Below are 56,714 nucleotides of genomic sequence, written 5' to 3' on the forward strand. Positions count from 1 at the left end.
ATTCTACGCTTCTCCCTGTCGGCGTCAAGTGATTTTTAAGAAGTTTTTCAACTTTTCACTCTTACCATCTGAAGGCTGTTATCATCGCTAAGCGACGCTGTTTGCCGTGTCAGTGGGAGCGCATTATAGGGAGCAGAAACTTTTACGCAAGGGCTTTTTTAAAGAAAAGTGCTACTTTTGCATTGTTTGCATGCTTTTTAGCCTGACCAGCTACTTTTTACCCATTATACTGGGCTATCCTCACTCTTTTAGCCGTTTTAAGGACCAAGCCGTGACAAAATCAATCCGTGCTTATAAGGGCGTCAGCCCGAAATTTGATGCCAGTGTATATATTGACGAGGCTTGCGTACTTGTCGGAGATATCACATTAGACACAGATGCCAGCATCTGGCCCTTGGTCGCCGCTCGCGGCGATGTAAATCATATAAAGATAGGCAAACGTTCAAATGTGCAAGATGGCACAGTGCTACATGTCACCCGTAAATCGGCAACTCGTCCCGAAGGGCATCCACTCTTAATCGGCGATGACGTTACCATAGGTCATAAGGCGATGTTACATGGCTGCCGCGTCGGGAATCGTATCCTTATCGGTATGGGTGCCATCATCTTAGATGGTGCCATTATCGAAGACGATGTGATCTTAGGCGCAGGCTCCTTAGTACCACCGGGTAAGACACTCGAGAGCGGACACCTTTATGTAGGTAGCCCCGCCAAGAAGGTAAGAGCATTGACCGAGGCCGAGATAAAATTTTTGCCGGAATCGGCAGACAATTATGTACGTCTCAAAAATGAGTATATTGAAGAGGCATTACAGGATTTGCCAACCTAAGCAAAGATTGGGAATTGCACTCGATCCTTTTGGCGCCGGATGCCCGGCGCCAAGATACCCAGATTAAGGCAATATTAGTCGACTCGTTCGACCTGGATATGGCCTTGAACATCAAACGATTCCTGCTCAATTAACTTCTCGGCCTGCTCCTCAATGTCGAAGCGGTACTGCTCAAACAGCATGATTGCCTGCTCACTGTTGTTAATCTTCTCTGCCGCAAGATGCTCCAATACCTTTTGCCCTATATAGCAGTCAATCACGACCCCTTGTTGCTGCGCCGTAAAATGGATCGCGTTTAGGCTTGGCTCCCAGCTTAGATGTTCGGTAAATATGATGCTTTGATTCATGGCTTTTCACTCCTATCGCCATTAAGGATCATGACATTGCCGTTAACTCGCTACGCAACTTATCAATGACAGGCTGCACCTCGGGTTCAACCCCACGCCAGATGGCGAAACTTTTCGCGGCCTGCCCCACTAGCATGCCTAGCCCATCAATCGTCATGGCAACCCCTAGATCACTCGCCCATCGATTAAAGGCGGTAACCTCACGGCCATACATCATATCGTAGCAGACCGAATGTGGATCAATGATAGCCTCTGGCAGTGCTGGCAACTCACCGCTCAAACTTGCAGAGGTAGAGTTGATCACCAGATCGAAGCTGTGGGTCAGCTCGGCTAAGGTTTTCGCCTCGACTGGTCCATAAGTATTAAAGGTGGCCGCTAGCTGCTCCGCCTTACTCTGAGTACGATTATGAATTGCCAAAGACTTTATGCCAGCATTCAGTAACGGCAATATGGCACCACGGGCTGCGCCACCAGCACCTATAAGCAGCACGCTTTTCCCACTTAATGATCCTAGGTGACGGGTTAAATCGGCAACCAATCCCAGGCCATCGGTGTTATCTCCCTTAATACGACCATCTGGTAACAGGCTCAGAGTATTGACTGCGCCGGCAAGCTTAGCCTCCTGTCCAAGACAGTCGCACAGGGCAAAGGCCTGCTCTTTGAATGGCAGGGTCACATTGGCTCCCTTACCACCTTTAACGAAAAAGGTCTGCAAAGACTCTGCAAAGCCATCCAGCGGCGCCAAAATCGCTTCATAGGAGACAGACTCTCCGGTAGAGGCGGCAAACATTTGATGAATAAAAGGGGATTTACTATGGCCTATGGGGTGACCAAACACCGCGTACCTATCCGGCGTGACCTCTTGCGTCATGGGAAACTCGTCTCTGTGACTCCTGATGCCCTCAGTCTACTGAGCTTTTCTCGCTAAGCAAAGGGCATAGCCATGCATTATCTTCACAGGCATCCAGATTGATTGCTGACGGAGAATAGGCTAGTGTGCCGCTCAACGACACCCTTTAGAGCATGAGATACGGCGAGAGAGTCAGATGAAGTGGTTAAAAAAGTTGATAACTAAACCTGCGACCGAACGGGATCCACAGCAATCCAACGCCTACGATAGGATTGGTGGTGAAAAGGTGATTCGAGCGCTCGCCAAACAGTTCTACCATCAGATGCAAACCAATCCTGAGACGCAGAGCTTACTTGCCATGCATAGCGCACCAATTGCCGAATCTGAGCAGAAGCTGTTTGAATTTCTGAGTGGCTGGCTAGGGGGCCCGCAGCTGTATCATCAACGTCATGGTCACCCGGCGCTACGTGCCAGACATATGCCCTTTAGCATAGATGAAGCGATGCGCGATCAATGGCTTCTGTGCATGGAGCGAGCCCTGGCGATAGAGATAAAAGAACCGCAACATAGAGAAGCGATCTACCAGGCGATATCCACACTGGCCGACCACATGCGCAACCAATGATGTTGTCGCTGTGATAGAAAAAGGGCTCAATCGAGCCCTTTATTATTCTAGAGGGCTTACGCCTCTAACCACTCTCTTGGCGTTAGAAAATCTGTATAGAGTTTGGCTTCAGGGCTGCCCGCCTCTGGCGTGTAGGCATATTGCCAGCGCACCAACGGCGGCATAGACATCAGGATAGACTCGGTGCGCCCGCCGGTTTGCAGGCCAAAGAGTGTGCCTCTGTCGTACACTAAGTTAAACTCCACGTAACGACCACGACGATAAAGCTGGAAGTCACGCTCGCGCTCACCATACGCGGTCTCTTTGCGCTTCTCAACGATAGGCGCATAAGCTTTTAAGAAACCCTCACCCACCGCCTGCATAAAGGCAAAGCTGTTTTCAAACCCAGGCTCGTTAAGATCGTCGAAGAAGAGTCCGCCGACACCACGGGTCTCGTTACGATGGGGCAGGAAGAAATACTCGTCGCACCACTTCTTATATTTCGGATAAACGTCCTCACCGAAAGGCTCACATAACGCCTTGGCGCTCTGATGCCAAGCCACGACATCCTCTTCAAATGGGTAATAGGGGGTTAGGTCGAAACCGCCACCAAACCACCAGACAGGATCGGCGCCCTCTTTTTCGGCAATAAAGAAACGTACATTGGCATGGGTTGTCGGAACATATGGGTTATTGGGGTGGATAACCAATGAGACGCCCATGGCTTCGAAACTGCGTCCGGCCAATTCGGGGCGATGGGCTGTCGCCGATGCAGGCATGGCCGCCCCCGTGACATGGGAAAAGTTAACTCCCGCCTGCTCAAATACCTTGCCCTGTGTCAGTACACGACTCGTGCCACCACCGCCCTCTTCGCGCGTCCAGGAATCAGCCACAAATTTGGCCTCACCGTCGAGTTGTTCCAAACCGTCACAAATCCTTTGCTGCAGTTCGAGTAAGAAGGCTTTGACTTGAGTGGCATCGGGCTTCATAAAAATTCCTTGTTATGGTTATCGTAAAATTTTACCGCTAATCACATCGATAATGGTGGATGGCTTTGGCTCTGCACCCAGACTTCCTGCCACCAGCCCATCTATCTTGCCATCAAACTGCCTGATCACCTCTTGCGCAGTCATGGCTGGATCTTCGCCGGTCAAGTTGGCGCTGGTCGAGACGATGGGCTTACTCAGGGCCTGGCATAACGCCTGCACGCCAGCATGGTTGGAGACTCGTACCGCCAGTGAATCGAACTGGCCACTCAACAGCTTGGATAACCCTGGCTGCTTGGGCATGATAAAGGTGAATGGACCCGGCCACTTGCTAAAGGCAAACTCTAGCTGCTGCTCAGTGAGCACAGACTGATCGATATAGGGTGTCAATTGAGAAAAGTCGCTGGCGACCAGAATCAATCCCTTTTGCCAGGGGCGCTGCTTCAAATCCAGCAGCTTCTGAATCGCCTCATCATTGTCGGGATCACAACCCAGCCCATAAACGGCTTCGGTCGGATAGGCAATAACGCCTCCCTGCATAACCGTTTCAACCAGGGCACAAGGATCTTGCTGTAACATGTCATCCTACCTTGCAGTGTTCAATCAGGGTCAACTTGACCATATTTGTCGAGATTATACAGACAAAGCTAATACGAACAATGCTGGAAAGCCGCTTAAGGCAGAGGACGTTTATACTTGCAAGCCTTTTGCGGGCATTCGAGACGCATCCCCGCAGCGCCCTTGCGTTCAACCAAAAGACCGAAACCGCAGTCGGGGCAGGTTTCCTTCACCGGAGGGTAATTCACCAAAAACTTGCACTTAGGATAGGCACTACAGGCGTAAAAGCTTTTACCGAAACGGCTGGTTCTATGTTCCATAACGCCCTTATGACAGCTAGGACAGGGAATCGCCTCGGCCTGATCTTCCTGATCATGCTTCTCGATATGTTTACAGTCTGGATATCGGGTACAACCGATGAAAATACCAAAGCGACCCGATTTCACCGCCAATTCGGCGCCACACTCCGGGCACTCAGAACCTTCGATCACCTGGGTCTCAATAGACTCATGGTGCACCAAGGGGCGGGTATAGTCACAACTTGGATAGTTGTTGCAGCCAATGAAACCACCATGCTTACTGTTTTTTACCGACAGCTCACAACCACACTTAGGACAGAGTTCATACTCTTTCTCAAGCGCATGCTCGTGTGAACTGAACAGCTGATCATCTATCTTGGACATGGTTTTCTCTGCAAACTTGGATGCTGGCCATTTTACCAAGCTCGGCATCACCTTGGGAATCTAATCTAGGGTTAATTATAACTAGTCTTCTTTGTCGCATTGAAATATATTGTATGCAAAATAACAAGGAGACTCTATGCTTCACCCATCACTTCGCGCGCTTTTACTTCTCGGGCCTAGCCTATTACTCGGCTGTAGCACAACCCCTCCGCAGCCAAGCCCTGCTTTCACTGACGAACTGCGCGCCTTGCCTCAACAACAACTCTTTAGTCATGATAATCCTTTGCTCGATAAGGCCAGCTTCGAGCGGTCTGTGCAAGCCATAAACCAGCGTCAGGATGAGGAGAGCCTCGACGCTCTGCTCTATTACCTTAGGGCTTTTAGCTATTTCGGTCCCACTGATACGCTGACCGACACTGACTACGCCGCACTCACGAGTGCGCTGAGTCAATTGGGCAGAAGCAAGCTGATCGCTCAATCACCCAGATTGCAGGAGCATTTTGCCGTCACCCTATATCGTTACTACGACAATGATGAACACGCCGAGCAGCTAGGTAGATTGTTGCCTTTGCTCAACCAGCAACTCGCACGCACCAGCAAGCAATCGCCGAGTCAGGCCTCAGATTATGCACTCTGGGAGACCTTGAGAGCCTATGGCATGCTACTGAACGTTGCGCGCAAACAACCTGATGGCGCACTCAATCAGCAATTGATTGCCGCCGAGCTGGATAAGCCCCTGCTCGACTATGCGGCCTCACCACTCAGTCTGCGCGATCAGCAAGATTGGCCCAGAGCCAATGCCTATTGGGCACTGGGGTTATACCGTCTGGCGCTACCCAGCAGCGAAGAGGGAAAAACGACCGCAGCCGAACAGGCACTAGACGATGCCATGGCCAGGCTCGCCGAAAGGGATGTTGCCCAGCGGGGAGATGCCGCCAAGACTACCTATACCTTGGGCTATCATGTTAATGCCTTCGCCGGGCAGGAAGCCTGTATAAACCGCAGCACGATTTGCCAGATCCCTGAGCTGTCGCAAATCTTGCCGATACGCCATCAATGCTCAGAGAGCCTGTATATCTTGGCGCAAGATCTGACGCCAGAAGAACTGTCGATTAGCTGTACTAAGCTCACCTCACAGGAGGCAAACTTTCATCAACTCCTTAAGACTCAACACCAAGCGACAGCCAATGATTACAATAATGCGCTGCAGGTGGTGGCCTTTAAAAACTGGAGTCAGTACAACGCCTATGGTCAGCTTCTGTTTGATATCAGCACAGATAACGGCGGCATGTATATCGAGGGCACACCGTCGAACCCTGACAATCAGGCCAGCTTCTTTGCCTATCGCCAGTATTGGATTGCGCCCGAGTTTGCCATCTGGAATCTCAACCATGAGTATATCCATTACCTTGACGGCAGATTCGTGAAATATGGCGGTTTCGGCCACTTCCCTAGCAAGTTGGTGTGGTGGTCGGAAGGGCTGGCCGAATACGTATCCAAGGGTAACGACAATCCATCGACCCTAAAGGTAATTAAAGCCAAACTCACTGAGGCGCCGGATCTTAAAACCATCTTCGCCACTGAATATAAGGATGGCCTCGACAGAACCTACAAGTGGAGTTACATGGCCATTCGATTCCTGGCCGAACATCACCCTGAAGCTTTAGTAAAACTTAGTCACTACCTAAAGACAGATTACTTCGAAGGGTATGAGAAACTGCTCAATGAGCTAAGTAAGGAACAAGCGGCCTTCTCAAACTGGTTGGCTGATCAGGTCGCCGATTTTAACGAGGGCGAAAGCGACAACACGCCCAAGATCAACAAACTCAATCGCTACGCCTATCGTAACTACCTGATGCCGGCCCATCTTAAATTAAATGAAGCGCATCAACACTTTTAGCCTGCCATTAAAAAAGGAGGCCCAGGCCTCCTTCTCTATATCCGAATCGAGTTTATTAAGAGTGTAACCGACCGTCAGGCTGTTCAAAGATCAGATCTTCCATCTGTTCATAGGCCGACTCATTGCCCGGTACATTAAACAACACCATCAGGATCACCCACTTAAGATCTTCTAAAATCAGTGCTGGCTCATCCAGCTCCATTACACGATCGATCACCATCTCGCGCAGCTCGACATTCAGCACCTTAATCTGCTCTAAGAAGAGTAAGAAGCCACGACACTCAACGTCTAACTTATCCATCTCGGCCTGAGTATAGATACGGAAAGAGTGTTGATCATGATTACATAGGTAGGGTTGATCACTTTCTTGTAGCGACGCCAAGTGTTCCAACCAGGCCAACGCCTTGATGATCGCAGATTGATGAAAACCAGCGCGTGTCAGCTCTTGGGTTAACTCGTCTTCATCGACCAGTAACTCGACCTCACTGTGCACATAGTTTTCAAATAGATACATGAGGATATCGAACATGGCTAGCTCCTCTTAAGTCTTATATAACCACCGGGTACAGCTGAAACCCAACCTTGTAGTTCAAGTTCAAGCAACTGCTCTAATACTAGCTCTATCGTTTTTCCACTATGCTCGACCACCACATCTAATGGTGTGGCCTCATAACCTACACTAGCTAACAGCGAGGCAAATGGCAAATCAGAAGCTAACTCCTCCCCTATATGGTGACGACGATGCAACTCTTCAAGGTGAAAGTTTGATAAAGCTGCAACCTCTTCAATAATATCGGCGACGCACTCCACTAATTTAGCGCCATCTCGTAACAAATCATGACAGCCTTGGTGATCCCCTGCCAAGATATTACCCGGCACAGCAAACACCTCTCGACCCTGTTCAAGCGCCAAACGCGCAGTGATAAGCGAACCACTCTTACGCGCCGCTTCGACGACAACCACACCAAGTGACAGCCCGCTAATGATGCGATTACGCTTGGGGAAATTGCCGGCATAGGGTTTCACTTGGGGCCAAAACTCACTGATCACACAACCCGACTGCTGAATCTTGTCATAAATGGGCCTGTGACGCTTAGGATAAACAACCTCTACTCCGGTCCCAAGCACGGCCAGGGTAACGCCATTTGCATCCAGCACGCCCTGGTGCGCAGCGCCATCTATCCCGGCCGCCATACCGCTGGTGACGCCAATGCCGCTCGCCGCCAACTCTTGCGCCAGTTGATAGCTTACCGCTAATCCTGATTGCGAAGCCGCACGGCTGCCAACCATGGCGATGCTAGGTAACATTAAGGCATTGAGATCGCCTTTAACAAAAAGCACTGGCGGAGGATCGCAAATCTGTAGGAGTAGACTGGGATAAAAAGGATCTTGAGGGCAAAGCAGATGATGATGGGGCGCGGCGTCTTGCCAATCTAACGCTTGTTCGACCAGCGAAAAGTCAGGCGATAGCGCCCCTTTTAATAGTCGCTCAGGCAAGGGCAATGCATCGGGTTCATGCTCCAGTCTTTGCCTGAGCTCCGCTACATCCATGTAGTTTAATAATTGTTTCACCCGGGCCGGTCCTAACCCGGGTACAGCACAAACAACTAGCCAATCGACCAGTTTTGTTTCAATGGCACTACTCGCTTGCTAACAGGGTATCCGGTTGCACCAACTTGTCATGCACGCGCACCGGCTTCTCATTGATCAGAATAAGCCCCATGCTGACTCGGTCAAATACCTTAAACACCATGAGTTTGCCACGATAGATATCAGGCATCTTCACTGCATTATCAGACGAGATACTGGCCAACATCTGTTCATAGGCACTGCGGTCGGTCGGCTGCACTGGCTTACCTTCACCGTCGATAACGACCTCGGCACCATCTCGGAAGATTGAGAACACATGGCCGGGCTCGACACCATCTTGGCTGCCACGGTCGATATAGACCACATCGAGTTTGCCCATTTCACGCGTATCTTTATCGGATGCGAGCACTGTGCCCGGCGTAGTCGCGGCCTTAGGCATAAAGTAGGCTGACATCAAAGAGTCATCCTCAATAGGCAGTACCCGATAACCCGCCTTGGTCTCACGCATATTGCTCAGGAGACGTACTTTAGAGACAGGTCCAGACTCGATCACTCGGCCGCTGGCGGTCAAAATCACCTCCAGTCCCAAATCATCGCCAGACTCTGCATCTTCAAACTGACGACCCTTGGCGTAAACACCAAATTTGTCACCCAGAGTCAACTCACCTTGGACATAGATAACATCGTCAGTCACATGGTGCCTAGACTCACTCTCGCCGCCCATAACCATAGGTTGTTCATCGAACCACTCGTCGTCAACCACACGGTTTTGCACCAGATAGGGCTGAATCAGGCTAAGGTCTACGGCAGGAATCGCGCCACCTTTGGGCAAGACACGTCCTTCGGGACTCTTGCGAACATGAGGCTTGACGACCAACCTAGGTTCACCGTCGATAAAGACTAATGTCAGCCTGTCTCCTGGATAGATAAGGTGCGGGTTGGCGATCTGTGGGTTGGCCCCCCAGAGCTTAGGCCAACGCCAAGGGTCCTTAAGAAAATGAGCTGATATATCCCAAAGGGTATCGCCTTTCTGCACCACATACGAATCGGGATGACCGGACTTCAATGTCAAGGTATCCGCGACAACTAACGAACTACTAAAAATCATTAAACCGAGTAAAATTAGTCGTTTCATGGGGGTATCCATGCTGTTTGCCCTTTATATAGAGCTTTTACTGTTATTGAATGCCACTAAGGATTAAAATTAACCCATTAGCCTAAGTCAGTATAACCAACTGTCTCGAATTTGACAGACTTGTTAAGAGTTTATGTATGAGTTTACTAAAAGTTTTACGCTTTCCCGATGAGCGCTTACGCACGATTGCCAAGCCAATTACAGAATTTAACGCTGAGCTTCAGACACAAATCGATAATATGTTCGAAACCATGTATGAAGAGAAGGGAATTGGTCTGGCAGCGACCCAGGTTGATTATCATCATCAATTAATCGTCATGGACCTGCAAGATGACGTAGAACGCCCTAAGGTTTTCATTAATTTGGAGATAATTGATAAAAGTGGCGATTTTTGCAACGAAGAAGGTTGTCTGTCGGTGCCCGGCATCTACGCCAAAGTCGACCGTGCCGAATTTGTCACCATCAAAGCGTTGGACAGAGATGGCAACGAGTTCACTTTAGAGGCTGATGGCCTATTCGCTATCTGCCTGCAACATGAGCTTGACCACCTCAATGGCAAACTGTTTGTTGACTACCTCTCGCCCCTCAAGCGTCAGCGTATCAAACAGAAACTCGAAAAAGCCGCTCGCCTCGAAGCCAAACAAGGATAAGCCTCATTTGAAACCACTCAAGATACTCTTTGCGGGCACGCCAGATTTTGCGGCACGCCATTTACAAGCGTTAATCGATTCAGAACATCAGGTTATCGGGGTTTACTCCCAACCAGACCGACCTGCGGGCCGAGGCAAGAAGCTACAGGCCAGCCCGGTAAAGGCCTTGGCACTCGAGCATGATATCCCCGTCTACCAGCCCGTGAGCCTGAGAAACGAGGAAGCCCAGGCAGAACTCGCTGCTCTCGGTGCCGACATCATGGTGGTTGTCGCCTATGGGCTTATCTTACCCCAGGTAGTACTCGACACTCCAAGACTGGGTTGTATCAATGTTCATGGTTCAATTTTGCCCCGCTGGCGCGGCGCAGCGCCGATACAAAGAGCGCTTTGGGCGGGCGATGAAGCAACGGGGGTGACCATAATGCAGATGGATATCGGCCTGGATACTGGCGATATGCTGCTTAAGACCCACCTGCCTATCGAAGACAGTGACACCTCTGCCAGCCTGTATGAGAAACTGGCCGAGCAGGGGCCAAGCGCCCTGATTCAGGCGCTAGAAGGTCTGGCCGAAGGCAGTCTCACACCCGAGCCACAAGATGAAGCCTTAGCCAACTACGCCGAGAAACTCAGCAAAGAAGAGGCATTGATTGACTGGCGCAAGCCGGCGCAGCAGTTGTGGCGTGAAGTCCGCGCCTTTAATCCTTGGCCCGCCAGCCACTTTCCTCACCAAGATGCCGTGGTCAAGGTATGGCAGGCCAGCGTGTCTCACGACACAAGCCAGCAGGCCCCTGGCACTATCATCAGCGCGGATAAGCAGGGCATAGCGGTGGCCACTGGCGAAGGCGCGCTCATCCTTGAGGTGATGCAGCTGCCGGGTAAGAAAGCCATGCCGGTCGCCGACATACTCAATTCCCGTGGTGACTGGTTTACACCTGGCACGCAACTGCAAGGTGTCGAGACGTCAGACGAGGCGAAGGCATGAAGAATCTACGTGCCCTAGCCGCTCATGTCGTCTTTCAAGTATTGGAAAAAGGGGTTTCTCTGTCGGTGGCCTTGCCGGAACAGCAACAGCGACTCTCGAGCGGCAAAGACAAGGCGCTACTGGCCGAACTCTGCTACGGCGTGATGCGCCACCTACCTCAGCTCGATAAGCTGGTGAGTGATTGCATGAGCAAGCCGCTCAAAGGCAAGCAGCGGATCGTGCACCAATTATTACTTGTCGGCTGTTATCAACTCTACTTTACCCGCATCCCGAGCCACGCGGCGATCTCTGAGACAGCCGAAGCCTGTCGTCAGCTCAAGTTTGAGGGACTGGTCAAGGTAGTCAACGGCGTACTGCGTAATCTGCAGCGTAACCAGAAACCACTGCCAGAAGATAATGAGACGCTAGCCTTTAACACTCCCGCCTGGTTGATCAAACGCCTCAAGGCCGCCTATCCAGACAGCTGGCAAGAAGTGATCGCCCAGAGCCATCAACGCCCGCCTATGTGGCTGCGTAACAATCAGTTATCCCAGAGCCGGGAACACTATCTGGCACAGCTGGCCGAACAGGAGATAGGGGCAACAGCAGGAATGAGTGACAACGCTATTCTGCTAGAGAGTCCAAAAGATGTTAGCCTGCTACCCGGCTTTGCTGACGGCGCAGCCTCGGTACAAGATGGTGCCGCTCAGTGGGCCGCCAGTCTGTTAGCTCCCCAAGCTAATGAGCTGATTCTCGATGCCTGCGCCGCCCCTGGCGGCAAGAGCTGTCATCTGCTGGAAAGTGAGCCAAGCATAGAGCTGGTTGCGGTCGATTTCGATGCCAAACGCCTGGAGCGGGTGCAGCAGAACCTTGACAGATTAAACCTTAAAGCCAAGTTAGTGCATGGCGACGCCGCCAAGATAGACACCTGGTGGCAGGGCGATAAATTTGATCGCATCCTGCTGGACGCACCTTGCTCCGCCACAGGCGTGATCCGTCGTCATCCCGACATCAAGTGGCTCAGAAAGCAGGCCGATATCGAAGAGCTGGCCACATTGCAGTCACAAATTTTGGATCATTGCTGGCAGTGGCTTAAACCCGGTGGCACACTCTTGTATGCTACATGCTCAATTTTACCGCAAGAAAACGCCGAGCAGATCGACGCATTCTTAGCGAGAACCCAAGACGCAACCCTGGTTCCTATCGCACAACAACAAAACCGCGATGACATTGGCTGGCAAATCATACCTGGCCAGGACAATATGGATGGGTTTTACTACGTTCGCTTGGTTAAGGGATAACGTTAGGCTATGAAAATTATCATATTAGGTGCAGGTCAGGTCGGCGGTACATTAGCGGAAAACCTGGTTGGTGAAAACAACGATATCACCATAGTCGACAATGACCGCGAACGGCTGCGCTCGCTGCAGGACAAGTATGACTTGCGCGTCGTGCTGGGCCATGGTGCCCACCCAGGCGTCCTCAAGGACGCCGGCGCCGAAGACGCCGATATGTTAATTGCCGTAACCAACAGCGATGAATGCAACATGGCGGCCTGCCAGATAGCTTATTCCCTTTACGGTACCCCCACTAAGATCGCCCGTATCCGCTCGGAGCAGTACCTGGCGCTAAGAGACAAACTCTTTATCGACAGCGAAACCAAGCAAAGCGAAAATCGCCCGCGCGGTGGCTTCATCATAGATGAATTGATCGCCCCCGAGCAGCTGGTGACCTCCTACATTCGCCGTCTGGTGGAATACCCTGGCGCCCTGCAGGTGCTGGAGTTTGCCGAAGGGCGCTTAAGCCTAGTGGCCGTGCGCGCTTACTACGGCGGCCCCTTGGTGGGCAACGCTCTGGCTGCCCTGCGCGAACATATGCCTAATATTGATACCCGTGTCGCCGCCATTTTCAGACAAGGGCGTCCGATCATGCCACGCGGCACCACCATCATTGAGGCGGACGATGAGGTCTTCTTCGTCGCCGACAGCCGCCACGTGCGCGCAGTGATGAGTGAGATGCAGAAGCTGGATAATACCTATCGCAACATCATGATTGCCGGTGGCGGTAACATAGGGCTGGGGCTGGCCAAACAGCTGCAACGCAATCACGCCGTCAAGTTGATCGAACACAAACAGGAGCGTGCCGAAGCACTGTCGGAAAAACTGGAAAATACCACAGTTTTTTGTGGTGACGCCTCAGATCAGGAGCTGCTGCTCGAAGAGCATATCGACCAAACCGACGTGTTTATTGCGGTCACCAACGATGACGAGGCCAATATCATGGCCGCCTTGCTAGCCAAACGCATGGGCGCCAAGAAGGTGATGGTATTGATCCAACGTGAGGCCTATGTGGATATCGTCCAAGAGGCCAATATCGATATTGCCATCTCGCCACAGCAGGCAACCATTTCGGCGCTGCTGACCCATATTCGTCAGGGGGATATCTGTAACGTCTACTCCTTGAGACGCGGCGCCGCCGAAGCGATCGAAGCCATCGCCCACGGCGACCCCAGCACCTCTAAAGTGGTGGGCAAGCAGGTCAGCGAGATCAAGCTGCCTCCCGGCACCACCATAGGCGCTATCGTCCGCGATGACGAAGTATTGATGGCCCACGACAAGACAGTTATCGAGCAAGGCGACCACGTGATCCTCTTCCTGGTGAACAAGAAGTTTATCGGCGAAGTTGAAAAACTATTCCAGCCTAGTGCATTCTTCTTCTAAGCCAAGAAGATGCAAAGACTCAACCCGAGATGCTAAATTACCGGCCGCTACTCTTCATCTTAGGCGTGTTTTTATCGACCCTGACCGCCTTTATGTTTATCCCACTGGTCTTCGCCTTAATCTATGGCGAAGAGACCGTGGGCGCCTTTATGATAGCCTCGCTGGTCACTGGCACCTGCGCCAGTGCCTGCATGCATCAGGGGCAAAGTGAAGATATTCGTCTGAATATCCGCGATATGTTTCTGCTCACCAGCCTGACCTGGTTTATCGTCAGCCTCTTTGCGGCCATGCCCTTCACCCTCTATCACGGCATCAATTACACAGACGCTTTCTTCGAGACCATGTCAGGGATCACCACCACAGGGTCTACCGTGCTCTCGGGCCTAGACAACATGGATCATAGTATTCTGATTTGGCGCTCCCTGTTGCAGTGGCTGGGGGGGATAGGCTTTATCGTGATGGCGGTGGCCATTCTGCCCTTTCTCAACGTCGGTGGTATGCGGCTGTTTCGTACCGAATCCTCCGACTGGAGCGATAAGGCCGTGCCTCGCACCCAAGATATGGCCAAGCACCTCTTCTATGTCTACATCATACTGACCGTCTGCTGCGGCTTGGCTTATCATCTAGCTGGCATGAACTGGTTTGAGGCGATCAACCATGCCATGACGACTCTCTCTACCGGCGGTTACTCCACCTCAGATAGTTCCATGGCAGCCTTCTCTAAGCCCGCGCACTGGGTCGGTACTATCTTCATGGCGGCCGGCGGCTTGCCCCTATTGATGTTCGTTCACAGCCTGTCCCAAAAGTCACTACGGATTTGGGACGATGCCCAGGTGAAGGGGTATCTCATTTTCCTGGCATTCGTCTCCTGTAGCCTGGCCTTCTGGCTCTATCATGGACACGATATGACAGCGGCCGATGCCCTGCGGCTGGCCAGCTTTAACGTGGTCTCAGTGGTCACCACCACAGGTTATGGCCTGACCGACTACACCGCCTGGGGCGCCTTAGCCAACGTGGCCTTCCTTTTCTTGATGTTTGTCGGTAGCTGCTCGGGATCAACTTCGGGCGGGATTAAAATCTTCCGTTTTCAAATAGCCATCGCCATCATGCGCGAACAGTTAAAACAGCAGTTCCATCCCAATGGTATCTTCAAGGAGCGCTACAACAGCCGCCCCATTACCGAGGATATCGTGCGTTCCCTCGTCACCTTTATTCTGCTGTTTATGCTAGTGATCGTGCTGTTATCAGTGATCTTGGTATCGACGGGACTCGACCCCACCACTAGCTTCACCGGCGCGGTGACGGCGGTGACCAATGTGGGACCCGGGCTTGGGCCAGTGATCGGCCCGGCGGGGAACTTCTCCAGCCTGCCAGATATTGCCAAGTGGTCATTGGCCATCGGCATGCTGCTGGGGCGCTTGGAGATCCTGACGGTGGCAGTACTCTTCCACCCCAACTTTTGGAAATACTAAACGCGATACTGACCCCAAAGGGCTTGCTGCTCAGGGGTTAAGAAGGTCCAGGCCAGCACGCGGGTCAACTTGTTACCTTGAGCCATCTCCAGCGTCTTCACCTGTTTAGCACCGACTCGCTCGAGCTGCCGATAACAGGGCTTAAGGTTTTCCTTCTTCGACACCAAGGAGGTAAACCAGAGGCACTGAGTCGCAAACGCCTGACTCTCGCTGATCATCTGGCTGAGAAAAGCCTGTTCTCCGCCTTCACGCCAAAGCTCGGCCTTCTGACCGCCAAAATTCAACTTAGGCTTATTTGCAGCCACCTCATGACCTTTAGCCCGTTTATTGGCTGCCAGATTCTTCAGCTTACGGTCGCTGCCTCGACTCGCCTCTTCCAGCGAGCCATGAAAAGGAGGATTACACAGGGTCAGGTCGAATCTGTCTTGCGCCGTGATGATACCGGTAAATATCTGCTTGGCGTCTCGCTGCTGACGCAGACTCAGCTTACCTTCGAGAGAAGGATTGTTATCTATTATCTGCGCAACGTTCGCCAAGGAGACTGGGTCTATGTCGCTGGCCACAAACCGCCAACCATAGACCTGACTCCCCAGCAGCGGATAGATGCCATTGGCACCCGTGCCAATATCAAGAACGACCACTCGCTCCCCTCTGGGCACCTTCGTCACATTAGCCACCTTGCCTTTGCCGCCCTTGTTCGAAGGAGCCGATTCGGCCAGGAGATCCGCCAGATAATGCAGATAATCCACTCGACCAGGAATAGGCGGGCAGAGAAAACCTTCGGGAACATCCCAATAGTTCAGCCCATAATGCAGCCTAAGCAGCGCCAGATTGAGCAGTTTCACCGCCTTAGGATCGGCAAAATCGATAGACAAGTTGCCATAAGGGTTGGGGCGAACATAGGGCTTAAGCGCCGGCGTGGCCTCTACCAGCGCATTAAAATCATAACCCTGAGCGTGTAGATTACGCTTATGCAGCCCCTTGGGCTGACGGGGAGCCTTGTCTGATGTGGCCTTAAGCTTGGGCTTTGGGAGCGGCTTTGACTTAGACGGCTTAGACGTCTTAGAGGTCAACTTTTGAGAGACAGATTTTTTTGCGCCAGGGCGCGCAGGTTTGCGAGAGAGGGTCATCAAGAAGATCCCGGCTGCACACGCTGGCATGCAGCCCAAAAAACATTAATCGTACAGATATTTAGTAAACAGCAGGTTGACGACAAGCGGCCGACCTATCTCCAGCTCCAACAGGCGGTTAAGCGTGTCATAACACTCGCGGCGGATCTCCTCTTTTCCCGTCAAAGATTTCACCTTGTCCTCAGTCTGCGCACCTAATATCTCTATGATGGCGGCGCGTAATAGCGGATCATGATGCTCTAAAACGATCAGATCTTCCGGCGCCTTGACCATTAACTCGACGCTGATCTTCACAAATCCCAACTTCTTACGGTTGGAAATATAGTTAGTCACAATATCTGGCTCGAAACCATAATAAGCATAGGTATCGATCACCTCTTCCTCTTCGGCAAAGGCACCCAGACTCACTACACTTGTCACCAACAGCAGCATAAGCAGCGCAAACTTTTTCATATCAGACGAATACTCCGTTCATTATTTGATTGCCAACACCCGCTTTTCAGCTTGGCCGATACCTTATTAACGGCATTAAGACGTAAGGCTTTAATTACCGACATCAAAGCCTCATCGTGATAAACTGCTGAGGTTTTTGAGTATTGTACCGAGAATTTAATGAGTGTGACTAGGTTAAGCTTTCCCTATGGCGAATCCATTCAATGGCATTCACCGGATCAAATTCCCCAACTTCCCCCAACACCCTTTAGGGAATGGCTGTTAGCTTCAGGTAGTTTAACTCAAAAACTCAAGTCTCACTGCACCCAATTTGAGGTTAAGGTACTGGGCGAGGATATGTTATCGCCCTTCCCAGGCGAACTTCCCGAGCAACAACCCGCCTGGATCCGCGAGGTGCTGCTCTGTCTCGACAATATTCCCTGGGTATTTGCCCGCACCTTAGTACCCGGCACCATGATGGACAAGGCCCAAGATAACTTCTTAAACTTGGGCACCCGTCCACTGGGCGAGCTGTTGTTTACCAGCGGCGACTTCACCCCAGGCAAGATAGAGGTCAGTCAGTTTACTGCCTGCAACTCCCTGGCTAACTTGATCGACTCACTGAGTCAAGATAGCCAGCAGCCCCTCTGGGGACGCAGACGCTACTTTAGCCACCAGGCGCAGCAGTTGATCGTCAGCGAAATATTTCTGCCCAAAGCGCGACAACTGATCGAAAGACTGCCATAAAAAAACGCCTCTTAATGAGGCGTTTTTCTTTAGCTTCGACGCCGCAGACCTAGCAGCATCAGCAGGGATAAGCTGAGCCAACCAAGGCTACCACCACCTGAGTCTTGCTTAACTTCTGGCTCAACCACGGGCGGCTGCACTACCGGAGCGGTCACGGTCAACGTCAGGCTCTTACTCGACTTATTATTGGCCTCATCGTTTACCGTCAGAATAACAGTGTAAGCCCCACCTGCACTATAGGTGTGTGTCGGCGAGGTCGCCGTGCTCGTCTGTCCATCACCAAACGACCAGTGATAACTTAGGTTTCCAACCCCTTGGCTAGACAGATTACTAAAGGTCACGGTCAGGTCGCTGGCCTGATAGCTAAATTCGGCCAACGGTTTGATCACCACTGTCACTTGCGTGTTAGCCGTTACCGACTCACCCGCACCATCGGTTACCGTCAGGGTGACCTGATAACTGCCCGATGACAGATATACATAGGTTGGCGCTGATGCTGTACTAGCGGCACCACTCACACCAAAGTTCCAGGCATACTGATAGTTGCCGTCACCACCGGTCACGTTAGCACTAAAGCTAACACTCGCCCCCTGCTGTGAGGTAGTGATCGCGGCGCTGAGCGACTCGGGGGCTGGCGGCGGAGCCTGAGTACCGGAATACTCGAAGCGCACCTTGGCACTGCTGGAATCCTCACTCTGTGTCACGACCTCCATAGTCAGTCCCAATTCAGGCAATATGATGCCCGACTGCGGTTTCAGCGGCGCACTATAATCCTGGCTATCATCGAACAGGCTATTGCCGGCTAGATGGGTATCACCAAAAAAGGTGGATTGATTGTATAGGCTAAAGGTGGCGTCACGGATCTGAGTCGCCGTGCCATTGGTGCCGATAAGCATCTGATCTGCATCGACCACACCTATCAGGCCGCTACCAGGATGGCTGCTGGAGTTGTTGTCTGACTCGTTAAAGTTCTCCAGCCACAACAAGACCCCTGGCTCATAGACATGGCTCTTCAAGCCCACATCGACGCCATTATAGCTGCGCAGCTGCACCAGATAACGACGTGGCTTACCTGGGCGGGTATTATCGATACGGGCAAAGCCGCCGGTTAACGCCTTAGCGCCCGCTTCTTCGGCGCCATCGCTATACACCACAGTATCACCGTCAAGCAGCTTCAGCTCATCGAATACAAAGCCATAGTCACCCACCGCCTCATCGGTAAAATAGACCACACTGATCTGGCGATCGCTGCTACCTGCATAGGCACTTAGGTCAAAGCTCAATTCTACCCAGGCATCGCTGCCTTCGGCGCCCGACACATCCGCAGATTTCCCCGTGATGATATTTTTCGCATTATTGATGCTGTTACTCGCCTTAGTGAGATTGCCCACTAACGGCACATCACCCACCTTCACCTGCACATAGTCGTAATCTGTCTCGATACTCCAGTGAGCCTTCATCTTTAGCGTCAGCTTGCTACTGGCCGGAAAATCCAGGCTAAACGAGGCCGCAGTGCTGAGCAGATGGCCCTGACCCGAATAATACTGATAGCTGCCGGCATAGGGCTGCTTAAAGGGAATATTGTCTACCGGTAGGGGAATAGATATCTGGTTAACCTGATTGGCATTTACCGCCTCGACCAGCTGCACCTCCTGGCCACCAGCAGGGATAGACGCTAGGTCCACCTGAGTCTCATTTATCCACTTACCCTTGTACTTGTTTTGCAGATAGGAGCGGGCATAAGGGCTAAAGCCTACGGGTTCACTGCCAGGAATACTGCCGGTCCAGCTACCACCAGACATGATAGACCAGGAGCCGACGGGCGAGCCGTCGCCACTGTTACTGGTATCATATTCATCCGGCAGGCCAAGATCATGGCCAAACTCGTGCACTACCACACCTGCGGCGGCATCTATAGGTTGCACCGTATAACCAAACACCTTCTTACCTGTTCCCGGAATTTCGTAACCCGGTGAACCACCCTCATAAACATAGAAACGGTGAGACCAGATGGCATCGTCTCCCAGCACGCCACCACCAGCCTCTTCACCAATGCTGGAATGAAACAGCATCACATGGTCGATATCGCCATCGGCTTCATTGAGGTTGCCGTCGCCGTCGAGATCGTAGGGATCTTCCACGTCGAACGACGCAATTTCAGTTGGCGTCATGTTTGCCAGCGCCTGGGTGACAGCCTCTTTCACCAGCTCAGGCACCGCCATGTCATCATCGCCGTTGTTAGAGTCGTTCTGACCATAGTAGGCGGCGTTTTGACTGGCGGTATACCAACCATAAACCTTACCTGTGAAGTAAAAGCTGCCGCCAGACTCCGCCTGATAATATTGATACCCGGTCAGCAAGTTTTGTCCTTGCGGCCCGGCAAAACCTGTGGTCGAGAACATCAAGTCCTGATAGTGCGACACGGGATAACTCGCGTAATACATGGGGCTGTCGGCGGCAGTAAGGCGATTGTTATCATGGGGCAGATCGGGAAAGTCGATCAACACGCCAAGCACCTTGACCGTCTTGGTGACATCCGCATCCGCCTGCGGCGAGGTAAAAGAGATCACACGTGTCTTTTGCTGCGCCTTCTCACGCAGACGCTGTTGTGATTCAAGCTTGGCCTGCACTACACCGCCTTTTTCCTGATAGCTCTTGGCTCTTTGGGTATAGGCCTGAACCGCGGCGCGCTTCTCAGCTTCACTGGCATCGGCTGCCAGCTCACCACGCTTTACCAACCAGTAGAGGATCTGCTGTTCGTTAATCACGCCTGCATCGGCAAGCCCTTTCATGGTGAGGGGCGCGGCATTGGCCTGTGCACCCACTAACAACAGCGCAAGGCTCAATGCGGATAACGCAACACGGTAACATTGTCTCTTCATGCTTAATATATTCCTTTATCCCAGACAGGGCTTAGCCCTGCTGGAGATCCTCAGGCTAACAGCCATCTCTAATCATTTTAGTGGGGACTTGGGAAGGGAGCGAACTCATCGCCATAGGCACTAACATAAACACGCGATGAGTTAAGTGGCCGCTGACTCGGCCTGCTGGGTGTTAACATTGGCTCTGCGGCAAACGTAACAACACCCAAGGTCCACCACAAGACATTAACAGTATTTTCCCCTATAGAGTAGAGCAAACATGCTATTTTCCTCTAAAGGGGTAGAGATCATGCCAGAGTACAGCAGAACCTGCGACGACTATTCAGCTTTATCATCACTCTCCGCCTCAATTAACCAGCTACGATAGATGAGCAGTAACACTGAGGCTGACCAGCTAAAGTTAGTGCAGTGCAGACCATCACCCGTGATGGGATCATAGTTCTCCCTAATGGGTGCCTGAGTCAGCACACCTTCGGCCTGATTCACCAATTGAATGGCGAGTCGCCGCGCCAACTCATCTTGACCATAACGGGAGACCCCTTGCAGACCAAACAACGCCTGATCCAACCAAACGGGGCCACGCCAGTAGCGTGTCGGGGCAAACGCCGGGTTATCAGCGCTCACCGTGGGAAATGGCACCTTAGTCGCAAAACTTGATTGGCTGAGCTGAGTGGCGATCATCTGCTGCGCCTGAGCCTCACTGGCGGCACCCGCCCACAGCGGCAGCCAGCCCTCGACCCCTTTACCCTCGGTTAGCATCAGACGAGAGTGCTCTCCATGGAAACGTCTATCGTAGAAAAAGCCGCTCTGAGCATCGAAAAACTCGCTGCGGATCAGCTCGCCCAATCGCTCAGCCTGCTGACGCCAGGTCGCCGCCTGGGTATCAAATCCCTGCAACTCAGCCATCTGCGCCAGATAGCCCTTCTCCGCATACAGGTAGCTGTTAAGATCCACCGACTCCTGAGAGATTGAGTAGCCAAGTAGTCGCCCCTTATCGTCATAATTTTCCAGCACTTTAAGCTCATCACTGATATCGAAGCGAGGGGCATTATCCATGCCAGACTCCCAGGCCGCCGCCTCGATCATCGCCTCTTTATCTGGCTTACCCGGCTCACCGTGGCGAGGATGGCGATTGGCACCATATTCCGCCAACCCATTGTGGTTATGATCCCGGTTGCGATACCACCACTCATGATAGGCGACTAGCTGGGGGTAAAGCTTGGCGACAAAAGCCCTATCTTGGCTCTGTAGATAGATCTGCCACACGGCCCAAGCTGCCAGCGGCGGCTTGCCGTTACGCTCATTCCAATTGCCCCCTTTGCCACCGCGGCTAGCCTCAGCGTTATAGAAGATAGCATCAGGTAGGTTACCCGCATCTTGCGGGCGCAGCGTGTCTTGCTCATCAAACTGATAATCGAACATCGCCAGCACGTTCGACTTGGCTAGCTCAGGATCAAACTGTGCCAGCGCCACCGCCTGTTTCCAGCTGTCCCAAGCCCAGACGCCGTTGAACCACTTATAAGTCACCGAGGGGGTGACGGCGTCATGCAACAGAGCGCCCGCAGGACTGCGCCAGTTGTGCAGTAGAGTGACCATACTCTTGGCAGCTAAGCGCCTGGCCGCCAAGTCACCACCCAACATCAAGCTATCGAGTCGCCTCTGCCAGCTTGCTTGATTAGCACTCAGACGCTCGCTCACCGTCATCCAGTTTAACGGACCGGCACGCTCAGCCTCGTTCGTTGTATGAAAGTACCTGTGAGCGGCGCGAAGCGTCACACTCGCCCCTGGCGTTAAGGTTACAGGCTCACTGTCGGCGCGATAGCCCTGTTGGCCGTCCGCAGTGATAGCCACCGCCTGCTCAAATAGCAGCTGATAGCTGGCATCATCGAGCTGTATCTGCCAGGTTTGATCTATAGGGGTAAACTGCCAGGTAACACCGCCATCAGACACTAGTCGCTTGTCGATAAGACGATACTGCTTCAGCTTGGGGTGACTCTCGAAAGGCTTACCTGACCAGCTCAGTTGCCATGAGTGAGGAGTATCACTCAAGTTACGCAAATGGGTGGTAACTATGGCGGTGCGATTGTCGCTATAGTCCAGACGGGTAGTTAACTCAAATAGCTCAAACACAAAGCGCTGAACCAGACCCCAGGGCTCGCTATAGATCTCAACCTTATTGGCCTGAGCCAGGTCGATGTGCTCCCCCGAATCGAGGGAAAACAGCTGCAAGCGTTGCAAGCTGTCGCTGAGATGCAGGCTATATTCTTGGGCAATAAACAGCGGCCCGGTAAAGCTACCGTAATAGGCGGGTGTATCTGGTAAGTGAAAACCGTGCCAGGCACCTTGATCCATATAAACGGCAGGAATAGTTAGATTGCCTTGCTGATCGCGCTGTTCCATGGAACTGGGCGTGCCACCATAGCTGAGCAGATCACGATAATCACTGCTAGATGCAGTAACCGATGAGCAAATAGTTATGCTAAGGGTGAAAGTGAGCAGCACGCCAAGCAGATAGATGGGACGCAACATGATGAGCCTTATTATTGGATACAATATCCAGATAATCCCAGAGTCCTACTTCAGATGCAAGGAGAATGAAAAAGCCAGAAATAGGAAGGCACGAGAACGAGCAATTAACTGCGCCTGGGCAAGCGTATGAGTCTCCATTTTGGCCACACGCGGTGACCAAAATGTAATTGCACAAGCTGTACCTTCGGGTCAATCAAACCAAGCTATAGGCAAGCGTAACGCAAGGTTTAGTTGGTATGCTCGATATAGTTAGCGACGCCATCGAGGAACATCTGCACCGAGATCATCACCAGCACCATGCCCATCAAGCGCTCGACTGCGGTCAGTCCCTTCTCACCCAGAAGCTTAGTAAACAGCTTATAGAAGAGCAGGATCACGGCGCTGGCCACCCAAGCGGCCAACAGGGCCAGAGTCCAGTCCAACATGCGAGAACTATCGGTATGAGCCAGTAGAATCAAGGCCGCCAACACTGACGGGCCCGCCATCAGCGGAATCGCCATAGGCACAATAAAGGGCTCTTCACCTGCTGCCAAGCCCACCACTCCACCAGGCTGAGGGAAGATCATACGAATCGCGATCAGAAACAGTATGATGCCGCCGGCAATACTGACCGATTCGGTACGTAGGTTTAGAAAGCTGAGAATCGCCTCACCGGCAAACAGGAACAGCATCATGATGATCAGCGCAAAGATCAGTTCCCTCACCAAGACTCTGCGCCGCTTCTTAGGCTCAATATGACGAAGAATCGAGGCAAAAATGGGTAAGTTACCCAAGGGATCCATGATCAAAAACAACATTACCGCAGCAGAAAAGATATCCATAACTCAATATTCGTCAAAAGTTGAACCCATATTGTATAACTTATTGGCAATATTAAGCAGTAGATAAGACAACAAAAACTGCACGCGTTATAGCATTTTACGCCGCTATCGCGATCCTTGTTACCAATTGAGATGTAAATTCATCACATGCTCGGGTTATTTGTTCGATTGGCAGCCATAAGACTGATATACTAGCTGGCTTTCTAGGCTCCCTTGTTAACACTTATATGTACTATCTCGTCGCCAGTTGTATTGCACTCCTGCTAGGCCCACTCTTCTATCGTTTCTTTACGACAGGGACAGGTCTGCAAAAAGGCTTAGATGGTTTTATCTTCGTGTCTCTGGGCGGCCTGGTGCTAATCCATATTCTGCCTGAGCTGCTGGAACACGGCGGCTTTCTCTCAATCCTCTTTGTGATCATAGGCCTATGGGGCCCAACCTTGAGTGAGCGTCTGTTTCACCGCTACTCAGAAGTCACCCATAACCTCACGTTGACACTGGGCATAGGTGGCCTGCTGCTACACACCCTTACCGATGGCGGCGCCATGGTGCTGGCCCAGCAAGACGGTAACTCCAGCCTGCTGGCACTGGGGGTAATTCTGCATCGCCTACCTGTAGGTCTGGCGATCTGGTGGTTACTCAAGCCTCAGGTGGGCGGACGTTGGGCCTCTATCGTTCTGGCCGGCATGATGCTGCTTACCGCCGTAGGCTATTTCGCTGGCGAACAGTTATTGGCACAGCTAAGCCTGGATAATACCGTCTATCTGCAATCCTTCGTCACTGGATCTATTTTGCACGTGGTACTGCATCAGCCCCACGGCCACAACATCAGCGACAGCCAGGGCAAGTATGAATATCAGGCGGGTATTGGCAGCCTGCTGGGCATCGCCCTACTCTTTATTCTGCTTATGGTCGACTCAGGCGGTCACGACCACCATGAACATAGCCATGCCACCGAACAACTCGTAGAGTGGATGCTGACGCTGGCCCCTGTGCTGCTGCTCAGCTACAGCCTGGCCGCGCTGCGCTATCAATTTGGCCTGTCGCCACAACATAAACGACTCAGCCAACGCTGGCTGCAACGCCTGGCAGGGCCAGAGGCTTTAGTGATCACTCTCCTGTTGTTAGGCCCAAGCCTGGCACTGATCCAACTGATCGGCCTGACTTTGGTCGGCATCTTACTCACCCTGACTCGGGTCGAACCGACTGACCCCCATCAGGGACTTCCAAGTTCGGCTTGGCGATTTGGCTTTGCCCATCTGGTAGATCGTAGCGCCCCCTGGATCGTGCTCAGCCTGGTACTTGCCAATCTGATTGGACACCCATCGGTTCCCCTTTCTTCACCTTGGGTGCAAATTGGGGTCTTGTTGCTGCTTCTGCTGCCTATGCGATTCTGTAACCTGGGTGGCGCCGTGTTGGCCCTGACCCTGGCCTACAGCGGCTGGAGTATGGAAGCCGTAATGCTGGTACTGCTGGCGGCACCAGTCTTTAATCTGGCGCAGCTAAAACTGATGGACTGGACCCAGCGTCTGGCACTGACAGGGGTGATTGGTCTCTGTCTACTGGGCACCCACTGGTTAATTCCAGAGTGGAGTCAGCTGCTCAACCTTAGCGAAACGGTTAACCAAGTGAGTCTGGCTTTGATCTCCGCACTCTTTGCCGCCAGCCTGTTAAGACTGGGACCACGCAAGTTTATGGCGCGTATCATGCTGTGGAAGCCCAAGGGCCATGATCACAGCCATGCGCCTGCTAACAGCCACGAGCACACTCACAGTCATGATCACAGCCATGAGTCTGCAGCGAACAGCCATGAGCGGGCTAACAACCACGAGGCACTTAAGCATAAACACGAGCACGGCCATCACTAAGAGATAGCTTTTCTCGCCGGTGGGGGCTAAGTTAAACACAACAGCCCCATCTGGAACCGCCTATGTGCATACTCTTCGTCGCCCTAGAGGTACATCCCCAGTACCCCTTGATCCTCTGTGCCAACCGAGACGAATTTCATCACAGACCCACAGAACCGGCTCACTTCTGGCCACCCGAGAATCAACTGCTGGCGGGTAAAGATCTCGAGGCCGGCGGCAGTTGGCTAGGGGTTAATCGCCGCGGTGATATCGCCGCACTCACTAATATCCGCGCCCCCGAGCTGCACGAGGCTAATCGCCATAGCCGTGGCGACTTAGTGATCAAAGCCTTGACCCCCGCAGCCCCCATCACCACAGGCTGGCTTAAAGAGCACAGCCAACACTACAACCCCTTCAACCTGCTATTCGGTAGAGATCTGGAGCTCTACTGCTACCACAGTGTCAGCAAACAGGTTAAGCCACTATCTCAGGGCTTTCACGCCATCAGTAATGGCGCGCTTGATGACATCTGGCCCAAGATGGCCAAGGGCACCCAAGCCTTGGAACAGGAGGTTAATCGGGCTGAGACCATAAATATTGAGGCGCTACTGACCATCATGACAGATGAGCGTCAGGCGCCCGATGAAGATCTGCCTCAAACCGGTGTCGCCCTGGAATGGGAGCGACAGCTATCGGCCATCTATATTAAGCATCCAGAATATGGCACCCGCTCGACCTCGATCTTTCTACGAGACAAACAGGGAAAGTGTGAATTTATCGAGGTCAGGTACGATGGTAAGGGCAGAAACTTGGGTAGGCAGGTGTTTAAGTTTGAGGTATGCGCGAATCAACCGGACGAGGCTCGTCCGGCATACACTAACGCAATCTAATCAGAAGAGTGGTCGAGGGTGATCACCCACTTGTCGTCTATCTTCTCAAGCAAAAGGGTAAACACACCATTAGGCTTATCTTTCACCCGGGTCAGCTGCCAGCGCCCCACGACGATGGCGGCATAATTGCTGAGCATCTTGGTCTCTTCTATGGTGAACGTGAGTTGCCCCAAGGTCTCCTTATCGGGGTAGTTTTTCTTATAAGCAGCTAGGGTCTCTGCCCAACCATAGCGGAATTTATTGCCTGAGACGAAACGCATCTTATCGCTCTGCCAGTAGCCTTGCATATAGGCATCCAGGTCGCCGCGATTCCATGCAGCTTCTTGATTGCTCAAAATATTGGCAATCTCATCAGTGGGTACTGCCTGCACTGGGAGTCCGAGTAGCAAGAGCAGTAAAATCCATCCATTTTTGTTCATCATCTTCTCCAGAGGGAGGCATCAGGGCCCGTTTAGTATATATTAAAAGCTAGGTAAGGCATTATCTTCTCTATAAAAATGCCTTAATGGACCTTATCAAATGAGCCTAATTTATGTTTCAAACCTTGTGTAAAACGATCCTAAAACTCAGTGGCTGGACCATAGATGGCAGCCTTCCCAAGGCTGACCAATATATTACTATCGTAGGCCCTCATACCAGCAACTGGGACTTTATTATCGGGGTACTCGCCAGAGGGGCTTTGGCGCAAAAAATTCACTTCCTCGGCAAGCATCAATTGTTTATTCCCCCTTGGGGCTGGTTCTTCAAGGCCATAGGCGGGACACCTGTCGATAGGCGTAAAAACAATAATCTGGTCGATGCCGTGGCCCAACTGTTTCAGCAAGATCCCCATTTCAAGCTGGCTCTGGCCCCAGAAGGCACCCGCAGCCCGGTGACCCGCTGGAAGACAGGCTTTTACCATATCGCCACCAAGGCCCAGGTGCCCATAGTCACTGTAGCGCTGGACTTCGAGGGTAAGCGAGTGGTGATCCCCGAGGCGATAAACGTCACTGGCGATATCGATAAGGAGATGACACAAATTCTCGACTTTTACCGCACCATCAAGGGCTGCCACCCTAAGACTATCCCCGAGTATCACGCCTAAGTTCGTCCAGGCTCGATTGCCAAATCAGGCCGCACTGGTTATAGTGCGGCCACCTGCTGTTTTGTATACAATTTTTTGATGAACTTAGATACCTGGCTACTCTACTTGGCAGCAATCTTGCTGATTGCCATCTCTCCCGGCACCATGGCGGTATTGTCGATGAGCCATGGCATCCATTTCGGCAAGGTACGTAGCCTGGCCACAGCAATGGGCAGCGTCAGCTCGGCGCTACTACTGATGTTTGCCTCCGCCGCAGGGCTAGGTGCCCTGCTGAGTGCGACCGAATATGGCTTTACCCTGCTGAAATATTGCGGCGCCGCCTACCTTATCTATTTGGGGATCAAACTGATAATGACCAAGGCCAGCGCTCAGGGGCTGGACTTACAGCACATTAAGAGGAAAGGCTCACCTAAACAGATGTTCAAACAGGCTTTTTTAGTGGGGATCAGCAACCCCAAAGATCTGCTCTTCTTTGGTGCCTTGTTTCCACAGTTTATCGATATCACGGCGCCCCAGGGGCCACAGCTCGCCATACTCGCGCTCACCTGGGCCCTGGTGGATTTCAGCTTTGTAATGATCTACGCCAGCATGGCCAATGTGCTGGCCCCTAAACTCAGAGCCAGCAACCGTCTGCATTGGTTCGACCGCACCAGTGGCGGCGTATTTCTTACTCTGGCCGCCATACTCGTCACCCGAGACTAACCAGCCCTAGTCGGCTGGATTGGGCAACCTGAGGAACCAATCAGACGGCTCCCTTAAGACTTCGTACGTCGGCGCCAGTTGGTGCCTGGAAGGCCCGCAGATTAAATTGCGGCAATATCGCGTAGATATGATCGAAGATATCCGCCTGAATATCTTCGTAAACCGCCCAGCGGGTATCGTTAGTGAAGATATAGATCTCTATCGGTAGCCCCTCAGTGGTTGGCGCCAACTGACGCACCAGCAGGGTCATATCCTGATGCACCTTAGGATGTTTGCGCATATATTCCAGCAGATAGGCCCTGAAGGTACCGACATTAGTCAGATGACGGCTGTTCACCGGCATGTCACCGTCTTGAATATTGGCGTTAAACTCGGCAATCTCCGCCTGTTTGCGCGCCAGATAATCCTTGAGTAGGTTGATTTTCCCCAGGCGCTTAAGCTGCTCTTCGTTAAGAAAAGCAATGGAGTCGATATCGATATTAACCGCTCGCTTGATGCGTCTGCCGCCCGACTCCGACATACCGCGCCAGTTCTTGAAGGCGTCGGACACCAAGGCATAGGCCGGGATCATAGTGATGGTCTTGTCCCAGTTCTGCACCTTCACCGTGGTCAGGGAGACCTCTTCCACCGCACCGTCGGCGCCGTACTTATCCATCTGGATCCAGTCGCCGGGACTGACCATGCGATTGGCCGCCAGCTGGATACCGGCCACGAAACCTAAGATAGTGTCTTTAAACACCAACATCACCAAACCTGTGGCAACACCCAGGCCGCTGAGGAAATAGACCGGCGACTGCTCAGCCAGCACGGAAATCGAGATGATGATGGCAACGAAGAACATAAACAGCTTAAGCAGCTGCACAAAACTCTTGATCGGCAGACGACGGCTAATCAAGTTGATATCGGCAATCTCATTACCTGCGTCCAACATGCTAAAAACGGCGCGCACAAACAGCACTACGATGGCCACATCCAGCAATCTATCGGCCAAGCTGCTAAGCAGCGGATGTTCCACCAATGCTAGCGGCAGTAAAATATTAAGAATCAGGGCAGGCACCAGCTTAGCCAGCTTCTCCAGCACGCCATGCTTCATGAAGATATCATCCCAACGCACCCTAGAGCGCTGGATCACCATATTCATGGTGCTCACGACACCCCGTTTCACCACCAGGTAGCCAATTAAGGCGATCAACAAGCAGGCAAAGACCATAACGCCTGTCGACACATTGCCAGCCGGACTATTTATCCCCATTTGAGTCAGCCAGTGGGAAACCTGCGCGCGTAATTCTTGATCCAAAATACTCTCTCCCTTGTAAATTCACTTAAGGCGTCACAGCCGATAATGCCCGCATAACAAGTCCATTTCAGCGCACCAACAATAGTAACACAACTGCTTATTTTAAAAGCTTTTTTAGTCTATTTTATTGACTGTAATATAAAGATTCACAACAATCCATTTTCCCAAGAAAATGGAGACCTTGATGTTAAAGCCGCTGCTCACCTGTGTCCTACTGAGTATCACACCGCCATTGCTGGCCGCCACATACCAGGATGACATTTCCGCCCCGGCCCCTAAGACGGCCATCACACTGGATTATATCGCCGCAGACTCGGCACTCTATGGTATCACCATCGCGCCCAGTCATTATGACAGCAATTATGCCGACTGGGGTTACTACATGGGCTATGCCATGAGCCAGAAAGAAGATATTCAGCTTGAGGCCCCAAAAGAAGCCTATACCCAGGAAAAGCTTTGGCGTTTCGGCGTCAGCTATTGGCTCACCGACAGTCTCAGCCTCTATGGCGGGGCCAGTGCCTATACCTATGAGTATTCCCACACCAGCAATATCTCGCCGCGAATTGTCGGTGGAAAACCCATCTGGGAAACCCAGAGGGATACCCAATGGGGTGGTGAGCTAGGCGTACGTTTTCAACTCGGTCGCCATATGGTGCTCGGCCTGGGCTATGACTCCGCCAGCGAGTCAGCACTCTTTAGCCTGGGATACAGCAACTAAAATCCGCTAATCGCGACCCAGGCATATAGGAATTTACCGCGAGTTTGACTATGCTAGAGGCCACAGACAAACCGCTAAAACTGGTTAAATTCAATGTATAAAGCACTACAAAGCTGTGCCATCACGGCCCTCTTCCTCTTGATGGCGCCCGCCTTTGCAGCCGATAAGGCTGACGATGCCGTCGCACTCATCACCCTGGAAAATGGCGCTACCGTCAGACTCAATTCTGACTTCACCTGGGAATATGTGTTCCTGACGCCAGCAGTGACAGAGGATGAGACAGCTAAGAGAGAGACCTTCGAAACTCAAGCAAATACAACAACTAATACAGAAAATCAGATACAAACAGCGACTGAACAGGTCAATCAGCCTGTCGTCCAGGCGGCCAAGGTGCAGCCGGTAGTGATCGCCAGCGGCCCGGTCGTGGGCAACGCCATGACAGCAACGGCCATGGATCACGCCAACCTACTGAGATCCACCGCCAAGGGTGGCGCCAAGGTAAGTTATCTCAGGAGCCAGTGGGACAACAAAGGCCGTCTTGGTCTGGACTTCGAGCTCAGCAGCAACAGCGAAGAGAACTATGTGATTATCGAGCTCGAGATCAGCCTGTTTGCCGACTCTGGCGAGCTGATTAAGACTGAGACAGCCAACGTATGGCAGGCTATCTTCCGTGTACCCGAAACCTATTTGCGTAAGGGCCAGACCCGCAACAGCGAAACCTTGTGGATTGAAGGCATCGACAAGGCCCAGTGGAGCAAGGAGCTGATGACGCTGAAAATTGTGGATATGAGTTCGCGCTAACCCAACGCCATTCAAACATAACAAAACAGGCCCTGGCGGCCTGTTTTTTATAGGATCTATAAAGCCATTGTCTCAGGCATCCTGACCGCCACCATATGCCCTCGAGCACACACCTTGCCCTCAGCCGACAGGGTAATCTCCACCACCACCACCTTGCGAGGCTTCACCTCTATGATCTCACCGACAAGCTCAAGTTCCACGCCCATAGGAGTCGGCGCCAAATAGTCTATGTTAAGGGCGGCGGTGACAAATCTGGGCGGCTCATCTAAGTGCTCGCCCGTCAGCTCAAGCGCCCTTTGTGCGGCCGCGCTGGCACTGCCGGTACCATGACAATCGATCAATGAGGCAATCAGGCCACCATAAACAAACCCTGGGATCGCCGTGTGAAAGGGTTCGGGGGTAAAATGAGCTATGGTCTGCTCACCGCGCCAGTAACTCTTAAGCTGATGACCACGTTCATTGTTGCGACCACAGCCGTAACAATGGCTTAAGTCATCCGGATAGGCATCCTGAAAAGCGATTCCCTGCATAGTAAACTCCTCGACAAATTGGCCTTCTACGCTAACGGGATAGCGCCACCATGGCAACACAGACTTAAGCACTAATCACTTGTCACTATGCCGATACGCCATCCAATAAAAAAGGGCCCTGAGGGCCCCTTTTAAGCAACTTAGTTCACTAGAAGCTCGACAGAATACCTGCCGGCAGATAGCGATTATAGCTGGCGCTCAGTAGCAGCTTGGTAGCCGCCTCGATATCCGGACCAAAGAATCTGTCCTTGTCATAATAAGCCACCACCTCACGCAGCTCGGCCTTAGCCTGAGCCACAGCGGTCGCAGGTTGCAGCGGTGCGCGGAAATCCAAGCCCTGAGCCGCCGCCAGCAATTCAACTGCCAGTACGCCACGGGTGTTTTCCGACATATCACGCAGACGGCGCGCCGCGAAGGTCGCCATAGAAACGTGATCTTCCTGGTTAGCGGAAGTTGGCAGACTGTCAACCGAGGCAGGATGTGCATAGGTCTTGTTTTCAGAGGCCAGAGCCGCCGCCGTCACCTGCGCGATCATAAAGCCTGAGTTCACCCCGCCATTTTCCACCAAAAATGGTGGCAGCTTAGAGAGGTTAGAGTCGATCAACAAGGCGATACGACGCTCGGCAATCGAGCCCAGCTCGGCAATGGCAATCGCCAGGTTATCCGCCGCCATGGCCACAGGCTCTGCGTGGAAGTTACCGCCCGAGATGATATCGCCGGTATCCTGGAACACCAATGGGTTATCGGTTACGCCGTTAGCCTCGGTGGCCAGCACTTCGGCAGCGTGACGGATCTGAGTTAGACAAGCGCCTAATACCTGTGGCTGACAGCGCAGCGAGTAAGGATCTTGCACCTTCTCACAGTTCACATGATCTAAGCTAATCTCCGACTCTTCACCCAACAGGTGACGGAACACGGCGGCAGAGTCGATCTGCCCATTCTGACCACGCGCTGCATGAATGCGTGGGTCGAACGGGCTGCGGCTGCCCATGGCGGCCTCGACGCTCATGGCGCCAATCACCGAGCTGGCCGCAAACAGATCTTCGGCGTTAAACAGACCTTCCAGCGCCAGTGCGGTAGAAGCCTGAGTGCCATTAAGCAGCGCCAGACCTTCCTTCGCCGCCAGTTCAATGGGCTTAAGACCAGCGATCTTAAGGCCTTCTGCGGCCGAGATAAGCTGTCCCTTGTAGCTCATCTCACCTTCGCCCAGCATCGGCAAACACATGTGTGACAGCGGTGCCAGGTCGCCCGAGGCGCCTACCGACCCTTTCTCGGGCACGCAGGGGTAAACTTCAGCGTTCACCAGGGCGATCAGGAAGTTGATCACCTCGAGACGAATGCCTGAGAAACCGCGGCTCAGAGAGTTGATCTTCAGCACCATCATCAGACGCACTGTGGCATCTTGCATATACTGACCAGTACCGGCGGCGTGAGACAACACGATAGAGCGCTGCAGCAGCTGCAGGTCCTGCTCGCCAATCTTAGTGTTGGCCAGCAGACCAAAGCCAGTGTTAATGCCATAGACGGTGCGGCCTTCGTCGATCACCTTCTGTACCAGGCCTGCGCTGGTGTTGATATCGGCAACCGCGCTCTCACACAGCTCCAGACTCACCTTGCCACGACTGATGGCTCTTAGCTGCGCCAGGCTTAAGGTGCCTGGCTTTAATACTAAATGACTCATTGTTACAACCTCTTGTTATTATTCTTATCGGTTGAGCATAGGCAGATCTAGGCCCTGCTCCTTGGCACACTGCTTGGCGATCTCATAGCCCGCATCCGCATGACGCATCACGCCCGTGGCTGGGTCATTCCACAGCACACGGCCCAGACGCGCCTCAGCCTCATCGGTACCATCGGCAACAATCACCACTCCCGAGTGCTGGCTGAAGCCCATGCCGACGCCGCCGCCATGGTGCAGAGACACCCAGGTCGCGCCGCTTGCCGTATTGAGCAGAGCGTTCATCAACGGCCAATCAGATACTGCATCTGAGCCGTCCAACATAGATTCTGTCTCACGGTTAGGACTGGCCACAGAGCCAGAATCCAGATGGTCACGGCCAATCACGATAGGCGCCGACAGCTCGCCGTTTTTCACCATCTCGTTGAAGGCCTTCGCCAGACGCGCCCTGTCTTTCAGGCCGACCCAGCAGATACGTGCAGGCAGACCCTGGAAGGCGATGCGCTCGCGCGCCATATCCAGCCAGTTGTGCAGATGCGGGTTGTCAGGAATCAGCTCCTTCACCTTGGCATCTGTCTTGTAGATATCTTCGGGATCGCCAGAGAGCGCCGCCCAGCGGAAGGGACCAATGCCTTCGCAGAAGAGAGGACGCACATAGGCTGGCACAAAGCCCGGGAAATCGAAGGCATTTTCCACGCCCTCGTCAAACGCCATCTGGCGAATGTTGTTACCATAATCTGTGGTGGCAGCGCCCGCCGCCTGCAGGGCCAGCATGGCTTTCACCTGCACCGCCATCGACTGCTTGGCCGCCTTGACCACGGCCGCCTCATCTTTCTTTCGCATCTCGGCGGCGTATTCTAAAGTCCAGCCCTGTGGCAGATAGCCATTTAGCGGGTCGTGTGCCGAGGTCTGATCGGTCACCACATCTGGCGTAACACCACGCTCAACTAACTCAGCGAAAACGTCGGCGGCGTTGGCGAGCAGGCCGACAGAAACAGGCTTGCCGCTCTTGTTGGCTTCGTCGATCATCGCCAGCGCCTCATCCAGGCTAGTGGCCTTCTTATCCACATATCGGGTACGCAGACGGAAGTCGATGCGGGTCTCGTCCACCTCACAGGCCAGTACAGAGTAGCCCGCCATGGTGCCGGCCAGTGGCTGAGCGCCACCCATGCCACCCAAGCCGCCGGTGAGGATCCACTTGCCGCTGGCGTCGCCGCCAAAGTGCTGCTTGGCCATGGCCACGAAAGTCTCGTAGGTGCCCTGAACGATTCCCTGAGAGCCGATGTAGATCCAAGAACCCGCAGTCATCTGGCCATACATGGCCAGGCCCTTCTTATCCAGCTCGTTGAAGTGTTCCCAGTTGGCCCAATGTGGCACCAGGTTAGAGTTGGCGATGATGACGCGTGGCGCATTGCTGTGGGTCTTGAACACGCCCACAGGCTTACCTGATTGCACCAGCAGGGTCTCGTCTTCTTCCAGGCGCTGTAGCACCTCGATAATCTTGTCATAGCACTGCCAGTCACGCGCCGCACGGCCGATACCGCCATAGACCACTAGGTCTTCCGGGCGCTCGGCCACATCTGGGTGCAGGTTGTTCATCAGCATGCGCATCGGCGCCTCGGTGAGCCAGCTCTTACAGCTCAGCGTAGTGCCATGTGGCGCGATAATGCGACGGCTAGGGTCGTGTCTCTTATCCATTCTTGCTTACCTCATTTGTGCTGTCTTGATGACATTATTTTTATCTTTATTCAGTAACTCATTACCTGTGACAGTCTTAAATACTGCTTAGGGAAACAGGCCGTTCCCAAATAGGGTTATCGCTTTAACGGTTAAAGGTCAGGTGACCGCCGAGGCGGAAACGGCTGCCTGGATGCAACAGGCGAGCAAAACTCACCACCCCCTGACGGGACCAGGTACGACGCAGGATCTGCAGGCAAGGTTCGCTCTGGGTTATCTGCAATCGCTCGCGCTGGATGTCGTCGGCCACCACGGCCTCTATGGTGTGGCGGGCCTCGGTGAGCGGTGCCACGAAGGAGAGATATTCGTGGGGCGTCTGCAGGCTAAAGTCCTGGGCCAGATAGTCGGGTACCAGCTGGGGATTAACGAAACGTTCTTCCAGTTGCAGCGGCGTCCCCTGCTCGCAGTGCACCAATACCGAGTAGAACACCTCGCTGCCCTCCTCAAGCCCCAAAGCGATAGCAATCGGCGCCGTAGCCTGGGTTAGGGTCAACTCAAGTTGCTCCACGCTGTAACCATGGCCCCTGTCCTTGATCTCGTCGGCGATATTACGGATCGCCATCATGGAAGATTGCGACTTGAGCCCGGCCACGAAGGTGCCCAGGCCTTGGGAGCGCTCGAGCACGCCAGACTCGGTCAGCTCAGTCAGGGCACGCCGCGCCGTCATGCGGCTACAGGTAAACAGCTCGGCCAACTGGTTCTCCGATGGCACTCGGCTATGCTGCTGCCACTCGCCGGACTCCACCTTGGTCAAGATAAACTGTTTGATCTCTGCAAACTTGGGCGTCGCCATCTCTGCTCCTTGTAGGCTTGCCGGGTAGCTATTGCTCCTAGGCATCGCCGCAAACTCGATTACACTTTTCAAATGCTGAAAATTACCGCTATAATCCTAGCTTGTATATACAAGTAAATACAAGCTAGCTCACACAAATTTATTGCCGCCACCGTTAAGGCGCGCCAGTCGAGGGAAACATCATGTCTTGGGATCAGGTTTGGATTGACGTCAATATCGCCACTATGGACCCTGAAATTTCAGCGCCTTACGGTGCGATCACCGATGCCGCCATCGCCGTCAAGGAGGGCAAGATCGTCTGGATGGGTCCCCGTAGCGAGCTGCCCGAGTTCGATGTCTTGTCAACGCCGGTTTACAGAGGCAAGGGCGGCTGGCTTACCCCAGGCCTTATCGACGCCCACACCCATCTGGTGTTCGCCGGCAACCGCGCCAACGAGTTTGAGCTGCGCCTACAAGGTGCCAGCTATGAAGAGATCGCCCGCGCTGGCGGCGGCATCATCAGCACGGTCAAGGCCTGCCGCGAGGCCAGCGAAGCAGAGCTGTTCGAACTGGGACGCCAACGCCTCAATGCCCTCGCCAAAGAAGGGGTGACCACGGTCGAGATAAAATCTGGCTACGGCCTGGACACAGAAACCGAGCTCAAGCTCCTCAGGGTCGCCCGCGAACTGGGTAAGCATCATCATGTGGACGTGAAGACCACCTTCCTCGGCGCCCATGCCATTCCGCCCGAGTACAAGGACAACAGCGACGCTTATGTAGACCTGGTGATCGACGAGATGCTGCCCGCGGTCATTAACGAAAACCTGGCCGATGCCGTGGATGTCTTCTGTGAAAACATCGCCTTCAGCCTGGAGCAGACTGAGCGCGTACTGAGCGCGGCCAAAGCAGCCGGTCTGGATATCAAGCTGCACGCCGAGCAGCTCTCTAACCTGGGCGGGTCGGCCATGGCCGCAGGACTAGGCGCCAAGTCGGTGGACCATATCGAATACCTGGACGAGGCCGGCGTGAAGGCGCTAAGCGAGAGCGGCACCTGTGCCACCCTGCTCCCCGGCGCCTTCTACTTCCTACGGGAAACCCAGATGCCGCCAATCGACCTGCTGCGTCAATACGAGGTGCCCATGGTGCTGGCCAGCGACTATAACCCGGGCTCGTCGCCGCTCTGCTCCAGCCTGCTGATGCTCAACATGGGCTGCACCCTGTTCCGCCTCACCCCAGAAGAGGCACTGGCGGGCATGACCCGCAACGCCGCCAAGGCGCTGGGAGTCGAGGCCACTGTCGGCGTGCTCAAACCTGGCATGCAGGCCGACTTCTGCCTGTGGGATATCACCACCCCCGCCGCCCTAGCCTACAGCTATGGGGTGAATGTGTGTAAGGAAGTGGTGAAAAACGGGAAGTTGGTTCATCAGTAAGATGATGAAGTAATCTTCTTGTTTTGTGCCCCTAAGGGTTTTGGTATCTGGCAAGTGAATGAGATAACCATGGCTTAATAGGTTATCTATCACCTGCGGTGGGCTAATGTGCAAGCACTCTTTTGGCAGGGTGAGTGAAGCGCAGCTTCTAGCTCACGAACGAGAGGCATGGATGCCGAACTGGCTTTTAAACAGGGAAGTTGTTCAAGCCCGTCCCTGGGTGCTCTGCGGTGGCATCCATGCCACCGAAGGCCAAAAGCGTGCTTACACCCAGTCATCTGTCTCTTCGATTTGGCCTCAACTAATTCATCTATGAAATGCGATCAAATTTGGATATTTCTCTGTTCCTCTATCACTTATGAGTTTTCCTACTGTTGACCTAACAGATACAAAATCAGGTTAATCGAAGAGACGTTGAATAAGGTGTGTAGGTATGTCTGAGGGTATCGAAAACAGGGCCGAAAATGTTCCCAACATTTTTCGGCATTCCCAACATCCATGTCGGTCAGATGTTTTCGTTAAGCGGCCAGGGATGGCTTCACAGCGTCCCGAAGACGTACCTGCACATAAGCCCGCGGCAGGCGATTAGTAACAGTAAAGGTAAGAACTACAAATACCGATGCAAGTAATGGCTCCGGCCAAATCTAATAATTTTATATCCACGTCCTCGGCTAGGTTTCCCCCTGATTTAAGCAAGCCAATGCTAATCCCCACCATTCTGGGTCTTAGGAAGACCTACCCTGACAACACTGTCCCCGTTGTATTGGCGGACACTTCACCGTGCCGTAGGAGCAGAAGACGCAGCAGTCGCCCGGGAGGGGTTTGAGAATCTCATGGCAGCCCTGGCATTCGTAGAAGAATTGGCAGGCATCTTCGGGCATGGTCTCCACTTGCTTGTAACCACAGTGGGGACAGGTGATCTCGGATCTGAGTTGGATTGGATTTGCCATAAAAACCTCGTGCAAAGCTCTTCATTTCAAACGACAAGCATTAAGCCATCATCATTAGCAGGCTCACAGGGCTATCTGACTTAGCTACCTGACTTAGCTACCTGACTTAGCTATCGGCCTAAGCTACGCCCATTAGAGGCAAATAAACAGCGCCGGGCTCACATTGCAGCAAGCAAGAATCTCGACTATTACCTAGCCAAAAAACACGCCGGACGCGAATGACGACACAAGATAGTTGCTCACTCCCTGTAAAGCAGAGTGATTCGGCATAAAACCACCTGTAACGCCCGGGGGACTCTGCTTTGAGCATATTTCACTAGCAGCCAATTCTCACCCCCAACCGATAGCCACTATACCTAAAAGATCTCCCCTTGCTTGATCAAGAGTGATCAATTAGGAGTCACTATGAACAGCCATACATTCTCCCGCGCATACCCTTTGCTGATTGCCGGTTTAATTGCCGCCACAGGCTTAACCTATAGCCCAAACAGCCAGGCCGATCTACTTACAGATATCTGGAATAAACTCAAAATCACGGCAACAGACGCCGCCGACGCCGCAGAAGATGCCGGTAAAACCGTCACCAATACGGTAGACATACAAGGTAAGGTGCTGATTTTACAGAAAGCACAACAAAGTTTTAATGGCTATACCCAGCAGATGTTCGACATGATTGAAAACGCTGGCAGCGAAGGTCGCATGGTGATCCAACAAGAATTTGAGGGACTCGCGGCCTTTGGTGGCGCCAGCTGCTCAGGTGGCAGCGACTGCTACCGCTTTAAAAACGATCTTATCGCCTTCGTGAGCGATCTGGAGTCCACGGGTAACCTGCTATTTAACATGCAAGACAGCAGCCTGCTAGGCAACATCTACCACTTCGACCCCATGATCAACCTGATCGACGCCATGCCTGGCTACTCGCTTTATCCCCTCTACCGCGCCTTCACGGTCGACGGTGGTGCCTTCCAATCTGGATTCTTCGATGTATTTCACGAGATGACGACCCATCTGGAGACTCTAAGGCAAGGGCTCAGCCCCAATATCAATACCAGTCTCAGCATCAACAGCCTGGTAGGCGACAGCTGCCAGTTTATCAACGGTAATCCTGCCGAGTTTGAACAGGCGGCGTTCTTCGTCACCGCCGGCGCGGGCTCCATTAAGCTATTCGGTCAACTGCTCAAGGCGCTGGGCACCACCAAGATTGAGCCTGTTGCTCAGGTGCATGGCTATGTGGGCGGCACAATAAAGAATAACCCTTTGAAGAAGTTCGGTGAGCTACTCAACGGTATCTCCTCGGCGGCACTGACGGCCGCCAATTATGGCCATAACAAGCTTAGATACTGCCAGACTCAAGCGATTCAGCAGCAGATCATCGCCAATCAACAGCAGGTGATCGACAATCAGAACCAGCTGCTACAACGCTTAGATAGAATGGAAAACAGCCTGCCTGCGGGTTGGACGAGAAAGGGTAACGAATAGTCACATAGAGTAAAGGGACGGATAAGCCAGTGTGCCAATACCGTCCCAACTGCGCTGGAGTGTGCCGCTCCAGCTGAGCGGCACCTTGTACTAGCTAAGTAACGCCTTAGGTCTGCCTAGTTTAAGGGCCTAAGGCTTACCATTGCCCTGCTTAAGCAGCAGCTCGGCCTTGGCACCGAGAAACACATAGATCCCCAGCCCCACCAGCAAGCCAACCACGGCAAACATCATGCCGATGGCCGGCAGCACATACTCCATCTCACCCAGAGAGGCCTTAAACATGGTCAATAGCGCCTCGATAGAAACGGCAATTAAGATAGTGGAGATAAATCGGGTGATGGTGCGCCGGGTAGAGCTGTGACGGAAGATATCCTTATGCATTAACACCTCTTCTTCGAGTATCGTCTTACCCAGATCGAACACCGCCAAGGCCAAGGTGATGAAGATGATGATGCTAAAGGGCTTAATGGAGCCACTGGGCACAACGCCTTGTGCCAATAAGGCGACAATATCCACGGTTGCCATGCTGATCAGCACGAACACCATGATAAACAGCCCCAGCACCAATGCCGAGTAAATGCCCTTAAACAGTGGTGTCGCCCGGCGTCTGGCTCTATCGCCCATCATAAATTCAATCAACTGGGTCAAGTTGATATCCACCACGATAAAGCCGCGGCCGCTATCGTCATCGATACGGTAAGAGGCCGACAAACACAGTTTGCCGCTGGCATTGGAGAGATAGGGTGTGGTGATCTTAAGGCGCTTACTCTCCTGCGCCTTCGAGAAATAGGGACGATGGCTGCGGCTCAGGTTGCGCCCAACAGGAATAGCCTGCACCACACGATTGACTATGGCGACATTCTCGCTGATCTGCACTCCATCGCCGTCGAGCACATAAAGCAGCTCGATAAAGGGATAACTGTTGGCAATCTCGGCCATCGCCCGCACCCGAAAACCTGGGTCTGACAACATCAGGGGATCGCTTATCCCCACCAGAATCGACTCCATCAACTCTTTTACCAACTGCTCATGTTCATGGTAACGCTCGATCACGCTCAAATAACTCATTGCCGCCATAGACTGCTCTCCAAAGGTAACTATCCTGAGCGTTGCAACTATGGCGCCAACCCCACTCGCCAGAGTGGCACCAAGGGCAAGACACAGCGGAAACATGGCTGCATGAGTGAAAACCTAAGCATAATAGGGGTTTGCAACTCGGAAAACCGATTGGATTAACGCAAGAGCTCCACTCTGGTAGCGCCCAACCCCAACAGCATCTGCACCAAAAAAGGGCAAATGCGGATGGGTTTGGGCTTAACCTTATGGCTGAGTGTAAAAAGCTTATGGGAAGCTGTTAAGGGCGCTTCTGAGCCTCAAACGCAGCCAGACTCTCACTGTATTTGCGGGTCCAGAAAGGATGATCTGTCTTGGCCAACGCCAACTTCTGCTGCTCGATAGCCTGATCAAACATCTTCAGCTCGCCATAGACCCGAGCCAAGGCATCGTGTGCAGTGTGGGACTCAGGGTTAGCCTCCACCGCCGCGCGGTAGATGCTGAGCCCCTTGTCGCTATCCTTGGCAAACTCGGCATCCGCCAAGGCGATCAGCGAATCGGTAGAGGGCACGGCAAAGCCATACTTCTGCTGCGACAGAAAACGGTAGTGGTCGAGGATCCCTTTGACGCCGCCCTTGGCAATTTCTGAGTCAGGCGAGAGCACCCTGTGATAGTCATCGAACAGCCACTCTATGCCGTAAGCAGTCGCTAGGATTGGCTGTGTCATATAATAGGTGCCGTCGAAACGCTTCACCTTATAGTGCAACGCCGGATGATTAGTCGTCTTGAGAAGCTCCTCGAAGGCAGCGAAATCTGCCAGCTGACGCTGCTCGAAATTGCTGTCACTGGTGGTTAGCATCAGGTAGCGCGGCTTGCCCTTAATGCGCTCCAGCTTCACGGCGGCGGATTTCATCACATAGGCAAAGTCGTCACTCAGTACTGGGCTTGCCGCCAAATAGGCGTTAAACAACTCAGGCCGATTAAGCAGGGTGTAGAGCACCAAGCCGGCATTGCCGGTAAAGCCGTTCATGATACGAAAACCATTGGTGCGATACTTGGCATCAATGGTCGGCAGCAGCGACTGCTCCATGAAATCCAGCAAGGCGGTACTACCTTCCTGCTCAATTGCCTGGCTCTTCAGCTGACCTAAGGTCTCGTCGCCATCGGGCGCCGTGACGATAATGGTCTCCAACCAAGGCCAGTCACCGTTATGGCTCATCCAGTCATGCATGCCATCCAGGTAGCTGCGACTGCGGGGATGAAAGTCGAACAGGAGCACATAGCGCTTATCGGGATTCTTACCGTAGCTTGGGGGCAGAGTGACATTAAAGGCAATGGGCTTTTCAATGTCCGGAGCCTTGACCAGCAGGGTCTCCAGATGAGGAGTTGCCGCCTGAGCCAGGTTCAAGCTGCTGCCGAGCAGTAAAATAACGCCTACAATCCATCTATTTATCACGTGTATTCCTTGTTGTTAAGCGATAACGCAACGCGAGCCTTTACCAGGTCGACATAAGAAAGTCTCTAATTCGCTCCCGGTCAGACTGACTATTACAGGAGATCATCTCACCGCAGGTACGCCCCCGCAGAGAGGTTCCCGTGCCGCTGACCGCATCGGGTACTCCACCACGCATGGTGGCAATGTGGTAACTAAATACCTCTTCGATACTAGGTGCTCGCACTTCGATCACCTCCATATCATCAGTAGGCGCTTGTCTTGCAGTCTCCTTTACTGGCTGAACCTCTGCCTGACGTTTCACCTCCAGGGCCACCTCGCTGGCTTCTGCCAGCAGATTCAGCGTCGGCTCATGCCCCGCCTCATAGGCCTTGATCAGGTAAGCCTTGGCTTTCTCCTTGTCCTTTTCTACCAGCTCGCCTTCTATATAGAGCATCCCCAGCAGGTGAGCCGCCTCATTCAGATCGCCGCGATTGGCATCTCGCAGATAGCGCATCGCCTTGTCGATATCCCGGTTCTCGCCATCTTGCAAATAGAGAATAGCCGCCTTGTACTGGGCAAAAGGATTACCTAACTTGGCCGCGCGCCGATACCACTTGGTAGATCGCTCCATGTCGACCTGAGTGCCATACCCCAAACGGTACATCTCAGCCAGGGTGTACATGGCATCGGAATGGCCGTAACGGGCCAGTGTCTTGTATTCTTTGAAGTGGTCGATGCACTCGCCACGCTCACAACTCTCCAGCTGAGTAGGCAGCGGCTTTACGCTGATCTCGGCCGCAAGCGGCAAACAAACACAACTAGCTATCAATGCTATGCAGCTAAAAAAGCCGCTATATTTTAACGTCATACGCCTTTCCCTGATCCTCTGACTTAAGCGGATTAGTATGATATTCAACCAAATACAAGTCAAACCTTGATCCGGCAAGGTCGATTGACCTTTGCTGTTTGTTAGTGCGGTAACTTGTCGGCGATTTATACAAGGCAGAGTCGGCGTGATGTAGTATTCTACATAAACTGGCGGTCACCCTTTACCTTTCGCCTCCAAGCGCTGTCCCAAGGGGTGAGCTAAACGCATTGCGCTTTGTTGCTTGCCATTGACATAGCCAAACTATGTTACTTGGCTCATAAGCACAAATTAAACCTGAAAGAGAAACAGACCCTAGCCAAAGGGGCGATTTCAGCTTAGGATCTGGCCTGTCGTATAAGCGGATCATTTCTATTAATACATAGTGGAGTAAGCCAACGTATGGGTATTCGAGCCATAGTTGTAGATACAGCAGGTACAACAACCGATCTGAACTTTATTCAGGACACCCTTTTTCCCTATTCGGCTAAGGTCCTTGCTGATTTTTTAGAAGAAAATCAAACTAATGTATTAGTCGATAACTGCATTAGCGATGTTAAAGATATCGCGCTTGAACCCGAAGCCTCACTAGAACGTGTCGTCGAGATCTTAGAACTGTGGATTGCTGAAGATCGCAAGGCGACTCCGCTTAAGACACTTCAAGGCCTAATCTGGAAACAGGGTTACGCCAAAGGTGAATTTAAGGGACATATCTACCCTGACTTCATCGACAGCGTGAAAGATATTAAGGCGCAAAACGTACGCCTCTACAGCTTCTCATCTGGCTCGGTAGATGCACAGAAACTCCTGTTCAGCCACAGCGATGGTGGCGACCTGACCGAGTATTTCGATGGTCACTTCGATACCCGTACCGGTAACAAGCTGTTTAAACAGGCTTATAGCAATATCATCAATACCATCAGCCTGGCGCCTAAGCAGGTACTGTTTATCTCTGACGTACTGGAAGAGCTCAAGGCGGCCGAACAGGCTGGCATGCGCGTGATCCAGATGGTGCGTGAGACCACTCAACGCACAGGCGACTACCCACAGATCGCCAACTTCAAAGAGTTGAGCCTCAGTTGATCCGCTTATAAACAGAAAAAGCACCGCAAGGTGCTTTTTTTATCTCTGTTGCAATCGGAATTGGTATTCCCGGCAGATGCTGATATCTTAACCTAAAACTAAACACTTGTTTGAAAATTAAAGGTTAAGATATGGAGCAGTTCGTTAGCCAGTTTCCCTTTCATACCCGCATCTCGGTCGCCTGGGGCGAGATGGATGCATTGCAACACGTCAATAACGTGGTCTATTTCCGCTACTTCGAAACGGCACGTATCGACTTTTTTAACCAGCTGTTTCCACTAGATAAACTCTACAAATCCGGCATGGGCCCGGTGATCAGTGACAACCAGGCACGCTACAAGCGTCCGGTCACCTATCCCGATACGCTACTCGTCGGCGTCAGTATCAGCGACATCCATAAAGATCGCTTTACCATGCATTATCAGGTGTTCAGCGAGCAGCAACAGGCTATCACCACCACTGGCTCCTCGGTTGCGGTTATGTTCGACTTTCACAAGCAAGCTAAGGCCGAGCTGCCCGCCGAGCTATTGGCCGTACTCAGGGATCACTGCGTTGACTAACAGCTCATACCAATCACAGTGAGTAAGTGATCCGGTACTTGCCATGATTGGTATTACATCTCTTCATTAAACAGCAAGACTATACCGCCGCCACTCAGGCCGCTATTGATGTTGAGGGTAATGCCAATCCCTATGTTGCGCAGCCAGGCGGAAAGCGAGGGGGTTTGCACCACCCAGCCGGCGCCAAACTCATAGTAGTAATGGGTGCCCATAGGGTCGATCACATCCCCACTGAGATCGATACGCTTGGCCAGCAGGCGCATCTCGTTTTGGCGATCGAAGAAGTCGGGAAGCCCGTAGTTAAACACAAAGGCATTACTAAAACGACCAACCTGGGGCGTTACCGACTGCATGCCATCGTCGGTCAGCACGCTGCGGCCTATGCCATACCTGAGAGTACTGATAAATTCCCACTTGTTCCCCATCAAGTCGCCGATATAGGTCAGTTCGACATTGGGGTCTAGCATGATGGCGCCATAATGGGTGTTCACCAGCTTACCATCGAGAAAACCGCTGACGCTGCGCAGCACGGGATCATTATAGGTTAAGCTGTTTTCCTGCCAAATTAACTGAGCCCCCAGGCCGAAAATCGCCCGCCACCGCTCATTTATCTGATACTTCCAACGGTACTCAGCCGCCAGCAGATAACTGGTGTCCTGCATTGGGCTACTGATGGTCTCATCTTCCAGTCCCTGAACGCTGTCGCTGGCATGCACATAGGAGAGACGCACCAAGGCACTGCCAGACCATTTGGGCGCCAGCAATAGCGGCTCACTCTCCCAGGGCAAGGTATAAGAGGTTAACTGACTACGGCGCTTGAGCGACTCTTCATCACCGGCATTGATATCACCTATCTCACTGAGGTCCACTATGGTATTGGGGTTAAAATCGACGATACCTAAGGTGATCAGATTGGCGTCGGTCAACACCATGGCACTGGTGATATCACCCTTCACCTTCGCCTCTACCGCGGCGCGTATATCAGATTCGACCGCCAGCGTCGCCTGAGCATAGCTAAGCAACAAGCCAAAGGCCCATAAAGTAATCCTTTGTTTAACTCTCTGCTTAAACAAGGATTTCAGCCCCATTGTCCGTTTCTAATCATCATAAAACCATCTTGTCACTTATCTGCTTACCTGTGCTAACGTTAAGTTTAATCTAGCCTAATGAGAACGACACAATGAGCCAAGAGACTATCTTACACCAAGCCGATCAACAGAGATTTATCTTATCCATTGCAGGTCATGACGCTGTACTAGAGTATCAACAACAAGGTGACCAGGTAGATTTTACCCGTACCTTTGTGCCGGATCCGTTGCGGGGTCAGGGCGTGGCAGGACGTTTGGTCAGGCATGGATTAGAGTGGGCCAAGTCCCAGCAACTCACCATCAGTGCTAGTTGCTGGTATGTACAGAAGTTTTTGTAGCGCTGTAGGCTATTCGCCGGTCAGGGCGAGCAGCGCCTGCTTGACGTCTTCACCTATAGGCTGACTCTTGTCGATGCTGTAGTCATAGTGCACTAGGGTCGTCTTGGCCTCTGCTGTCATCTTGCCACCTTGCCAGCTCTGCTGCGCCACCTCGAAACTGGCATTGCCCACACGGCTTACCCAGGTCTTTATCTCAACCGGCAGCCCATACTGGGTGGGTGAGGTGTAAGCGATGGTAAAGCCTGCCACGATCAGGTTCCACTCAGCTAAATTAAGCTCAGGATTAAAGAGTGTAAAGATAGGCTCACGCGCCGCCTCGAACCAAACAGGCATCACGGTATTATTGATATGGCCCAGGCCATCGGTTTCGTTAAATCTGGGTTGAATCGTGAGAGTAAAAAAGCGTGCTGACACAGGGCATTCCTAAGGTTAAGTCGTTATTTTTATGGCAGAGACGTTAACCGAGAAGCCAGGGGGATGCAATATGGACTTTTGGACAATTGGACGTTTAGCTTAAGGGCGCCGCATTGTGAGACGCCCTTTATATCACTGTTATTTAACGTACATGGCGTTAATTTCAGTGGCGTATTTGTGATAGATCATCTTACGTCTTAACTTCATGGTCGGCGTTAATAGCCCGGCCTCCATCGAAAAAGCCTCGGGCAGCAGAGTAAACTTCTTGATCTTCTCAAAGCCCGCCAACTCTTGTTGCAGATGTTTGAGGCGCTGCTCGAAATGCTCTACCACATGGGAGTGACGCAGTAATTCCATCGGCGACTCGTAATGCAGCCCCTTCTCTTTAGCCCAAGCCTCCAACGACTCGAAAGCCGGAACAATCAAGGCGGTCACATAATTTTTCGCATCGGCGATCACCGCCACCTGCTCGATAAAGGGGCAGCAACCCACCTTACCTTCGACCCGCTGCGGCGCAATATATTTGCCGTTTGAGGTCTTCATTAACTCTTTGATTCTGTCGGTAATAAACAGGTTACCCTGTTCATCAATATGGCCAGCATCGCCAGTCTTCAACCAGCCATCTTCGAAAGTGTCGGCCGTCTCCTGAGGACGGTTATAATAACCGCGCATCACGGTATCGCCGCGTACTAAGATCTCGTTGTCTTTACCCAGCTTGATCTCTACCTCTGGCAGCGTCTTACCGTTAGAACCGGCGACTCTGTTATCCAAAGTGTTACAGGTCACTGTCGCAGTGGTTTCCGTCATGCCGTAGCCACAGAGCACAGGAATATCGATGGCATGGAAGAAGCTCGCGACATTTTGATCCAGAGCCGCACCGCCGCAAGGCATAAACTTAAGCCTGCCACCCAGCACCTGTTGCAGCTTGCTGTAAACCAGCTTATGGGCCAGCTTCCACTGCGCCTTAAGCCACCAAGACGCCTTAGCACGGCCTTGGCTAACCTCAAACTGGCGCTGACCTACGGCCATCGCCCAGGCAAATAATTTCTTACGGGTATCGGGTGCCTTGCTCACCTTATCCTGCACCGCGCTATACACCTTCTCCAGGAAGCGTGGCACCACACAAAGGGTGTGCGGGCGAATATCGACAATCGCTTCTTTGACTGCCATGGGGTCCTTAAGATAGACATTATGTCCACCCCGGCAGAGCACATAGAAGCTCCAACCGCGCTCAAATACATGACTCAATGGCAGAAAGGCCAGCGACACATCGCCAGGCGTGAAAGGCAAAATGGTATCGTGTTGACGGATCACCGAGGCAATATTGCGATAATCCAGCATCACCCCTTTAGGGTCGCCCGTGGTGCCTGAGGTATAGATTAGGGTTAACAGATCATCCAAATCCTGCTTTGCCAAACGCTGGGCCAACTCGGCCTCAACCTCAGCGGTATAGGTTTGACTCAGTAACTGATCAAAATGAACAGCTGTTTCCGCTTCACTCAGTTCAACTTCAGAGTCGAACACCACGACTTGAGTCAGACTTGGACACAGGGCCACTAATTCACAGGCCATGCGATATTGCTCAGCATCACCAACAAAGATCAGCTTGGCCTGAGCATCATCGACAATATAACGCGCCTGTTCCAGGGTACTGGTGGGATAAACGGGCACGACAACCGCCTTGGCCTTAAGGGCCCCCACATCGGCACAAGTCCACTGTGGACAGTTTTGTGACAGTATCACTACCTTATCTTGAGCAGCAAAGCCAAAACGGATCAGTGCCTTAGCAACTTGATCGCCAATCTCATCGAATCGGCGCCAGCTAACCTTCTGCCAAGGCGCGGATAAGCCATAACCTTCTAATGCAATGGCATCACCACGTTGTTGGCTCTGCGCCTGCATCAGGCTTATCGGATGATACTGTTGAAGCGACATAATTATTTGACCCATTTAGCGTACACTTGTACCTGTTTTGCGGCATTTTACTGCAACGGCGGCCAAAAAATAAGAGTTTTTGCTCCAATAATGTTAATTAGAGCACAAAGCAGACCAGAGATGAGATCAGACGAGATGGTCTCGCCACAGCTTTTGCTTGCCCCACCAAAGCGTTAGCAGAGAAAAGGCAACCAGGCCCAAATCTATCGCTAGCCAAGCCGTAAGATCCCGCCCCTCACGCGCAGCCAGCAGGGCGGTCGACAGCCAGATCGCATGGCAGATCACCACTAACAAACTGAGAGAGATATGCATGGCATTGCGGGATGCGCAGCCTAGCCCCAGCAAGATGGCACATACGCTAAAGGTGCTTAAGACCAGGTGACACCAGATGATCAGGGTCACACTGTCGCTCAGCCAATAAGCGAAACTTGCCAAGAGCGCCATGGTGAGAGTGATATAACTCAGTAAACGATACTGCCCTCTGGCAAAGGCCTCTACCATCCCCTGCTTACCGTCAAATCCCGGCAGTATGTACAGGGTTTCAGCCGCTCGCCAGCGCTGAATACGGCTCCAATGCACCAAAGAACAGGCTACCGCGCTGAACTGCCCCATGATGAAAAGGACCGGCAGCTCTATGCCCGCAACCACATTCACTAAACTCATCACTAGCGCCAGGCTTGGTAGCAGCACCAGCAACATGGAGAGCATAGGGCCGGTAAAGAAGTTCACAGGATGGAGCCATCTGTCCAGCCGCATCATCAAGTTATTGGAACCTAGGTTCGGCAGCCAAAACCAGCCCATCTCCAAGCCATTAAGATAGACAGAGCGGGCCTCAAGGTGCCAGACCACACGCTGCAGATCGCAGCGAATAAGATAGATAAAACCTATGATGGCCACTGGCAGACACCATAAGCTCAGGCTTGGCAGCATGGCGGTGATTTCGGGTAAGAAGGGCAGTAATAAAAACAGGCCAAAAGAGAAATAGAAACTCTTGATGTGCAATCGGCAGACATAAACAAAGACAACCCCTGCAAGAGTTGCCACCCCTACCTGGGCAATGGCGCCCTCAATAGGCAAGAGCAGCGCCGCAGTGAGCGAGATTAGGCTGGCAACGCCGCCGACCATCAGAGCTTGCCACTGAATGTTATCAGCATAACCCGGCACTAGGCTGGCCCATTCGGTGGCCGACAAACGGTTGAGTTGCCAGGCGATCGCCGCGCAGGTCGACACCTGTATCATCCCCAGCATAACGGGCATAGCGGCATATTTTTCCGCCACGGCCATCACCAGCAACATCACTAGCGCGAGTAAGCCTGTGCCAAGAAAACTGGCGCTGCCTACATCAAATAACCAGAAACGCCCCATGCCGCGCAGAACCTTAGGCATCATCTGTGTAACTCCATAAAGAGTTGTTCCAGATTCATCGGCGTCACCGTGTCGAAACAAGCGGCCATTGAGGGCTCATAGTGATCCACCAGCAGCTTATCCTGCTGACGGTTAAGCACCACTAGCCCGTCGGGCAACACTTGCCCCGGCTTAAGGCTCACCAACTGGACACTCTCCCTCAGGGCATCGATCTCTTTGAAGAGCACCAACTTGCCTTTACGCATCAGGGCCACATGGCTGGCAACCCGCTCGAGATCTGAGGTGATGTGGGAGGAAAACAAGACAGCTGAGCCAGCATCTAAAGCCAACTCAAACAGATCTGACATAAACTCGCGTCTGGCGATAGGATCCAGGCTGGCGACTGGCTCGTCAAGGATCAAGAGTTTCGGACGATAAGCCATGGCCATGATCAGCGCCAGCGACTGACGCTGGCCCACCGAGAGGCGCTGCACCTGTTGCTGCCCATCGAGATCGAATCGGGCCAGCCACTCCTGCTCCAAAGACGTATCCCAACTAGGGTAGAAACTGCGATGCAGTGTGAGGGCTCTCTCGACGCTAAAGCCTTCATAACCAAAAGGCTGCTGCGGCACATAGCCGATAAGCTCCTTCTGGGCAGAACTCAGATTTTCGCTGGAACCACCCAAGATCGCTATTCGCCCCTGCGTCACGTTTAGTATGCCTAAGGCGCAACGCATCAGGGTCGACTTACCGGCGCCGTTTTGCCCCAGTAGGCCCACCACCATGCCAGGATAGAGGGCCATAGACAGCTCATCTATGGCTAACTTGTCGTCGAATGCCTTGCTGATCTCATGAAAGGCCAATATAGCTTGATTGCTCTCTTGCATCTGCATCTGTTCCTTTATTGCGCTTGCTGCCATGCCTTGGCAATGATGGTGTTGAGTTCATCCAGGCTAACGCCGAGTTGTTTAGCCTGAGCGATAAGTGAATTGACTTGAGGCGTCATCAAATCAACGCTGGAGGTGCCTTGGCTATCGCCACGTTGTGCCACCCTGGTCGGCTGACCACGACGACGCTCCAACCAGCCCTGTTCCACCAGCTGCTGAATGGCGCGAGAAACCGTCATTGGGTTAACCGTCAAATGCTCGGCAATCTGCCGCACCGAAGGCAATACCTCCAAGGGCTGCAACTGGCCGCCCACAATCAAGCGCACAATCTGATCGCTTAACTGTCGGTAGATGGGGTCACCATTACTGGGGTTGACACTAAGTAAATCTAGCATTAGTCTTTATTCACTGTATTAATACATTGATACACCGATACAGTATTAAACTAACATAGATACGATAAATTTCAACTAAGGAATCGGTATCATGCTTCAAGGAAAGGTAAAATTGATGGTCAATAGGCGCCCCCACATGCAGCGGGTCTTGGCGCTACTACTGCCCATTTGCATGGCAATACTCTTGCTGTCTCAACCCACTTGGGCCAACCCAAAAGAAGAAGGCAAGACTGAGGCTTGCTATGTCGATGGTCTATCAGATCGTCTGCGTTGCGGCGTTATTACAGTGCCTGAAAACTATGACGCCCCCCAGGGAAAACAGATACAGATCCACTATCTGGTCCTGCCCGCCATCAAGCCCAGCTTTGAAAAAGAAGCCCTGCTAGCCATCGCAGGCGGTCCTGGCCAGTCGGCCATAGATAACGCCGCCAGCTTCGACAAGATCTTTACTAAGGTGCGCCAGCAGCGCGATATTCTGCTGATCGATCAGCGCGGCACAGGTCTTTCAAACCCACTGACCTGCGACGGAGAGGGTTTCGAAGGCGGCCTGGCCTTTAATGAAGAGCAACTGGATATCGCCGCCGAGACCAAGGCCTGCCTTGATAAGCTTGACGCCGATGTCAGCCAATATGGCAGTGAAACCGCCCTCAAAGATTTCGAGGCGGTCAGACAAGCCCTTGGCTACCAAAAACTGCACCTGTATGGCATCTCTTACGGCACTCGCATGGCCCAGCTCTATATGCGCCACCATCCAGAGGCCTTGGCCACCGTCACCTTAGATGGTGTGGTTCCCATGCAGCAAAGTGTTATTAATATTGGCGATGCCATCACCCGCGCCATAGATCTGCTGCTAAAAGATTGCCAAAACAACGACCTGTGTCATCAACAATTCCCGAAACTTGGTGAAGAACTCGCCCAGGTTGAAACCCTGCTTAGCCAAGGTGCGGCGATCAGCCAGACACGCGACCCGCTAACCAATGCGCCCACTCAACTCGTGATGACCAAGGGCAAATTTATGGGCGCCATCCGCATGGCTCTCTACATGCCTAATGTCAGGGCACTACTGCCCCATGCCATCCATCAGGCGGCCCAGGGCAATTATCAGGCAATCACCGGACTTTACGCCCTTACCGTCAACAGCACAGGCATTGCAGCCGGCATGCACTCGGCCGTGGTTTGTGGCGAAGATTGGCACCGCTTTAGCGAGGCGGAGCGCGAGCGCTTAACACAGAGCTACTTCGGTAAAGAGATGATCAAGGCATTCGATCTCTCCTGCCCTATCTGGCAGATCCCACCTGTTAGCCTTGATTTTGCAGACCCCATTGCCAGTAACCTCCCCACCTTATTGTTATCTGGCGAGATAGATCCCGCGACACCACCGAGCTGGGGCGAGCTGGCAACTGCAAAGCTGACCAATGCCAAACACTTCGTTGCCCCCTATGCCACCCATGGTGTGGCTTATCAGTCTTGCGCCAACACCCTTATCGCAGAACTGATCGGCAGCGGCAGTGTTGATGGACTCTCGCCAACCTGTTTAAACAATGATGTCAGTCGTAACTTCTACCTCAATGCCAACACGGTAGAAGCCATCCCGCAGGACACACTCAGCCAGAGCATCAGCCAGGCCAAGCTTAGTGACGACCAGCAGCAAGGAGTGCAACATGATTAAGGTATCGAATTTATCTAAGCGCATCGGCGAAGTGCAGGCGCTGAACGATCTGAGCTTCGAGGCCCTGGACGGCCAGATCACCGGCTTGCTGGGCCCCAATGGCGCAGGCAAGACCACCTGTCTACGCACCGTCTTTGGTCTGCTTAAGCCAGATCAAGGGATCGCCGAAATCGACGGCATAGATGTGGCCAAACAGCCTGTTGCCGCCAAGCAGCAGCTGGGACTGTTTCCCGATCCCTTCGGCCTGTATGAGCGCCTGACGCCCAGAGAGTACATTCGCTACTTTGCCGAGCTCAATGGTCTCTCCCGCGATCAGGCCAAGGCCGCCTCGGCCAAGGTGCTGGGCAAACTACATATGAATGATATTGCCGATCGCAAATGCAAGGGCTTCTCTCAGGGGCAGCGTATGAAGACGGCACTAGCCCAGGCGATTGTGCATGAGCCCACCAATATCATACTCGACGAACCGACTCGCGGTTTGGACGTGATGAGCACCCGGGTACTGCGGGACCTGCTCAAAGATCTTAAAGAAGCTGGGCACTGTGTACTCTTCTCCAGCCATGTGATGCAGGAAGTTGCCGCCCTATGTGATCGGGTGATCGTCATGGCCGAGGGACGAGTGGTCGCCGTTGGCAGCCCCCAAGAGCTCTGCCAACAGACAGGTAAGGACTCACTGGAAGATGCCTTTATCCAGCTAATCGGTACCGACGAGGGAATCGCAGCATGATCAGTTCAATTATTACTATGGTCAGAAAAGAGCTGACCGATGCCGCCAGAGACAAACGCTCTGTCATGGCCGGACTCTATTACGCCATCGGCGCGCCGCTGATGATGTGTGGCATGTTTATGATCCTCATTGGCCAGATCACCAGCCCAGAGGCGCTCAACATCACCATCACCCATGGTGAGCGTGCTCCGGATCTGGTGAAATATCTCGCCAGCAACGAGATCAGCCAAGGCGAAGAGAGCGACCGCAAAGAGATAGAACTCGTCATCAGCCCTGACTACGCCGCCAACATGGCCAAGAGCCAGGCAGCCGAGATAGTGCTGATCGCCGACAACTCCAACGAGAAGCTGCAGTCATCGATTCGCCGTCTGGAAAAGGCTCTGCAACAATATAGTGCCGAGATGGGCAGCTTGCGACTGATCGCCCGCGGCATCGACCCTAAGGTGATGCAGCCCATCAAAGTTAAGGTGGAAGATCAGGCCACCTCTGATTCCAAGGGCGGAATGATCTTGGGCATCGCCATCTTCATGATGGTCTATGCGGTGTTTATCTCGGGCATGAACCTGGCCATCGACACCAGCGCCGGCGAGCGCGAGCGCAACTCCCTAGCGCTGCTGCTCAGCCACCCGGTATCGACCCGCGACATCGTAGTGGCCAAGGTGGCGGCAGTTACTATTTTTGCCATGTTGGGGCTTATCCTCACCCTAGTGATCTCTAAAATCGCCTACGGCTTCGTGCCTTGGCAGGAGCTGGGCTTCTCGGTCAACATCAATGTCGACTTCATCCTCTTGATGCTGGCCATTGGCCTGCCCATCGCCCTGATGGCGGCGGCGCTGCAGCTGTTTGTCTCCTTTATGGCCAAGTCATTCAAGGAGGCGCAGTCCTATCTCACCATAGTGCTGATCGTCCCCATGATGCTGTCGATGGCGGCGAGCTACAACATAGCGCCAGACACACTACAGTGGCTGCCGATCTCGGGTCAGATGCAGGCTCTGATCGCCTTCATCAAGGGCAAGGAGATCCCCATGCTGCAGCTGGCGCTCTCCAGCGCGATCACCTTTATCATCGCCCTGGCTCTGGCCTTTGGTATGGAACGCTCACTCAAGAGTGAAAAAATCGTCTTCGGACTCTAACCCCTACGGGCCTCCCAAGGAGGCCCAAACATGAGGAACCTGCTATGGATAAGCAACAAGTCGTCATGATCATCATGTTGGTGCTCGTGGCCGCAACCACCTTAAGCGAAATGTACAAGTACTACTTAAAACAGCAAAAGCGTAAGCAAGTGTCTGATAACAATGATGAGGTACTCAGGCTCAAGCAACACAATGAACAGCTGGAGCAAAGAGTCAGAGTGCTGGAACGCATCGTCACCGACAACGACTACCAATTGAAGCAGGAGTTTGAGACGCTCAGCCGCAATGCTTGAAGGCTTAAGCTTTTTCTCTTGTACCAGAGACCACCTATGGTTTTATAATGGCTAAATACGATAAATCGCTCAAAAAACACAAGGTACAAGAGGATATGACCATTTCATCAGCTGTTAAACGCACATTCGTTGGCCTACTAGCCCTTGTTGGACTGTCGGGCTGCGCCAACGCATTGTGCGGCGCCCAGACAGATCACGCCACCAACCCGCTGCAGCGAGAAAACACCCGCCTTGAATGTGAGCGCCAAGTAATGAACGCCATAGACGAAAAAGAGCGCCAAGAGCAAAAAGAAAATGACGCTCTATTCAAGGCCCACATGGAAAAGCACACTAAGACCTCAAAGTAACGCTTGGACCTGCTCTGGCTCGACTCAAGCTCAGCCTCGGCGTTTGCCACAAACCAAGCCAGTCCGCTAGCAACAAGTGTGAGTGTTAAATTTTTGCCTATAGGCCCTCGGCGAGAGGCTGGTCAACTGAATGAACAGCTTTCGAAAGGAGCTGACATCTTCATAACCCACTCGGGCGACGATCTGCTCTAGCGCCAACTCAGTGGTTTCCAACAAGCGTTTAGCCTCATCAACCCTCAGCCGCTGCATATAGCTGGCGGGGGTCTCATTAAGCGCCCGCTTAAAGCGGCGGATCAGAGTGCGCTTACCCACGGCAAACTTAGTGGCTACCTCATCGAGTAACCAATTTTGATTTAAGTTAGCCTGCATCCACTGCTGAATATTTCTGACCAACTCATCCTGGTGATGCTCGGGGGTGATTGCCATGGTCATAAAGGGTTGCTGTGAACAGCGATTAGGATCGATCAGCAATATTTTAGCCATCTGCTGCGCCAACGACTCGCCCGCCAGCAGCCCAACCAAATGCAAGGCTAGGCTTAAATTTGAGGTGGTCGCCCCCGCCGTATGAAACTGACCGTCAGATACCACCAAGGAGTCCATGCAGAGTTTAACCCGCGCAAAATTACGCTCAAACATCTGTGACAACCACCAAACCGTTGTGGCTCGCCGGTTATCCAGCAGCCCTGAGGTCGCCAACATCAGCGTACCTGAACAATAGGCGGCGATAGGCTTACCCGTTTGTGCATAGGCTCTCAGAGGGGATAACAGGGGCAAAAAATCTTGCTGATATTGGTTAAATTCCACCTTGTTGGTCACAAAGGCAGACGCCAGCACCACGGCATCGGCAGTTTGTAGCTGGCTATCGTCGGTCAAGCCCATGGCCGCCAATTGGAAGCCTTGATTGGTGGTGATCGCCTTGCCATCGCCGGAGACGATATGGCAATGAAACAGGTCTTGAGTCGCATCAGGATTGAGCCTGCGATACAGGGCATTGGTAAAGCTAAATACATCAATCAGCCCCACTATGCCGCCGGCCACCACATTGCCCGCCGCCAGTATCATGATTGTCTTCATCCCTTCTCCCTCACCTAACAACTTGTCACTTATCACCCTTATTTTGTCAATAATGACACTTCTAGCCTGTTTGTCGAGTTTTTATACTGACCACATAGCAAAAAGAAGGAGTAAGCAGATGAACACACGGACACTACACCTGATCCTAAGCCTGGGTTACCTGGGCATAAGCTGGACCCTGCTGCTATGGCTGCACTTTACCACCCAGCCCAACCTGTTCGGCCATTTTATTGCCATCCCAAGCCTGTTGTTATTTAGCGCCTTTAGCGCGCACCAGATCATCCGCAAGGGGCTATAAACGGGCAATAAAAAAGGTTCATCGCGGATAAGCGG

The 56,714-nt window shown here is 52.7% G+C and carries 56 protein-coding genes; 26 read left to right on the forward strand and 30 right to left on the reverse strand.

From position 1 onward, the window contains the following. Positions 1-271 precede the first annotated feature (271 nt). A complete protein-coding gene (locus tag NY07_RS16390) occupies positions 272-829 on the forward strand; it encodes a gamma carbonic anhydrase family protein (RefSeq protein WP_033540492.1) in 558 nt (185 codons plus the stop codon). 74 nt (positions 830-903) lie between these two features. Here the strand turns inward: NY07_RS16390 and NY07_RS16395 are convergent, their stop codons facing one another. Beyond that, positions 904-1,176, reverse strand: a complete 273-nt coding sequence (locus NY07_RS16395) for a DUF1488 domain-containing protein (protein ID WP_033540443.1) — start codon at positions 1,174-1,176, stop codon at positions 904-906. 28 nt (positions 1,177-1,204) lie between these two features. After that, on the reverse strand, positions 1,205-2,047 hold the full coding sequence (gene aroE, locus NY07_RS16400; protein WP_033540444.1) for a shikimate dehydrogenase: 843 nt from the start codon (positions 2,045-2,047) through the stop codon (positions 1,205-1,207). A 175-nt stretch (positions 2,048-2,222) separates the two neighbouring features. On the opposite strand from aroE, the gene NY07_RS16405 reads away from it, so the two are divergent. Further along, positions 2,223-2,651 (forward strand): group II truncated hemoglobin, encoded by a 429-nt coding sequence (locus NY07_RS16405; protein WP_033540445.1) that lies wholly within the window; start codon positions 2,223-2,225, stop codon positions 2,649-2,651. Between the two features lie 56 nt (positions 2,652-2,707). Here NY07_RS16405 and hemF read toward each other — a convergent pair whose 3' ends face one another. From hemF to NY07_RS16420, 3 genes are all read right to left on the reverse strand, one after another. Further along, positions 2,708-3,619, reverse strand: coding sequence for an oxygen-dependent coproporphyrinogen oxidase (hemF, locus tag NY07_RS16410; RefSeq protein ID WP_033540446.1), 912 nt, complete (start codon positions 3,617-3,619; stop codon positions 2,708-2,710). 18 nt (positions 3,620-3,637) lie between these two features. After that, entirely contained in the window at positions 3,638-4,195 is a 558-nt protein-coding gene (locus NY07_RS16415; RefSeq protein WP_033540447.1) for an L-threonylcarbamoyladenylate synthase, read from the reverse strand. A gap of 95 nt (positions 4,196-4,290) precedes the next feature. Further along, complete coding sequence (locus tag NY07_RS16420; RefSeq protein ID WP_033540493.1) at positions 4,291-4,857, reverse strand: DNA topoisomerase family protein; 567 nt, start codon at positions 4,855-4,857, stop codon at positions 4,291-4,293. A gap of 136 nt (positions 4,858-4,993) precedes the next feature. Here NY07_RS16420 and NY07_RS16425 point away from each other — a divergent pair, with 136 nt between their 5' ends. Beyond that, the gene (locus tag NY07_RS16425) at positions 4,994-6,757 is read left to right on the forward strand and encodes a collagenase (RefSeq protein ID WP_033540448.1); all 1,764 of its coding nucleotides are present in this window, start codon (positions 4,994-4,996) and stop codon (positions 6,755-6,757) included. Between the two features lie 55 nt (positions 6,758-6,812). Here NY07_RS16425 and NY07_RS16430 read toward each other — a convergent pair whose 3' ends face one another. The 3 genes from NY07_RS16430 to NY07_RS16440 form a co-directional block, all read right to left on the reverse strand. Next, positions 6,813-7,286, reverse strand: a complete 474-nt coding sequence (locus NY07_RS16430) for a DUF494 family protein (RefSeq protein WP_033540449.1) — start codon at positions 7,284-7,286, stop codon at positions 6,813-6,815. Between the two features lie 2 nt (positions 7,287-7,288). Next, on the reverse strand, positions 7,289-8,308 hold the full coding sequence (gene dprA, locus NY07_RS16435; RefSeq protein WP_033540450.1) for a DNA-processing protein DprA: 1,020 nt from the start codon (positions 8,306-8,308) through the stop codon (positions 7,289-7,291). 88 nt (positions 8,309-8,396) lie between these two features. Then, positions 8,397-9,494 carry a LysM peptidoglycan-binding domain-containing protein gene (locus tag NY07_RS16440; protein ID WP_033540451.1) on the reverse strand — a complete coding sequence of 366 codons (1,098 nt, stop codon included), beginning with the start codon at positions 9,492-9,494 and terminating at the stop codon, positions 8,397-8,399. 125 nt (positions 9,495-9,619) lie between these two features. Between NY07_RS16440 and def the strand changes: the two genes are divergently transcribed. From def to NY07_RS16465, 5 genes are read left to right on the forward strand one after another with little or no spacing between them, the layout of a single operon-like run. Further along, a complete protein-coding gene (gene def / locus NY07_RS16445) occupies positions 9,620-10,132 on the forward strand; it encodes a peptide deformylase (RefSeq protein ID WP_033540452.1) in 513 nt (170 codons plus the stop codon). Positions 10,133-10,139: 7 nt separating this feature from the next. Further along, the gene (gene fmt, locus NY07_RS16450; protein WP_033540453.1) at positions 10,140-11,114 is read left to right on the forward strand and encodes a methionyl-tRNA formyltransferase; all 975 of its coding nucleotides are present in this window, start codon (positions 10,140-10,142) and stop codon (positions 11,112-11,114) included. Further along, positions 11,111-12,394 (forward strand): 16S rRNA (cytosine(967)-C(5))-methyltransferase RsmB, encoded by a 1,284-nt coding sequence (rsmB, locus tag NY07_RS16455; protein WP_033540454.1) that lies wholly within the window; start codon positions 11,111-11,113, stop codon positions 12,392-12,394. The genes fmt and rsmB overlap by 4 nt, the downstream gene beginning before the upstream one ends. A gap of 9 nt (positions 12,395-12,403) precedes the next feature. Beyond that, the gene (gene trkA, locus NY07_RS16460; protein ID WP_033540455.1) at positions 12,404-13,813 is read left to right on the forward strand and encodes a Trk system potassium transporter TrkA; all 1,410 of its coding nucleotides are present in this window, start codon (positions 12,404-12,406) and stop codon (positions 13,811-13,813) included. Between the two features lie 29 nt (positions 13,814-13,842). Beyond that, positions 13,843-15,285: a TrkH family potassium uptake protein gene (locus NY07_RS16465; RefSeq protein WP_033540456.1), complete on the forward strand. Its 1,443-nt coding sequence runs from the start codon at positions 13,843-13,845 to the stop codon at positions 15,283-15,285. Here the strand turns inward: NY07_RS16465 and rlmF are convergent. Together rlmF and NY07_RS16475 are read right to left on the reverse strand one after the other, a co-directional pair. Beyond that, positions 15,282-16,415: a 23S rRNA (adenine(1618)-N(6))-methyltransferase RlmF gene (rlmF, locus tag NY07_RS16470; RefSeq protein ID WP_033540457.1), complete on the reverse strand. Its 1,134-nt coding sequence runs from the start codon at positions 16,413-16,415 to the stop codon at positions 15,282-15,284. The two genes, NY07_RS16465 and rlmF, sit on opposite strands and share 4 nt — an antisense overlap. A 45-nt stretch (positions 16,416-16,460) precedes the next feature. Beyond that, entirely contained in the window at positions 16,461-16,868 is a 408-nt protein-coding gene (locus tag NY07_RS16475; protein WP_033540458.1) for a flagellar basal body-associated protein FliL, read from the reverse strand. 159 nt (positions 16,869-17,027) lie between these two features. Here NY07_RS16475 and NY07_RS16480 point away from each other — a divergent pair, with 159 nt between their 5' ends. Beyond that, complete coding sequence (locus tag NY07_RS16480) at positions 17,028-17,594, forward strand: chorismate--pyruvate lyase family protein (protein WP_033540459.1); 567 nt, start codon at positions 17,028-17,030, stop codon at positions 17,592-17,594. Positions 17,595-17,623: 29 nt separating this feature from the next. On the opposite strand, the gene NY07_RS16485 is transcribed toward NY07_RS16480, so the two are convergent. The 3 genes from NY07_RS16485 to NY07_RS16495 form a co-directional block, all read right to left on the reverse strand. Beyond that, entirely contained in the window at positions 17,624-20,476 is a 2,853-nt protein-coding gene (locus tag NY07_RS16485) for an immune inhibitor A domain-containing protein (protein WP_033540460.1), read from the reverse strand. 318 nt (positions 20,477-20,794) lie between these two features. Then, a complete protein-coding gene (locus NY07_RS16490) occupies positions 20,795-23,005 on the reverse strand; it encodes an MGH1-like glycoside hydrolase domain-containing protein (RefSeq protein WP_033540461.1) in 2,211 nt (736 codons plus the stop codon). Between the two features lie 227 nt (positions 23,006-23,232). Continuing rightward, entirely contained in the window at positions 23,233-23,826 is a 594-nt protein-coding gene (locus tag NY07_RS16495; protein WP_033540462.1) for a YhgN family NAAT transporter, read from the reverse strand. Between the two features lie 227 nt (positions 23,827-24,053). Here NY07_RS16495 and NY07_RS16500 point away from each other — a divergent pair, with 227 nt between their 5' ends. Both NY07_RS16500 and NY07_RS16505 read left to right on the forward strand, forming a co-directional pair. Next, positions 24,054-25,694: a metal transporter gene (locus NY07_RS16500; protein WP_033540463.1), complete on the forward strand. Its 1,641-nt coding sequence runs from the start codon at positions 24,054-24,056 to the stop codon at positions 25,692-25,694. A gap of 62 nt (positions 25,695-25,756) precedes the next feature. Beyond that, positions 25,757-26,563: an NRDE family protein gene (locus tag NY07_RS16505; RefSeq protein WP_033540464.1), complete on the forward strand. Its 807-nt coding sequence runs from the start codon at positions 25,757-25,759 to the stop codon at positions 26,561-26,563. Here NY07_RS16505 and NY07_RS16510 read toward each other — a convergent pair. Beyond that, positions 26,560-26,982 (reverse strand): YybH family protein, encoded by a 423-nt coding sequence (locus NY07_RS16510; RefSeq protein ID WP_033540465.1) that lies wholly within the window; start codon positions 26,980-26,982, stop codon positions 26,560-26,562. The two genes, NY07_RS16505 and NY07_RS16510, sit on opposite strands and share 4 nt — an antisense overlap. A 113-nt stretch (positions 26,983-27,095) precedes the next feature. Between NY07_RS16510 and NY07_RS16515 the strand changes: the two genes are divergently transcribed. Beyond that, positions 27,096-27,647, forward strand: a complete 552-nt coding sequence (locus NY07_RS16515; protein ID WP_033540466.1) for a lysophospholipid acyltransferase family protein — start codon at positions 27,096-27,098, stop codon at positions 27,645-27,647. A gap of 78 nt (positions 27,648-27,725) precedes the next feature. Continuing rightward, positions 27,726-28,349 (forward strand): LysE family translocator, encoded by a 624-nt coding sequence (locus tag NY07_RS16520; RefSeq protein ID WP_033540467.1) that lies wholly within the window; start codon positions 27,726-27,728, stop codon positions 28,347-28,349. Positions 28,350-28,389: 40 nt separating this feature from the next. Here the strand turns inward: NY07_RS16520 and NY07_RS16525 are convergent, their stop codons facing one another. Then, positions 28,390-29,646 carry a mechanosensitive ion channel family protein gene (locus NY07_RS16525; protein ID WP_033540468.1) on the reverse strand — a complete coding sequence of 419 codons (1,257 nt, stop codon included), beginning with the start codon at positions 29,644-29,646 and terminating at the stop codon, positions 28,390-28,392. A gap of 184 nt (positions 29,647-29,830) precedes the next feature. On the opposite strand from NY07_RS16525, the gene NY07_RS16530 reads away from it, so the two are divergent. Continuing rightward, on the forward strand, positions 29,831-30,364 hold the full coding sequence (locus NY07_RS16530; protein WP_033540469.1) for a hypothetical protein: 534 nt from the start codon (positions 29,831-29,833) through the stop codon (positions 30,362-30,364). 93 nt (positions 30,365-30,457) lie between these two features. Next, positions 30,458-31,165 carry a DUF3157 family protein gene (locus tag NY07_RS16535; RefSeq protein ID WP_033540470.1) on the forward strand — a complete coding sequence of 236 codons (708 nt, stop codon included), beginning with the start codon at positions 30,458-30,460 and terminating at the stop codon, positions 31,163-31,165. A gap of 56 nt (positions 31,166-31,221) precedes the next feature. Here NY07_RS16535 and NY07_RS16540 read toward each other — a convergent pair whose 3' ends face one another. The 4 genes from NY07_RS16540 to hutC form a co-directional block, all read right to left on the reverse strand. Further along, positions 31,222-31,695, reverse strand: coding sequence for a PaaI family thioesterase (locus tag NY07_RS16540; protein WP_033540471.1), 474 nt, complete (start codon positions 31,693-31,695; stop codon positions 31,222-31,224). 148 nt (positions 31,696-31,843) lie between these two features. Next, positions 31,844-33,376, reverse strand: coding sequence for a histidine ammonia-lyase (gene hutH, locus NY07_RS16545; protein WP_033540472.1), 1,533 nt, complete (start codon positions 33,374-33,376; stop codon positions 31,844-31,846). 24 nt (positions 33,377-33,400) lie between these two features. Then, positions 33,401-35,071 (reverse strand): urocanate hydratase, encoded by a 1,671-nt coding sequence (gene hutU / locus NY07_RS16550; RefSeq protein WP_033540473.1) that lies wholly within the window; start codon positions 35,069-35,071, stop codon positions 33,401-33,403. A gap of 124 nt (positions 35,072-35,195) precedes the next feature. Next, a complete protein-coding gene (gene hutC, locus NY07_RS16555; RefSeq protein ID WP_033540474.1) occupies positions 35,196-35,903 on the reverse strand; it encodes a histidine utilization repressor in 708 nt (235 codons plus the stop codon). Between the two features lie 182 nt (positions 35,904-36,085). Between hutC and hutI the strand changes: the two genes are divergently transcribed. After that, positions 36,086-37,312: an imidazolonepropionase gene (gene hutI, locus NY07_RS16560; RefSeq protein ID WP_033540475.1), complete on the forward strand. Its 1,227-nt coding sequence runs from the start codon at positions 36,086-36,088 to the stop codon at positions 37,310-37,312. 725 nt (positions 37,313-38,037) lie between these two features. Here hutI and NY07_RS19745 read toward each other — a convergent pair. Continuing rightward, the gene (locus NY07_RS19745) at positions 38,038-38,262 is read right to left on the reverse strand and encodes a GDCCVxC domain-containing (seleno)protein (RefSeq protein WP_081953862.1); all 225 of its coding nucleotides are present in this window, start codon (positions 38,260-38,262) and stop codon (positions 38,038-38,040) included. A gap of 405 nt (positions 38,263-38,667) precedes the next feature. Between NY07_RS19745 and NY07_RS16570 the strand changes: the two genes are divergently transcribed. Beyond that, entirely contained in the window at positions 38,668-39,741 is a 1,074-nt protein-coding gene (locus NY07_RS16570) for a hypothetical protein (RefSeq protein ID WP_033540477.1), read from the forward strand. Between the two features lie 129 nt (positions 39,742-39,870). Here the strand turns inward: NY07_RS16570 and NY07_RS16575 are convergent, their stop codons facing one another. From NY07_RS16575 to NY07_RS16585, 3 genes are all read right to left on the reverse strand, one after another. Beyond that, positions 39,871-40,818 (reverse strand): PDC sensor domain-containing protein, encoded by a 948-nt coding sequence (locus NY07_RS16575; RefSeq protein WP_033540478.1) that lies wholly within the window; start codon positions 40,816-40,818, stop codon positions 39,871-39,873. Positions 40,819-41,095: 277 nt separating this feature from the next. Then, positions 41,096-42,250, reverse strand: coding sequence for an alpha/beta hydrolase-fold protein (locus NY07_RS16580; protein ID WP_033540479.1), 1,155 nt, complete (start codon positions 42,248-42,250; stop codon positions 41,096-41,098). 40 nt (positions 42,251-42,290) lie between these two features. Beyond that, positions 42,291-43,097: a tetratricopeptide repeat protein gene (locus NY07_RS16585; RefSeq protein ID WP_033540480.1), complete on the reverse strand. Its 807-nt coding sequence runs from the start codon at positions 43,095-43,097 to the stop codon at positions 42,291-42,293. Between the two features lie 399 nt (positions 43,098-43,496). Here NY07_RS16585 and mtnC point away from each other — a divergent pair, with 399 nt between their 5' ends. Together mtnC and NY07_RS16595 are read left to right on the forward strand one after the other, a co-directional pair. Then, positions 43,497-44,177 carry an acireductone synthase gene (mtnC, locus tag NY07_RS16590; protein ID WP_033540481.1) on the forward strand — a complete coding sequence of 227 codons (681 nt, stop codon included), beginning with the start codon at positions 43,497-43,499 and terminating at the stop codon, positions 44,175-44,177. 131 nt (positions 44,178-44,308) lie between these two features. Continuing rightward, the gene (locus tag NY07_RS16595; protein WP_033540482.1) at positions 44,309-44,737 is read left to right on the forward strand and encodes an acyl-CoA thioesterase; all 429 of its coding nucleotides are present in this window, start codon (positions 44,309-44,311) and stop codon (positions 44,735-44,737) included. A gap of 53 nt (positions 44,738-44,790) precedes the next feature. Here the strand turns inward: NY07_RS16595 and NY07_RS16600 are convergent, their stop codons facing one another. Further along, positions 44,791-45,762 (reverse strand): Solitary outer membrane autotransporter beta-barrel domain, encoded by a 972-nt coding sequence (locus NY07_RS16600; RefSeq protein WP_235363952.1) that lies wholly within the window; start codon positions 45,760-45,762, stop codon positions 44,791-44,793. 155 nt (positions 45,763-45,917) lie between these two features. Here NY07_RS16600 and NY07_RS16605 point away from each other — a divergent pair, with 155 nt between their 5' ends. Continuing rightward, positions 45,918-46,163 carry a GNAT family N-acetyltransferase gene (locus NY07_RS16605; RefSeq protein WP_033540483.1) on the forward strand — a complete coding sequence of 82 codons (246 nt, stop codon included), beginning with the start codon at positions 45,918-45,920 and terminating at the stop codon, positions 46,161-46,163. A 9-nt stretch (positions 46,164-46,172) separates the two neighbouring features. On the opposite strand, the gene NY07_RS16610 is transcribed toward NY07_RS16605, so the two are convergent. From NY07_RS16610 to NY07_RS16630, 5 genes are all read right to left on the reverse strand, one after another. Then, positions 46,173-46,577 (reverse strand): acyl-CoA thioesterase, encoded by a 405-nt coding sequence (locus NY07_RS16610; protein WP_033540484.1) that lies wholly within the window; start codon positions 46,575-46,577, stop codon positions 46,173-46,175. Positions 46,578-46,715: 138 nt separating this feature from the next. Next, positions 46,716-48,512 (reverse strand): AMP-dependent synthetase/ligase, encoded by a 1,797-nt coding sequence (locus NY07_RS16615; RefSeq protein WP_033540495.1) that lies wholly within the window; start codon positions 48,510-48,512, stop codon positions 46,716-46,718. A gap of 126 nt (positions 48,513-48,638) precedes the next feature. Beyond that, entirely contained in the window at positions 48,639-49,901 is a 1,263-nt protein-coding gene (locus NY07_RS16620; protein ID WP_052125853.1) for a hypothetical protein, read from the reverse strand. Beyond that, positions 49,898-50,743, reverse strand: coding sequence for an ABC transporter ATP-binding protein (locus NY07_RS16625; RefSeq protein WP_033540496.1), 846 nt, complete (start codon positions 50,741-50,743; stop codon positions 49,898-49,900). The genes NY07_RS16620 and NY07_RS16625 overlap by 4 nt, the downstream gene beginning before the upstream one ends. A 14-nt stretch (positions 50,744-50,757) precedes the next feature. After that, complete coding sequence (locus NY07_RS16630; RefSeq protein ID WP_033540486.1) at positions 50,758-51,138, reverse strand: GntR family transcriptional regulator; 381 nt, start codon at positions 51,136-51,138, stop codon at positions 50,758-50,760. Between the two features lie 91 nt (positions 51,139-51,229). Between NY07_RS16630 and NY07_RS16635 the strand changes: the two genes are divergently transcribed. From NY07_RS16635 to NY07_RS16655, 5 genes are read left to right on the forward strand one after another with little or no spacing between them, the layout of a single operon-like run. Beyond that, positions 51,230-52,807 carry an alpha/beta hydrolase gene (locus NY07_RS16635; protein ID WP_373681762.1) on the forward strand — a complete coding sequence of 526 codons (1,578 nt, stop codon included), beginning with the start codon at positions 51,230-51,232 and terminating at the stop codon, positions 52,805-52,807. Next, the gene (locus tag NY07_RS16640; RefSeq protein WP_033540487.1) at positions 52,800-53,534 is read left to right on the forward strand and encodes an ABC transporter ATP-binding protein; all 735 of its coding nucleotides are present in this window, start codon (positions 52,800-52,802) and stop codon (positions 53,532-53,534) included. The genes NY07_RS16635 and NY07_RS16640 overlap by 8 nt, the downstream gene beginning before the upstream one ends. Beyond that, positions 53,534-54,667 carry an ABC transporter permease gene (locus tag NY07_RS16645; RefSeq protein ID WP_033540498.1) on the forward strand — a complete coding sequence of 378 codons (1,134 nt, stop codon included), beginning with the start codon at positions 53,534-53,536 and terminating at the stop codon, positions 54,665-54,667. The genes NY07_RS16640 and NY07_RS16645 overlap by 1 nt, the downstream gene beginning before the upstream one ends. Positions 54,668-54,711: 44 nt before the next feature. Beyond that, the gene (locus tag NY07_RS16650; protein WP_033540488.1) at positions 54,712-54,960 is read left to right on the forward strand and encodes a hypothetical protein; all 249 of its coding nucleotides are present in this window, start codon (positions 54,712-54,714) and stop codon (positions 54,958-54,960) included. Between the two features lie 47 nt (positions 54,961-55,007). Beyond that, on the forward strand, positions 55,008-55,307 hold the full coding sequence (locus NY07_RS16655) for a hypothetical protein (protein ID WP_033540489.1): 300 nt from the start codon (positions 55,008-55,010) through the stop codon (positions 55,305-55,307). A gap of 66 nt (positions 55,308-55,373) precedes the next feature. On the opposite strand, the gene NY07_RS16660 is transcribed toward NY07_RS16655, so the two are convergent. After that, positions 55,374-56,381, reverse strand: a complete 1,008-nt coding sequence (locus NY07_RS16660) for a GlxA family transcriptional regulator (protein WP_033540490.1) — start codon at positions 56,379-56,381, stop codon at positions 55,374-55,376. A gap of 118 nt (positions 56,382-56,499) precedes the next feature. Between NY07_RS16660 and NY07_RS16665 the strand changes: the two genes are divergently transcribed. Then, a complete protein-coding gene (locus tag NY07_RS16665; protein ID WP_033540491.1) occupies positions 56,500-56,679 on the forward strand; it encodes a hypothetical protein in 180 nt (59 codons plus the stop codon). The last annotated feature ends 35 nt before the right edge of the window (positions 56,680-56,714 follow it).

The sequence above is a fragment of the Shewanella sp. ECSMB14101 genome (assembly GCF_000773485.1).
GTDB classification, from domain to species: Bacteria; Pseudomonadota; Gammaproteobacteria; order Enterobacterales; family Shewanellaceae; genus Shewanella; species Shewanella marisflavi.

Bases quoted from the DNA above. Each gene is read 5' to 3' on its own strand.
- NY07_RS16495 (WP_033540462.1), bottom strand. From the start codon at position 23,826: ATGGATATCTTTTCTGCTGCGGTAATGTTGTTTTTGATCATGGATCCC.
- NY07_RS16605 (WP_033540483.1), top strand. From the start codon at position 45,918: ATGAGCCAAGAGACTATCTTACACCAAGCCGATCAACAGAGATTTATC.
- NY07_RS16480 (WP_033540459.1), top strand. From the start codon at position 17,028: ATGAGTGTGACTAGGTTAAGCTTTCCCTATGGCGAATCCATTCAATGG.
- NY07_RS16405 (WP_033540445.1), top strand. From the start codon at position 2,223: ATGAAGTGGTTAAAAAAGTTGATAACTAAACCTGCGACCGAACGGGAT.
- rlmF (WP_033540457.1), bottom strand. From the start codon at position 16,415: ATGACCCTCTCTCGCAAACCTGCGCGCCCTGGCGCAAAAAAATCTGTC.
- NY07_RS16625 (WP_033540496.1), bottom strand. From the start codon at position 50,743: ATGCAAGAGAGCAATCAAGCTATATTGGCCTTTCATGAGATCAGCAAG.
- NY07_RS16620 (WP_052125853.1), bottom strand. From the start codon at position 49,901: ATGATGCCTAAGGTTCTGCGCGGCATGGGGCGTTTCTGGTTATTTGAT.
- hemF (WP_033540446.1), bottom strand. From the start codon at position 3,619: ATGAAGCCCGATGCCACTCAAGTCAAAGCCTTCTTACTCGAACTGCAG.
- NY07_RS19745 (WP_081953862.1), bottom strand. From the start codon at position 38,262: ATGGCAAATCCAATCCAACTCAGATCCGAGATCACCTGTCCCCACTGT.
- NY07_RS16665 (WP_033540491.1), top strand. From the start codon at position 56,500: ATGAACACACGGACACTACACCTGATCCTAAGCCTGGGTTACCTGGGC.
- hutH (WP_033540472.1), bottom strand. From the start codon at position 33,376: ATGAGTCATTTAGTATTAAAGCCAGGCACCTTAAGCCTGGCGCAGCTA.
- NY07_RS16540 (WP_033540471.1), bottom strand. From the start codon at position 31,695: ATGCAGGGAATCGCTTTTCAGGATGCCTATCCGGATGACTTAAGCCAT.
- NY07_RS16630 (WP_033540486.1), bottom strand. From the start codon at position 51,138: ATGCTAGATTTACTTAGTGTCAACCCCAGTAATGGTGACCCCATCTAC.
- mtnC (WP_033540481.1), top strand. From the start codon at position 43,497: ATGGGTATTCGAGCCATAGTTGTAGATACAGCAGGTACAACAACCGAT.
- NY07_RS16570 (WP_033540477.1), top strand. From the start codon at position 38,668: ATGAACAGCCATACATTCTCCCGCGCATACCCTTTGCTGATTGCCGGT.
- rsmB (WP_033540454.1), top strand. From the start codon at position 11,111: ATGAAGAATCTACGTGCCCTAGCCGCTCATGTCGTCTTTCAAGTATTG.
- NY07_RS16575 (WP_033540478.1), bottom strand. From the start codon at position 40,818: ATGGCGGCAATGAGTTATTTGAGCGTGATCGAGCGTTACCATGAACAT.
- NY07_RS16415 (WP_033540447.1), bottom strand. From the start codon at position 4,195: ATGTTACAGCAAGATCCTTGTGCCCTGGTTGAAACGGTTATGCAGGGA.
- NY07_RS16395 (WP_033540443.1), bottom strand. From the start codon at position 1,176: ATGAATCAAAGCATCATATTTACCGAACATCTAAGCTGGGAGCCAAGC.
- NY07_RS16505 (WP_033540464.1), top strand. From the start codon at position 25,757: ATGTGCATACTCTTCGTCGCCCTAGAGGTACATCCCCAGTACCCCTTG.
- NY07_RS16425 (WP_033540448.1), top strand. From the start codon at position 4,994: ATGCTTCACCCATCACTTCGCGCGCTTTTACTTCTCGGGCCTAGCCTA.
- NY07_RS16430 (WP_033540449.1), bottom strand. From the start codon at position 7,286: ATGTTCGATATCCTCATGTATCTATTTGAAAACTATGTGCACAGTGAG.
- NY07_RS16595 (WP_033540482.1), top strand. From the start codon at position 44,309: ATGGAGCAGTTCGTTAGCCAGTTTCCCTTTCATACCCGCATCTCGGTC.
- NY07_RS16485 (WP_033540460.1), bottom strand. From the start codon at position 20,476: ATGAAGAGACAATGTTACCGTGTTGCGTTATCCGCATTGAGCCTTGCG.
- NY07_RS16640 (WP_033540487.1), top strand. From the start codon at position 52,800: ATGATTAAGGTATCGAATTTATCTAAGCGCATCGGCGAAGTGCAGGCG.
- def (WP_033540452.1), top strand. From the start codon at position 9,620: ATGAGTTTACTAAAAGTTTTACGCTTTCCCGATGAGCGCTTACGCACG.
- NY07_RS16440 (WP_033540451.1), bottom strand. From the start codon at position 9,494: ATGGATACCCCCATGAAACGACTAATTTTACTCGGTTTAATGATTTTT.
- NY07_RS16650 (WP_033540488.1), top strand. From the start codon at position 54,712: ATGGATAAGCAACAAGTCGTCATGATCATCATGTTGGTGCTCGTGGCC.
- dprA (WP_033540450.1), bottom strand. From the start codon at position 8,308: ATGGATGTAGCGGAGCTCAGGCAAAGACTGGAGCATGAACCCGATGCA.
- NY07_RS16635 (WP_373681762.1), top strand. From the start codon at position 51,230: ATGCTTCAAGGAAAGGTAAAATTGATGGTCAATAGGCGCCCCCACATG.
- NY07_RS16660 (WP_033540490.1), bottom strand. From the start codon at position 56,381: ATGAAGACAATCATGATACTGGCGGCGGGCAATGTGGTGGCCGGCGGC.
- NY07_RS16510 (WP_033540465.1), bottom strand. From the start codon at position 26,982: ATGAACAAAAATGGATGGATTTTACTGCTCTTGCTACTCGGACTCCCA.
- NY07_RS16500 (WP_033540463.1), top strand. From the start codon at position 24,054: ATGTACTATCTCGTCGCCAGTTGTATTGCACTCCTGCTAGGCCCACTC.
- NY07_RS16465 (WP_033540456.1), top strand. From the start codon at position 13,843: ATGCTAAATTACCGGCCGCTACTCTTCATCTTAGGCGTGTTTTTATCG.
- NY07_RS16515 (WP_033540466.1), top strand. From the start codon at position 27,096: ATGTTTCAAACCTTGTGTAAAACGATCCTAAAACTCAGTGGCTGGACC.
- NY07_RS16585 (WP_033540480.1), bottom strand. From the start codon at position 43,097: ATGACGTTAAAATATAGCGGCTTTTTTAGCTGCATAGCATTGATAGCT.
- hutC (WP_033540474.1), bottom strand. From the start codon at position 35,903: ATGGCGACGCCCAAGTTTGCAGAGATCAAACAGTTTATCTTGACCAAG.
- NY07_RS16490 (WP_033540461.1), bottom strand. From the start codon at position 23,005: ATGTTGCGTCCCATCTATCTGCTTGGCGTGCTGCTCACTTTCACCCTT.
- NY07_RS16535 (WP_033540470.1), top strand. From the start codon at position 30,458: ATGTATAAAGCACTACAAAGCTGTGCCATCACGGCCCTCTTCCTCTTG.
- NY07_RS16475 (WP_033540458.1), bottom strand. From the start codon at position 16,868: ATGAAAAAGTTTGCGCTGCTTATGCTGCTGTTGGTGACAAGTGTAGTG.
- NY07_RS16615 (WP_033540495.1), bottom strand. From the start codon at position 48,512: ATGTCGCTTCAACAGTATCATCCGATAAGCCTGATGCAGGCGCAGAGC.
- hutI (WP_033540475.1), top strand. From the start codon at position 36,086: ATGTCTTGGGATCAGGTTTGGATTGACGTCAATATCGCCACTATGGAC.
- trkA (WP_033540455.1), top strand. From the start codon at position 12,404: ATGAAAATTATCATATTAGGTGCAGGTCAGGTCGGCGGTACATTAGCG.
- NY07_RS16420 (WP_033540493.1), bottom strand. From the start codon at position 4,857: ATGTCCAAGATAGATGATCAGCTGTTCAGTTCACACGAGCATGCGCTT.
- NY07_RS16655 (WP_033540489.1), top strand. From the start codon at position 55,008: ATGGCTAAATACGATAAATCGCTCAAAAAACACAAGGTACAAGAGGAT.
- NY07_RS16530 (WP_033540469.1), top strand. From the start codon at position 29,831: ATGTTAAAGCCGCTGCTCACCTGTGTCCTACTGAGTATCACACCGCCA.
- hutU (WP_033540473.1), bottom strand. From the start codon at position 35,071: ATGGATAAGAGACACGACCCTAGCCGTCGCATTATCGCGCCACATGGC.
- aroE (WP_033540444.1), bottom strand. From the start codon at position 2,047: ATGACGCAAGAGGTCACGCCGGATAGGTACGCGGTGTTTGGTCACCCC.
- NY07_RS16520 (WP_033540467.1), top strand. From the start codon at position 27,726: ATGAACTTAGATACCTGGCTACTCTACTTGGCAGCAATCTTGCTGATT.